55 protein-coding genes and 1 pseudogene are annotated in these 53,995 nt (G+C 73.9%); 29 read left to right on the top strand and 27 right to left on the bottom strand.

Translation table 11 applies throughout. The features are described 5' to 3' along the window. Positions 1 to 15 precede the first annotated feature (15 nt). On the top strand, positions 16 to 252 hold the full coding sequence (locus ACFVVU_RS09860) for a DUF6296 family protein (protein ID WP_380684116.1): 237 nt from the start codon (positions 16 to 18) through the stop codon (positions 250 to 252). Between the two features lie 63 nt (positions 253 to 315). On the opposite strand, the gene ACFVVU_RS09855 is transcribed toward ACFVVU_RS09860, so the two are convergent. Further along, positions 316 to 540, bottom strand: coding sequence for a hypothetical protein (locus tag ACFVVU_RS09855; RefSeq protein WP_380684115.1), 225 nt, complete (start codon positions 538 to 540; stop codon positions 316 to 318). 132 nt (positions 541 to 672) lie between these two features. Here ACFVVU_RS09855 and ACFVVU_RS09850 point away from each other — a divergent pair, with 132 nt between their 5' ends. The 4 genes from ACFVVU_RS09850 (at position 673) to ACFVVU_RS09835 (ending at position 2,841) form a co-directional block, all read left to right on the top strand. Next, complete coding sequence (locus ACFVVU_RS09850; protein ID WP_387789022.1) at positions 673 to 963, top strand: hypothetical protein; 291 nt, start codon at positions 673 to 675, stop codon at positions 961 to 963. 77 nt (positions 964 to 1,040) lie between these two features. After that, a complete protein-coding gene (locus ACFVVU_RS09845; protein WP_380684113.1) occupies positions 1,041 to 1,277 on the top strand; it encodes a hypothetical protein in 237 nt (78 codons plus the stop codon). Continuing rightward, complete coding sequence (locus ACFVVU_RS09840; protein WP_380684112.1) at positions 1,274 to 1,750, top strand: Clp protease N-terminal domain-containing protein; 477 nt, start codon at positions 1,274 to 1,276, stop codon at positions 1,748 to 1,750. The genes ACFVVU_RS09845 and ACFVVU_RS09840 overlap by 4 nt, the downstream gene beginning before the upstream one ends. Beyond that, positions 1,747 to 2,841, top strand: a complete 1,095-nt coding sequence (locus tag ACFVVU_RS09835; RefSeq protein ID WP_387789021.1) for a serine hydrolase domain-containing protein — start codon at positions 1,747 to 1,749, stop codon at positions 2,839 to 2,841. Before ACFVVU_RS09840 ends, ACFVVU_RS09835 begins: the two co-directional genes overlap by 4 nt. Before the next feature lie 31 nt (positions 2,842 to 2,872). Here the strand turns inward: ACFVVU_RS09835 and ACFVVU_RS09830 are convergent, their stop codons facing one another. The 3 genes from ACFVVU_RS09830 to ACFVVU_RS09820 all read right to left on the bottom strand — a co-directional run bounded on the left by ACFVVU_RS09830 (position 2,873) and on the right by ACFVVU_RS09820 (position 5,221). Further along, positions 2,873 to 4,006, bottom strand: coding sequence for a YbdK family carboxylate-amine ligase (locus ACFVVU_RS09830; RefSeq protein WP_380684110.1), 1,134 nt, complete (start codon positions 4,004 to 4,006; stop codon positions 2,873 to 2,875). After that, the gene (locus tag ACFVVU_RS09825) at positions 4,003 to 4,623 is read right to left on the bottom strand and encodes an SDR family NAD(P)-dependent oxidoreductase (RefSeq protein ID WP_387789020.1); all 621 of its coding nucleotides are present in this window, start codon (positions 4,621 to 4,623) and stop codon (positions 4,003 to 4,005) included. Before ACFVVU_RS09825 ends, ACFVVU_RS09830 begins: the two co-directional genes overlap by 4 nt. 67 nt (positions 4,624 to 4,690) lie before the next feature. Beyond that, positions 4,691 to 5,221, bottom strand: coding sequence for a DUF6328 family protein (locus ACFVVU_RS09820; protein ID WP_380684108.1), 531 nt, complete (start codon positions 5,219 to 5,221; stop codon positions 4,691 to 4,693). Positions 5,222 to 5,500: 279 nt separating this feature from the next. Here ACFVVU_RS09820 and ACFVVU_RS09815 point away from each other — a divergent pair, with 279 nt between their 5' ends. After that, positions 5,501 to 5,980 (top strand): ATP-binding protein, encoded by a 480-nt coding sequence (locus ACFVVU_RS09815; RefSeq protein ID WP_380684106.1) that lies wholly within the window; start codon positions 5,501 to 5,503, stop codon positions 5,978 to 5,980. 239 nt (positions 5,981 to 6,219) lie between these two features. Here the strand turns inward: ACFVVU_RS09815 and ACFVVU_RS09810 are convergent, their stop codons facing one another. Further along, on the bottom strand, positions 6,220 to 6,543 hold the full coding sequence (locus tag ACFVVU_RS09810; protein ID WP_380684105.1) for a plasmid stabilization protein: 324 nt from the start codon (positions 6,541 to 6,543) through the stop codon (positions 6,220 to 6,222). 204 nt (positions 6,544 to 6,747) lie between these two features. On the opposite strand from ACFVVU_RS09810, the gene ACFVVU_RS09805 reads away from it, so the two are divergent. The 4 genes from ACFVVU_RS09805 (at position 6,748) to ACFVVU_RS09790 (ending at position 14,278) form a co-directional block, all read left to right on the top strand. Next, positions 6,748 to 10,608 (top strand): HAMP domain-containing protein, encoded by a 3,861-nt coding sequence (locus ACFVVU_RS09805; RefSeq protein ID WP_387789018.1) that lies wholly within the window; start codon positions 6,748 to 6,750, stop codon positions 10,606 to 10,608. Further along, positions 10,605 to 13,055, top strand: coding sequence for a PP2C family protein-serine/threonine phosphatase (locus ACFVVU_RS09800; protein ID WP_387789016.1), 2,451 nt, complete (start codon positions 10,605 to 10,607; stop codon positions 13,053 to 13,055). Before ACFVVU_RS09805 ends, ACFVVU_RS09800 begins: the two co-directional genes overlap by 4 nt. Before the next feature lie 59 nt (positions 13,056 to 13,114). Next, on the top strand, positions 13,115 to 13,423 hold the full coding sequence (locus ACFVVU_RS09795; RefSeq protein ID WP_387789015.1) for a hypothetical protein: 309 nt from the start codon (positions 13,115 to 13,117) through the stop codon (positions 13,421 to 13,423). 372 nt (positions 13,424 to 13,795) lie between these two features. After that, the gene (locus ACFVVU_RS09790; RefSeq protein WP_380689144.1) at positions 13,796 to 14,278 is read left to right on the top strand and encodes a hypothetical protein; all 483 of its coding nucleotides are present in this window, start codon (positions 13,796 to 13,798) and stop codon (positions 14,276 to 14,278) included. 111 nt (positions 14,279 to 14,389) lie between these two features. Here the strand turns inward: ACFVVU_RS09790 and ACFVVU_RS09785 are convergent, their stop codons facing one another. Further along, the gene (locus ACFVVU_RS09785) at positions 14,390 to 14,785 is read right to left on the bottom strand and encodes a cyclic-phosphate processing receiver domain-containing protein (protein ID WP_387789013.1); all 396 of its coding nucleotides are present in this window, start codon (positions 14,783 to 14,785) and stop codon (positions 14,390 to 14,392) included. A gap of 483 nt (positions 14,786 to 15,268) precedes the next feature. On the opposite strand from ACFVVU_RS09785, the gene ACFVVU_RS09780 reads away from it, so the two are divergent. The 5 genes from ACFVVU_RS09780 to ACFVVU_RS09760 all read left to right on the top strand — a co-directional run bounded on the left by ACFVVU_RS09780 (position 15,269) and on the right by ACFVVU_RS09760 (position 19,493). Continuing rightward, positions 15,269 to 16,222 (top strand): glutathione S-transferase C-terminal domain-containing protein, encoded by a 954-nt coding sequence (locus ACFVVU_RS09780; RefSeq protein WP_387789011.1) that lies wholly within the window; start codon positions 15,269 to 15,271, stop codon positions 16,220 to 16,222. A 385-nt stretch (positions 16,223 to 16,607) separates the two neighbouring features. Further along, positions 16,608 to 17,381 carry an SDR family NAD(P)-dependent oxidoreductase gene (locus ACFVVU_RS09775; RefSeq protein ID WP_387789010.1) on the top strand — a complete coding sequence of 258 codons (774 nt, stop codon included), beginning with the start codon at positions 16,608 to 16,610 and terminating at the stop codon, positions 17,379 to 17,381. 195 nt (positions 17,382 to 17,576) lie between these two features. Continuing rightward, positions 17,577 to 18,587, top strand: a complete 1,011-nt coding sequence (locus ACFVVU_RS09770) for an aldo/keto reductase (protein WP_387789008.1) — start codon at positions 17,577 to 17,579, stop codon at positions 18,585 to 18,587. Positions 18,588 to 18,643: 56 nt separating this feature from the next. Beyond that, positions 18,644 to 19,063: an SRPBCC family protein gene (locus ACFVVU_RS09765; protein WP_387789007.1), complete on the top strand. Its 420-nt coding sequence runs from the start codon at positions 18,644 to 18,646 to the stop codon at positions 19,061 to 19,063. 298 nt (positions 19,064 to 19,361) lie between these two features. Further along, positions 19,362 to 19,493, top strand: a complete 132-nt coding sequence (locus ACFVVU_RS09760; RefSeq protein WP_387789213.1) for a hypothetical protein — start codon at positions 19,362 to 19,364, stop codon at positions 19,491 to 19,493. Between the two features lie 51 nt (positions 19,494 to 19,544). Here the strand turns inward: ACFVVU_RS09760 and ACFVVU_RS09755 are convergent, their stop codons facing one another. Beyond that, a complete protein-coding gene (locus ACFVVU_RS09755) occupies positions 19,545 to 21,089 on the bottom strand; it encodes an alpha/beta hydrolase (RefSeq protein WP_387789006.1) in 1,545 nt (514 codons plus the stop codon). Positions 21,090 to 21,599: 510 nt separating this feature from the next. On the opposite strand from ACFVVU_RS09755, the gene ACFVVU_RS09750 reads away from it, so the two are divergent. Continuing rightward, entirely contained in the window at positions 21,600 to 22,031 is a 432-nt protein-coding gene (locus tag ACFVVU_RS09750; RefSeq protein WP_380688811.1) for a hypothetical protein, read from the top strand. Between the two features lie 273 nt (positions 22,032 to 22,304). Here ACFVVU_RS09750 and ACFVVU_RS09745 read toward each other — a convergent pair whose 3' ends face one another. After that, positions 22,305 to 22,856, bottom strand: coding sequence for a YceI family protein (locus ACFVVU_RS09745; RefSeq protein ID WP_380688809.1), 552 nt, complete (start codon positions 22,854 to 22,856; stop codon positions 22,305 to 22,307). A gap of 11 nt (positions 22,857 to 22,867) precedes the next feature. Between ACFVVU_RS09745 and ACFVVU_RS09740 the strand changes: the two genes are divergently transcribed. The 5 genes and pseudogenes from ACFVVU_RS09740 (at position 22,868) to ACFVVU_RS09720 (ending at position 26,004) form a co-directional block, all read left to right on the top strand. Then, entirely contained in the window at positions 22,868 to 23,518 is a 651-nt protein-coding gene (locus ACFVVU_RS09740) for a hypothetical protein (RefSeq protein ID WP_387789004.1), read from the top strand. Positions 23,519 to 23,528: 10 nt separating this feature from the next. Beyond that, entirely contained in the window at positions 23,529 to 24,170 is a 642-nt protein-coding gene (locus ACFVVU_RS09735; RefSeq protein WP_387789002.1) for a S8 family serine peptidase, read from the top strand. Next, a pseudogene (locus ACFVVU_RS09730) lies at positions 24,086 to 24,607 on the top strand (S8 family serine peptidase); the annotation flags it as partial. The gene ACFVVU_RS09735 and the pseudogene ACFVVU_RS09730, both read left to right, overlap by 85 nt. A gap of 113 nt (positions 24,608 to 24,720) precedes the next feature. After that, a complete protein-coding gene (locus tag ACFVVU_RS09725) occupies positions 24,721 to 25,272 on the top strand; it encodes a hypothetical protein (protein WP_387789000.1) in 552 nt (183 codons plus the stop codon). An 87-nt stretch (positions 25,273 to 25,359) separates the two neighbouring features. Further along, positions 25,360 to 26,004, top strand: a complete 645-nt coding sequence (locus ACFVVU_RS09720; protein ID WP_380688803.1) for a GNAT family N-acetyltransferase — start codon at positions 25,360 to 25,362, stop codon at positions 26,002 to 26,004. A 247-nt stretch (positions 26,005 to 26,251) separates the two neighbouring features. Here ACFVVU_RS09720 and ACFVVU_RS09715 read toward each other — a convergent pair whose 3' ends face one another. Beyond that, positions 26,252 to 27,646, bottom strand: coding sequence for a carbohydrate-binding protein (locus ACFVVU_RS09715; RefSeq protein WP_387788998.1), 1,395 nt, complete (start codon positions 27,644 to 27,646; stop codon positions 26,252 to 26,254). A gap of 252 nt (positions 27,647 to 27,898) precedes the next feature. After that, positions 27,899 to 30,736, bottom strand: coding sequence for a BTAD domain-containing putative transcriptional regulator (locus ACFVVU_RS09710; RefSeq protein ID WP_387788997.1), 2,838 nt, complete (start codon positions 30,734 to 30,736; stop codon positions 27,899 to 27,901). Positions 30,737 to 30,914: 178 nt separating this feature from the next. On the opposite strand from ACFVVU_RS09710, the gene ACFVVU_RS09705 reads away from it, so the two are divergent. Next, positions 30,915 to 31,460, top strand: a complete 546-nt coding sequence (locus tag ACFVVU_RS09705) for a hypothetical protein (protein ID WP_380685999.1) — start codon at positions 30,915 to 30,917, stop codon at positions 31,458 to 31,460. Between the two features lie 65 nt (positions 31,461 to 31,525). Here the strand turns inward: ACFVVU_RS09705 and ACFVVU_RS09700 are convergent, their stop codons facing one another. Then, positions 31,526 to 32,017, bottom strand: coding sequence for a hypothetical protein (locus tag ACFVVU_RS09700; protein WP_387788996.1), 492 nt, complete (start codon positions 32,015 to 32,017; stop codon positions 31,526 to 31,528). Positions 32,018 to 32,185: 168 nt separating this feature from the next. Between ACFVVU_RS09700 and ACFVVU_RS09695 the strand changes: the two genes are divergently transcribed. Beyond that, on the top strand, positions 32,186 to 33,007 hold the full coding sequence (locus tag ACFVVU_RS09695; protein WP_380686003.1) for an alpha/beta fold hydrolase: 822 nt from the start codon (positions 32,186 to 32,188) through the stop codon (positions 33,005 to 33,007). 209 nt (positions 33,008 to 33,216) lie between these two features. After that, a complete protein-coding gene (locus tag ACFVVU_RS09690) occupies positions 33,217 to 34,434 on the top strand; it encodes an alpha/beta hydrolase (protein WP_387788994.1) in 1,218 nt (405 codons plus the stop codon). 73 nt (positions 34,435 to 34,507) lie between these two features. Here ACFVVU_RS09690 and ACFVVU_RS09685 read toward each other — a convergent pair whose 3' ends face one another. From ACFVVU_RS09685 to ACFVVU_RS09660, 6 genes are all read right to left on the bottom strand, one after another. Then, positions 34,508 to 35,158 (bottom strand): dihydrofolate reductase family protein, encoded by a 651-nt coding sequence (locus ACFVVU_RS09685; RefSeq protein WP_380689239.1) that lies wholly within the window; start codon positions 35,156 to 35,158, stop codon positions 34,508 to 34,510. Positions 35,159 to 35,276: 118 nt separating this feature from the next. Continuing rightward, positions 35,277 to 36,869: a cytochrome P450 gene (locus tag ACFVVU_RS09680; protein WP_387788992.1), complete on the bottom strand. Its 1,593-nt coding sequence runs from the start codon at positions 36,867 to 36,869 to the stop codon at positions 35,277 to 35,279. Positions 36,870 to 36,916: 47 nt separating this feature from the next. After that, positions 36,917 to 37,537 carry an ATP/GTP-binding protein gene (locus ACFVVU_RS09675; RefSeq protein WP_380689243.1) on the bottom strand — a complete coding sequence of 207 codons (621 nt, stop codon included), beginning with the start codon at positions 37,535 to 37,537 and terminating at the stop codon, positions 36,917 to 36,919. After that, the gene (locus ACFVVU_RS09670) at positions 37,518 to 37,877 is read right to left on the bottom strand and encodes a DUF742 domain-containing protein (protein WP_380689246.1); all 360 of its coding nucleotides are present in this window, start codon (positions 37,875 to 37,877) and stop codon (positions 37,518 to 37,520) included. The genes ACFVVU_RS09675 and ACFVVU_RS09670 overlap by 20 nt, the downstream gene beginning before the upstream one ends. Then, positions 37,874 to 38,281, bottom strand: coding sequence for a roadblock/LC7 domain-containing protein (locus ACFVVU_RS09665; RefSeq protein ID WP_380689249.1), 408 nt, complete (start codon positions 38,279 to 38,281; stop codon positions 37,874 to 37,876). Before ACFVVU_RS09665 ends, ACFVVU_RS09670 begins: the two co-directional genes overlap by 4 nt. Next, the gene (locus ACFVVU_RS09660) at positions 38,278 to 40,002 is read right to left on the bottom strand and encodes an ATP-binding protein (protein ID WP_387788990.1); all 1,725 of its coding nucleotides are present in this window, start codon (positions 40,000 to 40,002) and stop codon (positions 38,278 to 38,280) included. Before ACFVVU_RS09660 ends, ACFVVU_RS09665 begins: the two co-directional genes overlap by 4 nt. A gap of 650 nt (positions 40,003 to 40,652) precedes the next feature. Between ACFVVU_RS09660 and ACFVVU_RS09655 the strand changes: the two genes are divergently transcribed. Continuing rightward, positions 40,653 to 41,531 carry a hypothetical protein gene (locus ACFVVU_RS09655; protein ID WP_387788988.1) on the top strand — a complete coding sequence of 293 codons (879 nt, stop codon included), beginning with the start codon at positions 40,653 to 40,655 and terminating at the stop codon, positions 41,529 to 41,531. A gap of 18 nt (positions 41,532 to 41,549) precedes the next feature. Here ACFVVU_RS09655 and ACFVVU_RS09650 read toward each other — a convergent pair whose 3' ends face one another. The 4 genes from ACFVVU_RS09650 to ACFVVU_RS09635 form a co-directional block, all read right to left on the bottom strand. Then, positions 41,550 to 42,026, bottom strand: coding sequence for an NTP pyrophosphohydrolase (locus tag ACFVVU_RS09650; protein WP_387788987.1), 477 nt, complete (start codon positions 42,024 to 42,026; stop codon positions 41,550 to 41,552). Between the two features lie 14 nt (positions 42,027 to 42,040). Next, positions 42,041 to 42,661, bottom strand: a complete 621-nt coding sequence (locus ACFVVU_RS09645) for a DUF2867 domain-containing protein (protein ID WP_380684829.1) — start codon at positions 42,659 to 42,661, stop codon at positions 42,041 to 42,043. A gap of 148 nt (positions 42,662 to 42,809) precedes the next feature. Next, entirely contained in the window at positions 42,810 to 43,496 is a 687-nt protein-coding gene (locus tag ACFVVU_RS09640; RefSeq protein ID WP_387788986.1) for a hypothetical protein, read from the bottom strand. 182 nt (positions 43,497 to 43,678) lie between these two features. Continuing rightward, a complete protein-coding gene (locus ACFVVU_RS09635; protein ID WP_387788985.1) occupies positions 43,679 to 44,689 on the bottom strand; it encodes a S41 family peptidase in 1,011 nt (336 codons plus the stop codon). A gap of 89 nt (positions 44,690 to 44,778) precedes the next feature. On the opposite strand from ACFVVU_RS09635, the gene ACFVVU_RS09630 reads away from it, so the two are divergent. After that, entirely contained in the window at positions 44,779 to 45,291 is a 513-nt protein-coding gene (locus ACFVVU_RS09630; RefSeq protein ID WP_387788983.1) for a helix-turn-helix domain-containing protein, read from the top strand. A 63-nt stretch (positions 45,292 to 45,354) separates the two neighbouring features. Here ACFVVU_RS09630 and ACFVVU_RS09625 read toward each other — a convergent pair whose 3' ends face one another. The 5 genes from ACFVVU_RS09625 to ACFVVU_RS09605 form a co-directional block, all read right to left on the bottom strand. Then, entirely contained in the window at positions 45,355 to 47,169 is a 1,815-nt protein-coding gene (locus tag ACFVVU_RS09625; protein ID WP_387788981.1) for a hypothetical protein, read from the bottom strand. Between the two features lie 12 nt (positions 47,170 to 47,181). Then, positions 47,182 to 49,230, bottom strand: coding sequence for a hypothetical protein (locus ACFVVU_RS09620; protein ID WP_387788980.1), 2,049 nt, complete (start codon positions 49,228 to 49,230; stop codon positions 47,182 to 47,184). Between the two features lie 214 nt (positions 49,231 to 49,444). Then, the gene (locus ACFVVU_RS09615) at positions 49,445 to 49,897 is read right to left on the bottom strand and encodes a GyrI-like domain-containing protein (RefSeq protein WP_387788979.1); all 453 of its coding nucleotides are present in this window, start codon (positions 49,895 to 49,897) and stop codon (positions 49,445 to 49,447) included. A gap of 157 nt (positions 49,898 to 50,054) precedes the next feature. Beyond that, a complete protein-coding gene (locus ACFVVU_RS09610; RefSeq protein ID WP_387788978.1) occupies positions 50,055 to 50,270 on the bottom strand; it encodes a hypothetical protein in 216 nt (71 codons plus the stop codon). A 285-nt stretch (positions 50,271 to 50,555) separates the two neighbouring features. After that, positions 50,556 to 50,693, bottom strand: coding sequence for a hypothetical protein (locus ACFVVU_RS09605; RefSeq protein ID WP_387788976.1), 138 nt, complete (start codon positions 50,691 to 50,693; stop codon positions 50,556 to 50,558). A 488-nt stretch (positions 50,694 to 51,181) separates the two neighbouring features. Here ACFVVU_RS09605 and ACFVVU_RS09600 point away from each other — a divergent pair, with 488 nt between their 5' ends. The 3 genes from ACFVVU_RS09600 to ACFVVU_RS09590 all read left to right on the top strand — a co-directional run bounded on the left by ACFVVU_RS09600 (position 51,182) and on the right by ACFVVU_RS09590 (position 53,375). Next, positions 51,182 to 52,357: a serine hydrolase domain-containing protein gene (locus ACFVVU_RS09600; protein ID WP_387788974.1), complete on the top strand. Its 1,176-nt coding sequence runs from the start codon at positions 51,182 to 51,184 to the stop codon at positions 52,355 to 52,357. A gap of 104 nt (positions 52,358 to 52,461) precedes the next feature. After that, positions 52,462 to 52,956, top strand: coding sequence for a cupin domain-containing protein (locus ACFVVU_RS09595; RefSeq protein ID WP_387788972.1), 495 nt, complete (start codon positions 52,462 to 52,464; stop codon positions 52,954 to 52,956). Between the two features lie 59 nt (positions 52,957 to 53,015). Further along, positions 53,016 to 53,375: a DoxX family protein gene (locus tag ACFVVU_RS09590; RefSeq protein ID WP_387788971.1), complete on the top strand. Its 360-nt coding sequence runs from the start codon at positions 53,016 to 53,018 to the stop codon at positions 53,373 to 53,375. 207 nt (positions 53,376 to 53,582) lie between these two features. On the opposite strand, the gene ACFVVU_RS09585 is transcribed toward ACFVVU_RS09590, so the two are convergent. Beyond that, on the bottom strand, positions 53,583 to 53,995 hold a 413-nt coding region (locus ACFVVU_RS09585), incomplete at its 5' end, for an FG-GAP repeat domain-containing protein (RefSeq protein WP_387788969.1).

Below are 53,995 nucleotides of genomic sequence, written 5' to 3'. Positions count from 1 at the left end.
CCGAGGAGGCGGGCCATGACCGACCCGTACCGCCGCTACGCGGTGACCCTGCCGCTCAGAACCGGAGGACACGTGCCGCCGGCCGTGGTCGTCGTCCACCGCACGGACACCCGGGGGCCCGGCGGGGGCCCGGTGTGGGCGAGCGCCGACGGCGGCCTCCGGGTGGAGATCGCCGGCCAGGTGGCCACCGTCCTGACCGCGCCCGCCGGGAGCGCCAGGCATCCCTGCCTGGACGCCGTACCGCTTCCCTAGCCGGCTTCCGGCCCGCGGTGGGGCGGGGGCGTGTGACATTCGGTGCACGCCCCCGCCCCATCGTCAGCCGGCGGCCGCCGCCATGGTCTCGCGCACCGTGACCAGGCACGGATCGCAGTAGCGGTCCGGGACCCCGGCGGGCCCGTCCAGGCCGTTCGGGACCACCCGGCGCGACAGCTCCAGCAGCTGTCCGCAGAGCGCCGTCGACGCGTCGTCCTTCGACACCACGTGCCACACCAGGCCCGTCGGCTCCACCGCCGGATCGGACTCGGCCCACATCTCGTACACGACTGCCTCCCGGAGCAGGGGATCGGGGATTCCCATGCAATCCCGGGCGGCGCCGGTCGGCCACCGGGTGGCACCCACTGGGACGGTTCTCCGCTGCCCGGGAGCGTCCGCCCGGTGCGGCCGCCCCGATCCGTGCCCTCCCGTGCCGGCTCCACCCTTGACCGCCCGCCGGCCCGGGTGATCGAGCAGGTGCCCCGGCACGCGGGTGACGAGGAGGCCCGGCTCTTCCCCGCGCTGCGCACCGCCGCCACCCCGGAGGAGCTGCGCGCCCTCGGTGGGCGTGCCCGCCGGACCGAGGCCCACTCGACCGGCCGCTCGCGCCGCCGGCCCCCGGCCGCCCGTCCGGCCGATCGCCTGACCCCGCCCCGGCGCTCCTTCGCCCGGCGCATGCGCGCCTTCACTCACCCCGGCGCGCCGGGGTGACCGCGGGGGCCGGCCGCATCCCGGGCGTGTAAGCAACTCGGGTTGACTATCTCCATTAGTCAACTAGAGTTGCTTGCATGCCCGTCGCAGAGAACCCCCTCCCTCCGGAGCCCGCCGACAGCCTGGCGGCCGTCGTGGCGCTGCGGCGCCTCGCCGATCAGCTGGAGAACGCCGCCGTGGAGCAGGCGATGCGCGCGGGCTGGAGCTGGCCGCAGGTGTCCGAGGCGCTCGGGGTCACCCGCCAGGCCGTCCACAAGAAGCACGCCAAGCGGCTCATCGCCGCCGGGGTCGAACTGAGGAGGCGCGCGGATTGAGCGCGTTCGACAAGTACCTGCACGCCGTCATCCTGCGGGCGACGGACGAGGCCCGCGCGGACGGGTCGTCGACGGTGGACGCCCAGCACCTCCTGCTGTCGCTGGCGGCCGATCAGGGCTCCACCGCGCAGCGGCTGCTGGCCTCGGCCGGGCTCGACCGCGGCGCCGTCCGCACGGCGCTGGACCGGGAGTTCGAGCACAGTCTGAGCCTGGTCGGCGTGGATCCGGCCGTGCGCGACCTCCCGGCGGCGAGCCCCGCCATCCAGGACCCCGCACTGGGCGCGTCCGCCAAGCTGGCGCTGGAGCGGAGCTTCGCCACCGCCCGCAAGAAGGACCTGCGGTCGGCGCACCTGCTGCTCGGGATACTGGAGGCCCGCATCGGCACGGTGCCCCGCGCGCTCGCCCTGGCCGGCGTGGACCGGGCCGAGCTGGCGGACCGCGCCGCGCGGGCGAGCGACGGAGCGGACCGGTGAGCGCGGTGTCCGCGCCGGCCTCCGGGGCCGGGCGCCACGAAGCCGTCCAGCGCCTGCTCGACCGGGCCGTGACGCTGGGCGGCCTGCCGGGCATCCTCGCCGAGGTCCGCCACGGCGACTGGTCGTGGTTCGGCACGGCGGGAGCGGCCGACACCGGGACCGGTCGCGGGCGTTCGCCCCAGGACCGGTTCCGCATCGGCAGCATCAGCAAGACCTTCGTGGCCACGGTGGTGCTCCACCTCGTGGCCGAGGGGCGAGTGCGCCTGGACGACCCGGTACAGCGGTGGCTGCCCGGGGTGGTCGGCGGCCACGGGTACGACGGTTCCACGGTGAGCGTCAGGATGCTGCTCAACCACACCAGCGGGATCTTCAACTACACCGACGACCGGGAAGAGCTGAACCGCCGGCCCACCCACACCCCGCAGTCACTGGTGCGGACCGCCATGGCCCGTCCGCCCGTCTTCGTGCCGGGCTCGGGGTGGGCGTACTCCAACACCAACTACGTGCTCGCCGGCATGATCGTCGAACGGGTCACCGGCCGCGGACTCGCCGAGGAGATCGACGAGCGGATCGCGCGCCCGCTCGGCCTGACCGGCACCTACCTGCCGCAGGGCGACGACCCGGTGATCCGCGGGCCGCACTCCCGGCACTACACCAAGCTGTTCCGGACCGACCCCGGCGCGCCGGTCCACGACGCGACCGAGTTCGACTCCTCCGTCTTCTGGGCGGCCGGCGGCATGATCTCCACCGCCGGGGACCTCAACCGCTTCCTCGGCGCCCTGCTGGGCGGACGGCTGCTGCCACCCGACCGGCTGCGCGAGATGCTGACCACCGTGCCCACCCGCGACTGGATCCCCGGCGCCGCCTACGGCCTCGGTGTGTCCTCGGTGGCACTGCCCTGCGGGGAGACGGTCTGGGGCATGGGCGGCGCGCTGTTCGGATCGTGGTCCTACGCCTACGGGGCCCGCGACGGCGGACGGCGGCTCGCCGTCAATACCAACGGCGACTGGACCGACGGCGGCTGGGACGACCCGATCGGCGTCTTCACCGACCTGCTCCGGGCGGAGTTCTGCCGCCCGAGCGGCACCTGACGTACCGAGCCCGGGGCGCCCGCCCCGGGCGTCAGCCGGACGGGTGGGCGGAGGCGGTCAGCCGGGCCAGGTCGTCGACCACCGCCTGCGGGCGTCCGCGCAGCCGCAGGCACCGGCGCTGACGGTCGGCGCCGCTGCCCAGCCGGCGCAGCCGGTCCAGCCCGGCCTCGACGGCGGCCAGGTCGCCGGCGGCGGACAGCCCCGGCGCGGCCCGCTCCAGCAGCCGGTCCACCAGGTCCGGCATGGCCACCGGCCACCCGGTGAACGGGTCGATGCCCTCACCGACCGGGCCGGTCTGCGCGGCCCTGCGGTGGGCGGCGGCCAGCCGGCCGTGCGGCACGGCGGGCGGGGGCAGTCCGGCGCGGGCCTCGTCGAGCAGGACGGCGCCCAGCCCGCGCAGCAGCCCGGCCAGCAGCACCACCGTCCCCAGGTCGGCGTTGGCGTCGGCGACCCGTACCTCCAGCGTCGGCAGGTGCTCGGACGGCCGGGTGTACCAGTAGATCATCCGGCGGTCGAGCAGCGTCCCGCCCGCGACCAGGGCGTCCGCGCGCCGCTCGTAGCCCCGCTCGTCCACCAGCGGCGCCGCACCAACGGTGGGCCAGCGCGACCAGCGCACGTCCCGCCAGCTGGCGAACCCGCTGTCCCGGCCCCCGTCGAACGGCGAGTTTACCGCGAGCGCCTGCAGCACCGGCAGCCAGGGCCGCAGCCGGTTGCCGAGGGCCAGCGCCAGGGCGCGTTCGAGCGTGCCCAGGTGGATGTGGCAGCCGCACAGCGCCCCGCGGTAGCCGTCGGTCGCCGCCGGGTAGCGGCTCGCCATCGAGCGGTAGCGCGGGTTGTCGGTGAGCAACGCCGGCCCCGGCCCGACCAGCACCGGCGTCCCGCCGGCGACCAGCAGGCAGTCCGCGTCGGCGGCTGCCGCCACCAGGACGGCGCGCAGGCGCGCGAGGTCGTCGGCCAGCTCCTTGAGCCGCAGGGCGGGGCGGGAGGAGGTCTCCACCTGCACTTGGAAGATCTCCGGCTGTACCTGGTCGTCCACCACCGAGGCAGCCGCCGCGAGCACCTGGGGCCCACGCGCGAGCGGCAGCCGGGTGCCGCGGTCGACCAGCAGGAACTCCTCCTCCACGCCGACGGTGGGCACCCTCCAGGGGGTCGGGTGCGCGGTCATGGCCGGCACCCCCGCGACCCGCGGGCGGGCGCGAACGGGTCGCGGTGGCCGAGGCGCCGCCCGGCCCACGGTCGCAGGCCGCGCCCGCCGTCGGCCGGTCTCCACGGCCGGACGCGGTCCTCGGCGGACGGTGGCCCGTCCGCCGGCCGCGCCGATGGGCCGGTGCGGGGCAGGCAGCAGGCCGGCGGGCCGGGTGCGAGGGCGTCGGACGACACGATGGCCGCCGCGCGGCCGCCGGCGTGCTCGGCTTCGCCGTGGGCGCTCCGCGGGGGGATACCCCGGTGGGCGATGGCCGGGCCCACCTGGACGACAGTGCCCCGGGCACGGGGCAGCATCCGGTGCAGCGCGGCTCGGGTGCCGTTCACACACCCAAGGTAGGTGAGCTCCGCGACCCGGCGAAACTCGGCGGCGGCGGCGTCCGCGAACGGCGTGACGACCCCCGCGAAGGCGCCGTCCACCCGCCCGTGGACCGGGCCGAATCCCTCTTCGGCACGGGCTGCGACGGCCTCGCACGCCTCGGGGGCGGTGCCGTCCACCGGTCCGGCGTCCGGCCCGGGCCCGGCGACGGCGACGGTGACGACTGCGGTGCGTGACGGCGGATCGCTGCGGGTTGTCATGCTGGGCGTCTTGCCGAAGGTGCGGGAGTGAAACGTGCGGGCGCGGGTGTCACCGCGCCCCGGCCGCTCAGCCCGTCGGCGGGCGCCTGTCCCGGCCGTCCCGGCGGCGCAGGTGGAGCATCGGCAGGAGCAGCCAGCAGACCGCGAAGTAGGCCATCACCGCGCCCGCGATCCAGCCGGCCGCGGCGCCGCCGACCGCCTCCCGCAGCAGCAGGAGCAGCGCCGAGCCGATGGTGAGCGCCAGCAGCACCAGCCCGACCCCGACCAGCCGCGCGGCGGCGTCGACCAGCTGCGGCTTCAGCCGGCGCCCGGACAGGAGGCGGTGGTAGGCGGCCGGCGCGGTGAGCGAACCGGTGGCGAGCGCGCCCAGGACCACGGTGGCGACGTAGAGATTCCGGTCGAACTGCTCCAACTGGGTGAAGCGCGGCATGAAGACGACGCTCAGCAGGAACCCGAACAGGACCTGGGAGCCGGTCTGCGCGACCCGCACCTCCTGGAGCAGATCGGTCCAGCGGCGGTCCGCACGCTCCTCCGGCGTCTCCTGCCGCCCGGTCCGGTGCGGGCCGGTGTCGTCCGGCCCGGTCGCTCCCGCCGCCATCCGGCCCCTCTCCGTCCCGTCCGCCGCGCCCCTCCCGCGCGTTCCGTGCCCCCTTCAGGATCATCCTCCGACCCGGGCACGCCGCTTGTGTAGCCGGGCCGTGGCAGGGCAGACGCGGGCCATGGACGAGACGACCCGGAGACCCGGCGCCACGGGGGAGGGGCCGGACACCGCGCTGCGGGTCCACCCCGGCGTCGCCCTCGCGCTGCGGGCCGGCGGCGGGCCGGCCGGTCCAACCGGTCCAACCGGTCCAGCCGGTCCGGCGGGGACGTGAGAGCCGTGACCACCGGCCCTGAGCCCACCGCGGCGCCGGACACGGACGACACCCGACGGCTGCCGCTGGGCGGCACCGACGGCGCGGTGCAACGCTCACGGGACTTCAGCCGCCAGGCGCTGCTCGACTGGCACTGGCTGGCGGTCGACGGCGAGCACTGGCCCGACGACGAGCAGCTGGCCGTCTTCGAGGACGTGCTGCTGATGGTCTCCGAACTCGTCACCAACGCCTGCCTGCACGCCCCCGGCGGCCCCCGCGAACTGCGGCTGCGCTGGGACACCGTCCGGCTGCGGGTCGAGGTCAGCGACGCCAGCCCGGTACCGCCGCGGCTGCGCCCGCCCGCCGGCCCGGGGCAGCCGGGCGGGCACGGGCTGCGCGTGGTCGACCGACTCGCCCGCGCCTGGGGCTCGCGGCCCGAGGGCGCGGGCAAGTCGGTCTGGCTGGAGGTGCCGTCGCCGCTGGACCGCCGCGGGTCGGCGGGCTGAGCCGCACTTCGGGCCCCAGGTGGCCGCTCAGCCGGCCGGCCGCGGCGCGGTCGGCGGGCCCGGGTCGGGGTCCGGCGGCGGGAACGGCGGCACCGGGGGCGGCGCCGGATCGGGCTCGGGCCCCGGCACGGGATTCGGGTGCGGATGCGGGTGCGGGAACGGCTCGGTGTCCGGATTCCCGGGTGGCGGAACGGTCGGAAGCGTCATGTCACACCTCACGGTCCTCATCGGTACGGCCCTCACCGTCCGAGCGCGTGGGACAGCTCGCGCTTGTTCATCTTCGAGCGTCCCTTGATGCCGCGCTGCCTGGCCTCGTTGTACAGCTGGTCGTAGGTGGGCCCGCCGGCGCCCCGGTGCGAGCGCTGCCCGCCGCGCCGGCCGGAGGACATGTCGTGGATGGAACTGCGGCTCGCCGTCCTCGACTCGCCGTGCCGGGCGCGTTCCTTGTTGACCGTCCGGGCGGCGATCTCCTCGGCCCGCTCCTCGCTCTCGCCGCGATCCAGCGCGCTGTCCTTGATGTGCTCGTACTGGCGCTCCCGCTTGGGGCTCGATCCTCGGGGCATGGCCGTGCTCCTCTCCGCTTCCCCCGTTCCTGCCGCCCGCGTCTACCCGCGGAGCCGGGGGCGAACCAGTACCGGACCGCCCGCCCCACGTGTCCCCGCCGCGGGACGGTGGCACAGTGGGAGGCGGGGCGGCGCCGCCGCTCCCCGCGGTCGGTGCCGCTCCGTCGGCGATCCGGCCGTGCGGTCGATCCGGACGGTGGACGGATGGACGAGCACCAGGTGCCGGGCGGCACGCCGGCGGCCGGCGCGGGCCGGGCGGACCAGCCCGACCAGGTCCTGCGGCAACTGCTCGCCGGGCTGACGGCGGTCCGCGACGGCGACTTCCGCACCCGGCTCGGGCCCGACCTGCCGGGTGTGCCCGGCGAGATCGCCGCCGTGTTCAACGGCATGGTGGAACAGCTCGCCCGGGTGACCTCCGAGGTGACCCGGGTGGCGCGGGAGGTCGGCTCCGAGGGCCGGCTCGGCGGGCAGGCCCATGTCCCCGGCGCGGCCGGAACGTGGCTGGACCTCACCGACGCCGTCAACGCGATGGCGGGCGACCTCACCCGCCAGCTGCGCAACATCGCCCAGGTGACCACGGCGGTGGCCCGCGGCGACCTCACCCAGAAGATCGAGGTCGACGCGCGCGGCGAGCTGCTGGAGCTCAAGAACACCGTCAACACCATGGTCGGCCAGCTGTCCGCCTTCGCCGACGAGGTGACCCGGGTCGCCCGGGAGGTCGGCTCCGAGGGCCGGCTCGGCGGCCAGGCCGACGTCCGCGACGTCTCCGGCACCTGGAGGGACCTCACCGAGTCGGTCAACGTGATGGCGGACAACCTCACCGCCCAGGTCCGCGCCATCGCCGAGGTCACCACGGCGGTCGCCGGGGGCGACCTCACCCAGAAGATCCGGGTCGACGCGCGCGGCGAGATCCTGCTGCTCAAGGAGACCATCAACACGATGGTCGACCAGCTCTCGGCGTTCGCCGACGAGGTGACCCGGGTCGCCCGCGAGGTCGGCACCGAGGGCAACCTCGGCGGCCAGGCCCGCGTGCGCGGTGTCTCCGGCACCTGGAAGGGCCTCACCGACAACGTCAACGTGATGGCCTCCAACCTCACCGGCCAGGTCCGCTCGATGTCCGAGGTCGCCACCGCCGTCGCCCGGGGCGACCTCTCGCGGAAGATCACCGTGGAGGCCAAGGGCGAGATGGCGGCGCTCGCCGGGGCGATCAACACCATGGTGGACACCCTCTCGGTGTTCGCCGACGAGGTGACCCGGGTGGCCCGGGAGGTCGGCACCGAGGGCACCCTCGGCGGCCAGGCCCGGGTGCCCAACGTCGCCGGGACCTGGAAGGACCTCACCGACAACGTCAACTTCATGGCGCACAACCTCACCAGCCAGGTGCGCAACATCGCCCAGGTGACCACGGCGGTCGCCGAGGGCGACCTCACCCGCAAGATCGACGTGGACGCGCGCGGCGAGATCCTGGAGCTCAAGACCACCGTCAACACCATGGTCGACCAGCTCGGCTCGTTCGCCGACGAGGTGACCCGGGTCGCCCGGGAGGTCGGCACCGAAGGACGGCTCGGCGGCCAGGCCGAGGTCGAGGGCGTCTCCGGCACCTGGAAGCGGCTGACCGAGACCGTCAACGAACTCGCCGGCAACCTCACCCGGCAGGTCCGCGCCATCGCCGAGGTCACCAGCGCCGTCGCCGAGGGCGACCTCACCCGCTCGATCACTGTGGACGCCTCCGGCGAGGTCGCCGACCTCAAGGACAACGTCAACTTCATGGTGGAGTCCCTGCGCGAGACCACCCGCGCCAACCAGGAACAGGACTGGCTGAAGACCAACCTCGCCCGCTTCACCGCCGCCATGCAGGGCAAACGCGACATCCGCGCCGTCGCCGAGCTGATCACCGACGAACTGACCCCGCTGGTCGGCGCCCAGTACGGCGCCTTCTACCTCGCCGAGGAGGACGGCGAAGCCACCACGCTGACCCGGATCAGCGCTTATGGCCGACCGGCCGAGCGGGCCGCCGCCCCCGAACGGGTACGGCTCGGCGAGTCGCTGGTCGGCCAGGCCGCCCGTACCCGGCGCACCGTCACCCTGGACCGCCTGCCGCCCGACTACGCCACCATCGCCTCCGGCGCCGGCGCCACCCACGCCCGCTCGGTGGTGATCCTGCCGATCGCCCTGGAGGAATGGCTGCTCGGCGTCTTGGAGTTCGCCTCCGTCCACCCGTTCAGCGCCGTCCACCGCGACTTCCTGGAGCAGTTCACCGAGGCCTGCGGCGTCAACATCGGCACCCTGCTTGCCAACGCCCGCACCGACGAGCTGCTCGGCGAGTCCCAGCGCCTGACCGGCGAACTGCAGGCCCGCTCCGAGGAGTTGCAGGACGGCCAGGAGGAACTGCGGCGCTCCAACGCCGAACTCGCCGAAAAGGCCGGACAACTCGCCGACCGCAACCGCGACATCGAGGCCAAGAACCTGGAGATCGAACAGGCCCGGCAGGAGCTGGAGGAACGCGCCCGCCAGTTGAGTCTCACCTCGATGTACAAGTCGGAGTTCCTGGCCAACATGAGCCACGAACTGCGCACCCCGCTCAACAGCCTGCTGATCCTCGCCCAACTGCTCGCCCGCAACGCGGCCGGCAACCTCACGCCCAAACAGGTCGAGTACGCCGGTGTCATCCACTCGGCCGGCTCCGATCTGCTCCAGCTGATCAACGACATCCTGGACCTCTCCAAGGTCGAGGCGGGGAAGATGGAGATCACTCCTGAACCCTTCGCCGTCCGGGACCTGCTGGCCTACGTCGAGTCCGCCTTCAAACCACTCGCCGACCAGAAGGACCTCGCCTTCCGGATCACCGTCGCGGACACCGTCCCGTCCGAACTCGTCACCGACCAGGCGCGGTTGCGCCAGGTCCTGCGCAACCTGCTGTCCAACGCCATCAAGTTCACCGACAGCGGCCGGGTCGACCTGCGCATCGAACGCGTCGATTCAGCCGTCCTGCCCGCCGAGCTGGGCCGGACCGAGGCCGGGGTGGCCTTCCACGTCGACGACACCGGCATCGGCATCGACCCCGCCCACCTCGACAGCATCTTCGGCGCCTTCCAGCAGGCCGACGGCACCACCGGCCGCCGCTACGGCGGCACCGGACTCGGCCTGTCCATCAGCCGCGAACTCGCCCGCCTGCTCGGCGGCACCATCACCGTCCGCTCCACCACCGGGCGGGGCAGCCGCTTCAGCCTCTACCTCCCGCTCGCCCGCCGCGACCGGCCCGCCGCCGCCCCCGCCGCCGAGGCCCGCGTCCTGGTCGCCGAGGCCGACCCACCGGGCCTGCTCACCCTCCTCGCCCGCACCGCCGCCGAGGCCCACGGCGACGACCCGCCGGCGGGACTGCGTTGCGCCGGCGACGAACCCGCACTGCGCGCCGCCATCGCCGACGGCCCCTACCGGTGCGCCGTCGTCGACCTCGCCCACACCGCCGACCTCGCCCCCGTGCTGCTCACGGCCCTCCCCGAGAGCACGCCCGTCCTCGGTTACCACGGCGACGGCGACCCCGCCGCGCGCGGCGGAACCGCCGTCGACCGCCTCGAAGTCTTCTCCGGGCTCGACGGACTGCGCGAGCGCCTGATCACGCTGCTCGGCGGTCGCCACCCCGCCGCCACCGAGCCGACCGGGCCCGGCGACCCCGCCGACGAACCGCTCGCCGGGCGCACCGTGCTGATCGTCGACGACGACATCCGCAACGTCTTCGCCCTGGCCGCCGCCCTCGAACAGCACGGCCTGACCGTCCTGCACGCCGCCGACGGCCGCGCCGGCCTCGACCTGCTGCGCCGCCACGAGGAGACCGACCTGGTGCTGATGGACGTGATGATGCCCGGCCTCGACGGCTACGCCACCATCGCCGCCATCCGGGCCGACGAGCGCTTCGCCCGCCTGCCGGTGGTCACCGTCACCGCCAAGGCCATGGCGGGCGACCGGGCGAAGAGTCTCGCGGCCGGTGCCGACGACCACGTCACCAAGCCCGTGGACACCACGCTGCTGCTGGAGCGGATGCGGCACTGGCTGGGCGCGTCATGACCGCCGATCCGTCCGGCGGCACCCTGCGCGACCCCGATCGCCCCGAGGCCGGGGAGACCGGGGACACTGTCGCGCGGCAGCTCGCGGGCGCCGTCCGGCGGCTCCAGCAGGCCGCCGACCGGATGCGCGCCGAGGAGGGCACCCGCGCGCTCGTCGACCTCGCCACCGGGATGCTCGCCGAGCGGCTGACGGTGCCGCCCGCCGAGGCGGCCGCCCGGCTGGCCCGGCTCGCCGGGGAGGCCGGGGTACCGGTCGTCACCCTGGCCGCCGACGTCGTCGGCCGCTCCGCCGAGCCGGGCACGCCGGGCCCGGCCCCGCCGCCCGAGGGCGCCGAACCGTCCCAGCCGTCCGAGCCGTCCGAACCGTCCGAGCCGCCTGCGCCGTCGAAGCGGCCCGCGCCGACCGGATCGCCGCCGACCGCGCCGACCGGGCCGCCGCCCTCCGTCCGGGCCCTCGCCGCCGTGCCCGACCTGGCCGGCGCCGTCGAGGCCGTGCTGCGGCAGGGCGCCGCGCCGCTCGGCGCCCACGCCGTCCTGGTCTGGCAGCGGCTGCCCGCCGGCGCCCTCGCGCTCGCCGCCCACGCCGGGCTGCCGGCCGAGGAGGCCGAGGCCTGGAGCCGGGTGCCGCCCGGCGTCCCGACCCCCGCCCAGCAGGCGCTCGCCACCGGCGACGAGCACTGGCCCGACGACCCGTCACCGCCCGGCCCCCGCGTCGGTGGCCCCGGCACGCCCCGGGCCGTCCTCCCGCTGATCGGCAACGGCCGCCGGCGCGGCGCGCTCGAAGTGCTCTGGCCCGCGCCCGCGCCCGCCCCCGGCTCCGTCCCGGGCCCCGCTCTCGGCACCCCCCAGCGCCGGCAGCTCCGGGCCCTCGCCGACCTCTGCGCCACCGTCCTCGGCGACCCCGAACCCGCCGTCCCCCCGGACCGGCAGGCCGACCTCCTCGACAGCCTGCTCACCCCGGCCCTGCTGCTCGCCCCCGTCCTGCGCGACGGACGGGCCGTCGACTTCACCATCCTGCGCACCAATCGGGCGTTCCGAGACCCGCTCGGCCGCCCCCGCAGCGGCCTGGACGGCACCTCCCTGCTGGAGACCTACCCGCTGGCCTGCGCCACCGGGCTGCTCGCACCGCTGCTGCGGGCCCACGAAACCGGCGAGCCCGTCACCGACGACCGCCTGCACCTGGTCTTCCAGGGCGGCGGCATCGAGCAGCCCACCGCCCTGCGGATCGCCGTCGCCCCGCTCGACGGACGGCTCCTGCTCGGCTGGCAGCGCGACGCCGACCGGCCCGGCGAGCCCGACCAGACCGCACTGCTGCGCCAGGCCCAGCGCCTCGCCCGGGTCGCCGGGTTCGAGGAACGGCCGGCAACCGGCCGGACCCTCTGGAACACGGGCCTGTCCGAACTGTTCGGCCTGCCGCCCGACGCCCCGGCCGTCCCGCTGGCGCGCCTCGCCCGGCACGTCCACCCGGACGACGAGCCCGCCGTCCGACGCCTGCTGGACACCGTCCAGCACCGCCGACGCACCGCCTCCGCCGTCTTCCGGCTGGTCCGCCCGGACGGCACGCAGCGCTACACCCGGGTGGTGGCCGAACCGGTCCTGGACGCGGACGGCGCGCTGAGCGCCGTCCGCGGGGCCTACCACGACGTGTCGGCGCAGCACTGGACGGAGGTCGCGCTCGGTGCCACCCGGGAGCGGCTGGCCGACAGCGAGCAGGAGTCGGCCGAGCGCGAACAGCTGGCACTGCGGCTCCAGCAGGCGATCCTGCCCGCCGACCCGCCCCCGCTCGGCGCCACCGGCCTGCGCGCCGCCGTCCGCTACCGGCCCGCGGCCAAGCGCGAGCGGGTCGGCGGCGACTGGTACGACGTGCTGGTGCTGCCGGACCGACAGGTCCTGCTCGCGGTCGGGGACGTGGCCGGCCACGGGGTCGGCGCGGCCACCGGCATGGTCGCGCTCCGGCACGCGTTGCGCGGGCTGGCCGTCACCGGTGCGGGCCCGGCCCGGCTGCTGGAGTGGGTCAACACCGTGGCCATGCGCGAGCCGGGCCAGGTGACCGCCACCGCCGTGTGCGCGCTGCTCGGCCCCGACGACGGCACGCTGCACTGGGCCCGGGCCGGCCACCTCCCGCCGATCAGGCTGCGCCCGGACGGCGCCGAGGTGCTGCCCCTGCCGCACGGCGTGCTGCTCGGCGCCCTGGCGGACGCCGAGTACGAGGAGTACACGACCCGCCTGGAGCCGGGGGACGTCCTGCTGCTCTACACCGACGGCCTGGTCGAACGCCGGGACCGCCCGGTCGAGGAGTCCGTCGACCACCTGATCCGGGCCGCCGGGCGCCCCGGCCCCGACCTGGAGCGCTACCTGGACCTGCTGCTGGAACTGAGCCCGGCCGACACCGACGACGACACCTGCCTGGTCGCCGTCCGCGTCGAACAGCCCGGCCCGCCCGGGTAGGCACCACGCAGCGAAGGGGGCCTGACCCCGAGGGGGGACCGGACCGAAGGGACACCGCCATGCTGCTGTTCGGACTCCTCCTCGTCGCCGTGACCGGCGCCTTCACCGGCCTGCTGATCGCCGACAACCTGTCCGGTGGACCGGAGTACCAGGTGACCATCCTGGGCATCGACCTGGTGACGCTCAACAGCCTGGCCGTCTTCCTCGCCGGACTGGCGCTCGCGCTGCTGTTCTGCCTCGGCCTGTGGCTGATGGCCACGGCCCGCAGGGCCCGGACCCGGGCCGTCCGCCGCACCGGGCACTCGGGCGGCGATGGTCCGCCGCGCGACCTCGGCCGCGACGCCGTCCAGGACACCGGCGAGGCCTGAGGCGAACAGGCGTCGAGGTCCCGGGGGTCCACCCTGCTCCGCACCGCCCGCACCCGGACCGGCCCCGAGGCCGTCCGGTCCGGGGCCTGACGAGCACCTCCTGGAGCGACCTTCGACGCGTCGAAGGTCGCTCCCCGTCACGCGAAATTCACAGACCGGGGTCTACCCGCATAGACAACGGTGGGTCATCCTGGTGCCCGATCGATCGGTCGGCCCTCGCGCCGGAGCACTGCCGCGTCACAGCACTGCGTACGACCCCGTCGTCCGGGCCGGTTCCGCAGGCCCGGCGCCGGACTTCCTGCCCTTCGATCCCGCCGAGGGTGGCAGGGGAGGGCAGGGGTCGATTCGGAGGAACACCGTTCTCACCGGGAGATGCAGATGAAGCCACGCACCGCAGCCACCGTCGTCGCCCTGGCCGTGGCCGGCCTCGCCGTCGCGGCGCCCACGGCCGGCGCCAGCGGTACCAAGCTGTCGCAGGCGACGGCCGCCAGTCAGTTCAGCAGCGCCGGCATCACCTGGAGCTCCAGCGGGGGCTGCACCACCAGGTCCAACTCCACCTGCACCTCGTTCGACCAGATCAACTCGGGCACGGTGAGCGCCGTCATCACCCTCAAGCAGGCCAGCGGCTGCGCCATCAACATCACGGGCGGGACGGAGGTCGGCCACGCCTCCGGCACCTACAGCCACTACAACGGCTACAAGGTCGACATCTCCCGCAACTCCTGCATCGACGGCTACATCCAGAACAGCTTCACCTACATCGGCAACCGCAGCGACGGTTACCCGCAGTGGAAGGCCGCCTCGGGCAACCTGTACTGCAACGAGGGCAGCCACTGGGACATCCTCATCTACTGACTCATCTACTGACGCCGACCTCGGGCGCCGGCTCCCCTGGGGGCGCCGGCGCCCAGCGCGTGGCCCGATCCGGAATCAGTACGCCGTCAGCAGGCCGTCCGGGCATCAAGATCACGATCCGCCGACGGAGTGCTGGGCCGTCGCCCGCCGGACACGGTAGTGCCAGCGGGCGAGCGATCTGACGACGGTTTCGGCACCGATGGGGTTGGCGCTGTGCACGAAGACGGCTCCGATCCGAAAGGGCCGTCCGTCGAAGGCGGCCTCTTCCATGAGGGTCACCACCGGCATGACGGTGTCGTCGCCGCCGAGATCGTGGTCGAGCCACAGCTCGTCGATGAAGCTGTTGCGGTGCTCTTCCAGGAGCCGGATGCCTTCACGGCTGGTGCGGGCGATCCGCGTGGCCCGGGGCAGGGGGCGGAGGTCGTCGATGCCGAGGATGACGGGCGTCGGCGAGGCGGGGGCTTCTTCCACGGGGTGATTGTCGCGGTAGGCGGGCGGGACGGCCACGGAGTATTGAGGATCGGCACCAGCGGCCGGCCACGGGGGGCGACGTGCCGTTCTCGCACCGGGACGGGCAACTGCCCCTGGGCGGGGCCGATCGAGCGCTAGGGTGGTCCTTCACAGCTGCCGGATCTTCGACGGGCGAACGAACGGACGGGCGATGCACGTACGCCGACTGCGGGACGGACGGGTGGCCTCCGGGCGCCCGTCGCGGTCGCGCGCGGCCGCGTTCCGCCCGTCGGCCCCGAGGGACCGCAGCGTCGGTCGAGGCGCCCGTCTCGTGGGGCGGCGCTGGATCGACGGCGTCGGCTCGCCGACCGGCCTCTGTCGCCCGTAGCGCCCCGGCCTCCACGCGCACTCGCGCCCGCCCCGCGCCGGCTGTCCGCCCGGCCCGCCCTCACCGCGTCCACGCACGGGGGTGGACGAACACGGTGCCCGGCGCGCGTGCTCCCGCCGCACCACCATGCCTTCACCTCCAAGGAGCCAGCCATGAGTGAGACCCTCCAGCACACCGATCCCGGGGCCGGGAGCGACGTCCCGAAGGCGGTGTACGCCGGCCCCGTCGACACCGCCGCCCACGGCGAGTACCGGATCACCAGGGCCCCGGGCGACGAGCGCCCGCTCTACCGCTTCACCGGACGGATCACCGCCGACGGCAGCAGCGGCTTCAAGGCCGAGCCCGGCCGGTACCACGTCTACGCGGGCTGGTTCTGCCCCTGGGCGCAGCGCGTCACCATCCAGCTCGCGCTGAACGGGCTGGAGGACGTCGTCTCGGTCTCGTACGTGGACGGCGAGCGCGACGGCCGGGGCTGGGCGTTCCGCGAGACCCACGGCCCGGACCCGGTCAACGGCTTCACCCTGCTGCGCGAGGCCTACGACCGGACCGAGCCCGGCTTCGACGGGCACGTCTCGGTGCCGACGCTCTGGGACCGGCACACCGGCCGGGTGGTCAGCAACGACTTCACCCACATCGGCATCGACCTGGCGACCCAGTTCGGCGAGTGGAGCAACGGGGCCGACACCTACCCGGAGGACCTGCGCACGGAGATCGACGCGCTCGACGCCGAACTGCACCTGGCGGTCAACCACGGGGTCGGCGCGGCGGCGGGCACCGACGAGGCCGGGCTCGCGGCCCGCGCCGTGCTGCTGGACGCCTTCGCGAAGCTGGACGTCCGGCTGGCCGAGCACCGCTACCTGCTGGGCGACCGGCTCACCGAGGCGGACGTGCGGCTCTGGGTGACGCTGGTGCGCTACGACGCCAGGTCCAACCACGACCGCTCGATCAACCCGGGTCTGGCCGAGTACCCGCACCTGTGGGCGTACGCCCGCGACCTCTACCGACTGGAGGCGTTCAACCGCACCACCGACTTCGCCACCTTCACGCTGCCCGGCGCACAGCTGCCGGACTGGAACGCCCCTGCCGAGCGGCCGCGGGCACGCTGACCCCGACCACGGTCCCGGAGGGCCGGCGCCCCGGGGAGTCGCGGCCCCGGGGCGCCGGCCCTCCGCGCTCCAGGGGCCGTCGTCGGCAACGCGTCGAGATCACCCGGGCGGGCCAACGTTCCACGCAGTCGGCCGCCGTCGCGGCGATGCTTGTTCTGGCCGCCCGGGACGCCCGTCGGGCGTCCGCCGCCGGCCCGGAGCCGCCCAGCCTGCCGGCCCGGTCCTGCGCTTCGGGGCGCTTGGCCGCGCCCGGCCGTCGCGAGGGGCGCACGGACGCAGGGGCAGCGGCACCGACTTCGGCGGCCCGCGTCCGACGAGCTTTGGATGGCAGGCCCGGCAGCGGCCCCGCAGCGAGCCGCTCCCACCGAGAAGAGGTGTTCGCCCGATGCAGATCGATCTCAGTGGACGTACCGCGCTGGTCACCGGGTCGACGGCCGGAATCGGCGCGGCCACCGCGCAGTCGCTGGCCGCCGCCGGTGCCGACGTCGTGGTCAACGGCCGCAATGCCGAGCGCGTCGCCGAGACGGCGGAGCGGGTCGGCGGGCGCGGCATCGCGGCCGACGTCGGGACGGCGGAGGGGACGGCCGAGCTGATCCGGCAGCTGCCCGACGTCGACATCCTGGTCAACAACACCGGTGTCTTCGAGACCAAGCCGGTCTTCGAGATCCCGGACGAGGACTGGCTGCGTTTCTACGAGGTCAACGTGCTCTCCGGCGTGCGTCTGGCACGCCACTACGCGCCACGGATGGTCGGGCGCGGCTGGGGTCGCGTGATCTTCGTCAGCAGCGAGGCCGGCGTCCAGACGCCGCCCGACATGGTCCAGTACGGGGTGACCAAGACCGCGCAGCTGGCCGTGTCTCGGGGCATGGCGCAGGAGGTGGCCGGCAGCGGTGTCACGGTGAACTGCGTGCTGCCCGGGCCGACGATGAGCGACGGCGTGCTGGCGATGTTCGAGGAGCTCTATCCCGGCCACGACCCCGCCGAGCAGGAGCGGCGCTACCTGGCCGAGAACCGCGCGGCCGCGTCCCTGCTCAGACGGCTGATCCGGCCGCACGAGGTGGCCAGCATGATCACCTACGTGGCCTCCGAGCAGTCCTCGGCGACCACCGGCAGGGCGCTCGGAGTCGACGGCGGCCTCCTGCCCACCATCCTTCCCTGATCGGCGGAGCCTGTGGTGCGCGGCCGAGCACTTGCATTAGCCAGCGTGTGCAACTATTGTCTTCACATGTAAGGCGCTTCCGCATCTATCCGGAACGCCCCGCCCACCCCTTGAGGCATCCACTCCTTCCCGCCTCATTCCCTGTGCCCGGGACGCCGTCATGTCCCCGGCAATGCTGATCGAAAAGGTACTGTCATGTCCCTGAAGAAGATCCTTCCCGGCAAGCTCGGCTTCGGCACCGCCCCGCTGGGCAACATGTTCCGCGCGATCCCCGACGAGGAGGCCGCCGCCACCGTCGAGGCCGCCTGGGACCAGGGCGTCCGCTACTACGACACCGCCCCCTTCTACGGCGCCGGCCTGGCCGAGGAGCGCCTGGGCGAGGTCCTCGCCACCAAGCCGCGCGAGGAGTACGTGCTGTCCACCAAGGTCGGCCGCGTCATCCTCGACGAGGTGGAGGAGGGCGAGCGCGACCTCGGCGAGAAGGGCGGCCTCTTCGAACACGGCAACCCCAACAAGGTCCTCCACGTGTGGACCGCCGACGCCACCGAGCGCTCCATCGAGGACAGCCTCAAGCGCCTGCGCACCGACCGCCTGGACATCGTCTGGGTCCACGACATCGCCCAGGACTTCCACGGCGACGCCTGGCTGAGCAAGTTCGAGGAGGCCCGCACCGGCGCCTTCCGCGTCCTGTCCCGCCTGCGCGACGAGGGCGTCATCAAGGCCTGGGGCCTGGGCGTCAACAAGACCGAACCCATCGAGCTCACCCTCGCCCTCGACGAACCGCAGCCCGACGGCTTCCTGCTCGCCGGCCGCTACACCCTCCTCGACCACGACCACGCCCTCCAGCGCCTCCTGCCCCTCGCCCAGGAGCAGAACGTCGACATGGTCGTCGGCGGCCCCTACAGCTCCGGCGTCCTCGCCGGCGGCACCCACTTCGAGTACCAGCCCGCCCCGCAGCACATCCTCGACAAGGTCGCCAAGCTGAAGGACCTCACCGCCCGCCACGGCGTCTCCATCAAGGCCGCCGCCCTCCAGTTCTCCCTCGCCCACCCGGTCTCCGCCGCCGTCATCCCCGGCGCCACCAGGCCCAGCCGCATCGCCGAGGACACCGCCGCACTGAACGAGACCGTCCCCGCCGCGTTCTGGACCGACCTGCGCGCCGCCGGCCTCGTCAGCCCCGCCGCCCCGCTGCCCCACGGCGCCTGAGCCACACCCCCCACCCCCGCACACCGCCCCCACCGCAGTACACAGGAGAAATGATCATGGCCTCCACCTCCGTCAGCCGCACCGTCCCCGCCACCCCCGAGAAGGTCTGGAACCTCATCGGCGGCTTCGACGCCCTCCCCGACTGGCTCCCCTACATCCCCGAGAGCGTCGCCTCCCAGGGCGGCCGCGTGCGACAGCTGAAGAACCTGGAGGGCGAGGTGATCGTCGAACGCCTCGTCGACTTCAACGAGACCGAGCGCCAGTACAGCTACGCCATCCTCCAGGCCCCCTTCCCGGTCGACGGCTACGTCTCCACCATCCGCGTCCACACCGTCCCCGGCCGCGACGACCTCGCCGAGGTCCAGTGGTCCGGCCGCTTCAACCCCGTCAACGCCACCGACCAGGAGGTCGTCGACCTCTTCACCGGCATCTACGCCGACGGCCTCGACGCCCTCGACAAGACCCTCGCGGGCTGACACCGCCACCACGGCACCAGCCCCGGTAGCCCGGTAGCGCACAAACCCCGCGCACCGGGCTACCGGCGTTCACGGATGACCCTCCGGTCGGCACCTCGCCGGTGGCCCGCTGCCTTCCTCGCGGGCGGCGCGGCCACCGTTCGTATGCTTGTCCACCGAGTGGTGGCGCCGACCTGTGGACGCTCACCAACCTGGCTTCCACCTCGCCGGACTCGATCATCGCCGGGGTCGAACCGAAGACCGGCCTGTTCGCCTCGTTCGCCATGGGGGCCGGTGACGGTGACGGTGGCCAGGTGCTGTGGTCCACCGGGTCACCGGAGAGCTGTTCTTCGCCTCCAGCGACGACCTCGTCGGCCGGTTCGACTACGCGGGCGGCCCCGGCAAGGTCGTCATCGACCTCACCGGCGCCCATGTCTGCAACCCCCGCTGACCGTCCTCGTCGTTCCCGACGAACCGGTCGACGCCGGATCTCCGGATCGGGTCACCGGCCGCCGCAGGTCGCGTCCTTGGCGGGCAGCCTGCCGGTGGTCAGGTACCGGGCGACGGTGGCATCCGCGCAGGAGGGACCGTTGACCACCACGCCGTGGCCCTCACCGCCGGCCACCGTGATCATCCGCGAACCGTGCAGTGCCCGTCGCATGCCCTGGGCCGCGGCCAGTGGCGTCCGCGGGTCCCACCGGTTCTGCACGATCAGTGCGTCGACGTCGTTGTTCACCACGGTGGCCGGTTCGCGGGACGGCGACTTCCAGAACGCGCACGGCTGGATGTTGGCCCCCAGGTCACCGGCCAGGGGGTACTTGGCGCGGTCCCGGACCACGTCCTGGCGGTACTGCTCGGGGTCGCGCGGCCAGCTGCGGGTGTCGCCGCAGTAGACGGCCCACGCGACGGCTGAGGGGTTGTCCGCCGGAATGTCTGCGGTGAACGCCCCGGCGGCCTCTGTGCGGGCACCGGGCCCCGCAGTCGGCGCAGCCGTCGCAGCCGTCGCGGCGGTCGCCGTGGCCGGAGCGGGCGTTCCCCCGTCGGCCGCGGCCTTCAGCGCGACGATCCACGGCGTCACAGCCTCCAGGTGGACGAAATCGGTGTAGGCGGAACGGATCGCGCCGCCGTCGAGCGCCCCGCCCTCCGCCGGGACGGGCGTACGGTCGGCGCGCGCGATGAGCTCCCAGTACGTCCGGCGGACGTCCGCCGGAGTCGCGCCCAGCCCGTACACGGCGTCGTGCGCGGCGGCCCACTCGGTCCACCGGGTGAAGGCGAGTTCGGCCTCCGGGGCCCATCCCCGGAACGATCCCCGCCACACGAGCGCGGGGTCGACGGCGCTGTCGAGCACGAAGCGGTCCGAGCGCTGCGGGAACATCTGCGTGTAGACGGCGCCCAGATAGGTGCCGTACGAGTGCCCGAAGTAGGAGATCCTCCGCTCCCCGAGGACCGCCCGCACGACGTCCATGTCCCGTGCCGTGTTGCGGGTGGTGAGGTGCGGCAGCAGGTCACCGGCCTCGGCCCAGCACTTGTCGGCCACCGACCGGGCCCGGGCCACGTCCTTCGGGAAGGTCCGCGTGCTGTAGGGGTGGAGGCCGGTCTGCTCGTCGTCCGTCAGGTCACAGCCGACCGGCGTGCTCCGACCGGCCCCGCGGGGGTCGAAGCCGATCAGGTCGAACCGCTCGCGAACCTCCGCCGGGAGCAGCGGCTCCATCTCCACGGGCATGGTCAGTCCGGGACCGCCCGGACCCCCGGGGTTCATCAGCAGCACGCCGTGCCGCTCCTTCGGGTCGGCCGCCGCGACCCGCGACACCGCGAGGTCGATCGTGCGGCCCCGGGGGTCGGCGTAGTCCAGCGGCACCTTGACCTTCGCGCACTCGAACGCGGCCGGGCGGCCCTCCTCGCAGCGCTCCCAGCGGAGTTCCTGCTGCGCGTACCGCTGGAGCGGATCCCCCGCCGCGAACGCCGTCGCGGGGGTGAGCGCCGCCATCACGGTGGTCAGCGCGCCGACTGTCAGCGCGGAGATCATTCGTCCGTCTCGCAGAACCATGCCAGTCCTCTGTGCAGATCGGTGTCGGATTGCCTCCAGTCTCCGTAGCAGGACCTGCGACCCTCGTCCGACGCCGGGATGGGCTTCCGGTCCGACCTGAGAGGTAGGCGGACGCCCCGGCCTGGGGCCGGAGTCCTGCCCCCGGTCGATCACCGCTCAGGGTGGACGACCGGTCAGCCGACCGCCGCCGAGGGTGCCGTGTGCACCCGGGCCCGCCGCGCGGGTGCGGTGGACAGCGGGCTCGGCCGCCCCCGCCCGCCGGGCCCGTCGGCCCGGCGGGGGCCGTCCCGACCCCTAGGGGACGGGGACCGGCACCCGGTGGAGGCCGTGCGGGCGCGTCGCAGATCCGGCCGACGGCCTGCGGCCCTGCTCACGGCGGGTGCGGCCACCGTTCGTATGCTTGTCCACCAACGGTGGCGGCACGCCCGGGCCCGGATCAGGACCCGGGTTGCATGCCGCGTGCTGCGGAGGGGGAGTGCGGACATGAGGACGCGGAGAAGGGGCACGGCCTTGTCGATCACCTACTTCGTGATGGGTGGTGCGTGCCTGCTGATCGCCGTGGTGATCGCGACCGGCCTGGTGTCGAAGTGGTCCCGTACGGGTGTGGAACACCTGGAGCACCTGATCCCGGTCCTGATCCTCGGCGTGCCGGGTGCGGTGCTGACGTTCCGTGCGCCGCTGTCCAGCGTCTCCTACGGGCCGGCCGGGCTGAGGTACTCCGGGCTGCTCGGGGCACGCTCCTACACGTGGGCGGAGATCCGGGAGGTCCGGGTGGCCGTCCTGGAGACCAGGACCTACTCGACCGACGTCCCCGAACTGGTACTGGCCTCCGGCGGGACGGACCAGCTGCACATGATGTCGGGTCACAGCTCGGGCGGTACCAACCGGCGGGTCAAGCGGCTGGTGGCCGATCTGGAGGCGGCGCGCGCGGCCGCGTCCTGATGCCACGGTCCCGGCGGGCGCCGGAGGCCGCTCCCACCGCCCGATGTCGGTGGTGCCTGACGGGAAGCCACCCATGTACACCGACCCCGGCTCAGCCGGACTGTACGCCTTCGTCGTCCGCGCCAAGCCCGCCACCTGCGCGGGCGACGCCGTCCAGGCCCGGGTGGCGCGGCCTCGCCGCCCACGACGGCGAGACCGCGGCCGGCCACCGGGCTGCCCGCCGCATCGTGGGCAGCCTCGTCCTCGCCCGGGGAGCCCCGGCTCGGACCCGGCTCAGACCTGCTTGATCGCGGAGATGTCGAACTCCAGGACGACCTTGTCGCCGACCAGGACGCCCCCGCCCTCCAGGGCCGCGTTCCAGGTGATGCCGAACTGCTTGCGGCTGATCGTCACCGAGCCCTCCAGGCCCACGCGCAGGTTGCCGTACGGGTCGACGGCGTTGCCGGTGTACTCGAAGTCGATGGTGACCGGGCGGGTGGTCTCCTTGATGGTGAGGTCGCCGGTGACCCGGAAGTCGCTGTCGGAGCGCTGCTCGACCGAGGTGCTGCGGAAGGTGATCTCGGGGTAGGTGGGGGCGTCGAGGAAGTCGTTGGTGCGCAGGTGCTGGTCGCGCTGTTCGACGCCGGTCTCGATGCTCTCGGACTTGATGGTCACCTGGCCGGCCGAGCGGGCAGGGTCACCGCCGTCCAGGTGGGCGGTGCCCTCGAAGGCCGTGAACGAGCCCCGGACCTTGGTCACCATGGCGTGGCGGGCGACGAAGCCGATCCGGGTGTGGGCGGGGTCGAGCACGTAGTCGCCGGTGAGGTCGGGGAGCGGGACGGTCATGGTGTGCCTCCGTGCTGGTGCGGATCCGTCAGGACGGCGGCGCGGCCGGTCCGGCCGCGCACTCCAGCATCATCGCGTGTACGAAGGCCTGCGGCAGGTTGCCCCGCAGCTGCCGTTGGGCGATGTCGTACTCCTCCGCGAAAGGCCAGGTGGACCCGCAGCAGCCGCGCGCGGCCTCGAACCAGCGGGCGGCCTGGACCGCCTCGACCTGCGCCGGCGGCGGTGGCTACGCCGTTCAGATCGGCGGCCGGGTTCCGAACGGGGGACCTTCCGCCAGCAGTAGCGGTGGTGGGGGCAGTGGTGGTGGCGGTGGGGGCAAGTTGACGGCGACGGTGCGGGATGTGGGCGGCGAGGAGGCTGTTCACGATCAGTCGCACAGCAGCAGCGGTGGTGGTGGCGGGGGCAAGTTGACGGCCTCGGTGCGGGAGGTGAGTTCGGAGGAGGCGGATCACCACCAGTCGCACAGTAGTAGCGGCGTAGCAGGAGGCGGTTCGCTCGAAGCCCGGGTGGCGGACGCGCTGCGGCCGGTCATCGAGGCGGAACTGAAGGCGAGCGCGACGCGGCCCGCGACCGGTGCGGCCGGACCGGCCAAGCCGTCGGACAGCGCCGGCGGATCCGCGGGTGCCGCGGGCCCCGCCGGCCCGCCGCCGGCCAGCGCGTAGGGCGCGGACGATGAGCACCCCGACCACCCACGAAGCGCCGCAGGTGAGCCCTGCCACGTCCGCATCCCCGTTGGGCCTGGTCATCCTCAAGGTGGCCGGGCGGTGCAACCTGGACTGCACGTACTGCTACGAGTTCAACCTGGCCGACCAGACGCTGGCGGCGGGCCCGAAGACGATGTCGCAGGTGGTCTTCTCCGCGACGATCGAGCGGATCCGCCGTCACGCCGAGCGCAGCGGCCAGCGCTCGGTCACGCTCTCCTTCCACGGCGGGGAGCCCTGCCTGATCGGAGCCGCGCTCTTCGACCGCTGGTGCACCGAGGCCCGCCGGGAGCTGGCCGGCCTGCGGGTCAGGATCGCCATGCAGACCAACGGGATCGCCGTGCTCGACGACGGGACCGAGGCCGGCCACCCCGAGTTCGCCGGAAAGCTGGGCCCGCAGTACGACTTCGCGAGCCACACGGCGGACGCGTCGCCGAAGTCGGACTTCGAGAACCACGGCACCGCCTGCGCGGGCGTCGCCACGGCCCGGGGCCTGCGCGCCGCCGGCGCGGCCCCGAGTGCACCCTCATGCTGGCCCGGTTCCCCGACTTCCTGGGCTCGGCCGACGAGGCCCGGATGTTCCAGTGGGCGGCGGACAACGGTGCCGACGTGATCAGCTGCAGCTGGGGTCCGCCGGACGGCCGGAGCGGGTACGTGCCGCTGCCCGGCAGCACCGAGGCCGCGACGGCCTACTGCGCCCAGCAGGGGCGGGGTGGAAAGGGCATCCCGATCTGCTGGGCGGCCGGCAACGGCAACGAGGCCGTCGACACCGACGGGTACTCCTGCAACCCTGACGTCATGGCGATCGGCGCCACCACCGACCGGGCGCGCCGCGCCTGGTGCAGCGACCACGGCAACGCCATCTGGATCTGCGCCCCCTCCAGCGGGGCCGCGGCGCTCGGCGAGCACGCCGTCATCACGACCGACCGCACCGGCAGCGCCGGTTACAACGACGGCAGCGAAGGCGTCGACGCCGACTACACCGACTCCTTCGGCGGCACGTCGGCGGCGGCTCCCGTGGTGGCGGGCATCGCCGCCCTGGTCCTCTCGGTCAGCCCCCGGCTGACGGCGGACGACGTGCGCGGCCTGCTGCGCGACACCGCCCGGACGATCGGCTCGGGCTACGGCCCGGACGGCCACAGCCCGGACTACGGTTCGGCCAGGTGGACGCCTACGCGGCCGTCCGGGCGGCGCAGCGGCAGGCACCGACCCGGCCCGCCGGGACGCCGTCCATCACCGGCCCGGTCACCGCTGTCCGGTCCGGCCCGCCGCCGGTCTTCGCCCTGGACCTCACCTCCGGCGGCAACCAGCTGTACTACGCCGTCGAGGTGGCGACCGATCCGCGGCTCTTCCAGCGCCAGGCGCACCAGGGCGACCGGACGCCGGACAACGTCTACGCGAGCTGGCTGGACTCCCCGTTCCTGCGCTGCGCCGGCTACCGGCTCCCGGACCGGGCCTGGCAGCGGCTCGGGCAGGCCGACGCGCTGTACTTCCGGGCCTGGTTCAGCACCTCGCCGACGCAGTGGCAGGGGGCCTTCGCCTCCACCGAGGACGCGGACTTCCTCCAGGCGCCGACGATCGCCGTCACGTCCGGCGCCGACGCGGCCGGGGCGCCGACTACCCGTGATGCGCCGGCGACCCGTGATGCGCTTCCCGCCGTCCGCGCGGCGGTGCGCGGCCTCGACCCCGACGAGCAGGCCTGGCGCCGCTGGTGACCGCCCGCCGCGGCCGCCCTCCGGCGCGGCCGTCGCCCGGTCGAGTAATATGCCATATCGGTATGTGGCTATTACAGGGGGTGGCGGGTGGACGAGCCCACCGTCAACGAGCTGGTGCGGGAATGGGTCGGGGGCTGGATCGTGTCGCGGGGCGCGGCCGATCCGGTGGACGAGCCGTGGGGCTGGAGCATCGACGTCGGGCAGCCGCGTCAGGTGGCCCGGCACGTCCTTCCGGAGCCCACCGAGGCCGACGTCCGGAAGCTGGTCGCGGCCACCACCGCGCCGGGCACCTGGCTGAAGCTCTTCGCCGACGACGACACCGTCCGGCCCTGGCTCGGCCCCGGCTGGCACCACGACGTGCCCGGCTACCTGATGACCGTGCCGCTCGCCGCCGGGAGCCCGGCGGTGCCGGCCGGATACACCCTCACCAGCTGGTGGCGCGGCGGCGTGGTCCGGGTGCTGGTCCGCACCGGGGACGGCCGGTTCGCCGCCCGCGGCCAGCTCGCCGTCACCGGGGCGACCGCCGTCGCCGACCAGATCGAGACCGACCCCGGGCACCGCCGTCGGGGGCTCGGCTCGCTGGTGATGCGGACCCTCCAGGACGCCGGGTACCGGGGCGGGGCCGCCACCGGCATCCTGGTCGGCACCCCCGAAGGGCGGGCGTTGTACACGGCGCTCGGCTGGAGCGTTCGCGCGCCCATGGCGAGCCTCTCCTACGCGCCCGAAGCGTGAACGCCGCCGCGCCGGTCCGGACGCCCGGACCGGCGCGGCGACCGACGGCTCAGCGCCGGTTCAGCACTGCGGCCGCTTGCCGTGGTTGGCGCCTTTGCGGCGGGCCCTCTTCTTGCGGCGACGCTTCGAGGACATCGGGCCTCCTTGGTGGTTCGCCCCCGTCCAAGGTCTCACAGCCGCGGCCGGCCGTCGCGCCGTGTTGCTGCGGGCGGGGCAGCCGTACGGCCACCCCGCCGTCCGCCGGGGATCAGACGGCCTGCCAGAGCGCCGGCGCGTTCGGCGGCTCCCAGCCGACCTGCGCCTGGTGGCCCTGGAGGCAGCGGTAGGTGGTGCTGCCGTAGGTCACCGTGTCACCGGCCTGGTAGACAGTGCCGGCCGCCCAGGTGCCGCCGGGGTTGCCCGGGCCGCCGGGGCCGGGGCCCTGGGAGTCCGTCTTGAGCGTCAGGCCGTAGCCCTGCAGGATCGGGTTGACCGGCTGGAAGTACGTGGTGCCACCCTGCGAGCAGTTGCCGGTGCCGCCCGAGGTCACGCCCTGCGCCTGCGTGCCGGAGATGAACGAGCCGCCCGAGTCACCGGGCTCGGCGCACACATTGGTGCGGGTCACGCCGGAGACGGTGCCCTCCTGGTAGGTGACGCTGGTGCCGTGCTGCTGGATGGTCCCGCAGTGCCAGCCGGTGGTGGAGCCGGAGCGGCAGACCGAGGCGCCGACCTGCTGGAGCACCGAGCCGCTCACCGCTCCGGACGCGCTGTTCACGTACGGGGTCGCCGTCCAGCCGCTGTTGGTGGCGACCCAGGACATGTCGTTGCCCGGGAAGATCGAGGCCTGGAAGGTGCCCTGGGAGACCCGGTTGGACCCGGTCGTGCTGGAGCCCGCGCGGCCGCAGTGGCCCGCGCTGACGAAGCCCTGGGTGCTTCCCTGGGTGATCGGGAAGCCGATCGAGCAGCGGCTGCTGTTGTCGATGTAGTAGGCGTCGCCGCCGCGCAGGTCGTAGAGCGGGCGCGGGGCCTCGGCCACCGCCTCCACCCGGACGCCCGCCCGGTCCACCCCGGCGGCGGCGACCAGCCGCTCGGCCGCGGCCGGGTCGGTGGCCTGCACCACCACGGTGTTGCCGCGCACGTCGACGTAGCGCACCGCGGCGGCGAGCGCGTCGGTCCGGGCCGCGGCGCCGCGCTCGGCGGCCCGGTCGAGCGCGGCGAGCGCGCCCTCCAACGCGGCCAGCGGGCGGGCCACGAGCACCGGCCGGGCGCCGGCGGCGCGGATCGTCGCGGTGTCGGCGGCCCGGGTGGTGGCGACGGCCAGCGTGGCCGCGTCGGCGCCCTCCACCCAGGAGCCGGCCCAGCTGCCGCCCAGGCTCTGGGCGAGCGCCCCGGCCCGGGCTCCGGCCCGTGCCTCGTTGGCTATCCGGGACCGCGCCTGGCCGGCCGTCAGTCCGAGGTCGCGCTGCAGCGCGTCGAGCACCTCGGGCGTGGCGGCGGCCACACCGAGGGTCTCCGGTGCGGCCGCGGCGGCCGCGGCGGCGGCCCGGACGACCGGACCGGAGGCGGGGTTCGCGGCGGCACCGGCGGTGCCCTGAAGTGCGGTCAGCGCGAGGGCGGCGGTGGCCAGGACGGCGCACGCGGCCCTGGCGGGTCGTCGGAGCATGGGGGTCTCCCGCGTTCGGGGTGTGGGGGTTGCGGGAAACCGTAGGAGCCTCGTCCGCCGACGGGGGAGATGTCACCCGGGGGTACAGCCCCGGGCTATACCTCCACCGGGACGGCGCGGGCGCCGGCCGGCCGACTCCGTGGTACAGAACACCTTTTCATGGACCGTTTCGTCAAGACCGCCCCGGCCCCTTCAATGCCGCCCCCACCCCTTCAGTACCGCCCCCACCCCTTCAGTGCCGGCCCCGCTCCGTCAGCACCGTTCCCGCCCCGCCGCCCCGGGCGGCTCCGCGGGCTCGGCCCGCTCGCCCAGCGCGGCCAGCGCCGCCAGCACGTCGGCCCGCAGCCGAGGGTTGCCGGTCGTCCCGTCGATCACCGCGAGGGCCTGCCGCAGCCGCTCCGCCGCCTGCTCGGGATGGTCCAGCCGACGGTGGTGGTCCCCCAGGTGGTAGAGCGTGATGCCCTCCAGCACCGGGTCCCCGGTGGAGCGGTGGCGGTCCAGCGCCCGGTGCAGGTACTCGCCCGCCTCCCGGCCCCGGCCCGCCAGCATCGCGGTGACCCCGATGTTGGTCTCGCACACCCGGATCGCCCAGTCGTCCCGCCGGTCCTCCGGCTGCGCCCGGAGCAACGCCAGCGCCCCCTGGTAGTACAGCCGCGCCTGACCGTAGGCGCCGGTGCTGAGACAGTGGTCGCCCAGGTGGCCGATCACATCGGCCTCGCCGTCGCGGTCCCCGATCGAGGCGAACAGGGCACGGGAGAGCCGGAGTTCGGCGAGCGTCTCGTCGTGCCGGCCGAGCGCGCCGAGCGCCGTGGCGAGGTCGTTGCGGGCGTGGCCCTCGCCGTAGCGGTCGCCGGACCGCTCGGCCGCCGCCACCGCGAGGCGGGCCGCCTCCTCCCGGTCGTCCAGGTGCGGGCTGGTGAAGTAGTAGCTCCACAGGACCACCGGCAGCCGCCAGGCCAGGTCGTCGGGGCCGTGCCCGGCGGCGGCGCGCACCACGGCCAGGACGTGGGTGTGCTCGCTCTCGCACCACCGCTGGGCCTCGGCGGCGGTGCCGAACGCGGGCGGTTCGTACCACGGCCCGGGCGGGGCGAGCGGGATCCGCCGGCGGTGCGGGGTGAGCAGCCGGGCGGCGGCGTCGGCGTGGTGCAGGTACCAGGTGCCGAGCCGTTCGCGGGCGGCGGTGCGCACCGCCCGGCCGGTCTCGGCCTCGGCACGCTCGGCGGCGTACAGGCGCAGCAGGTCGTGCAGCCGGTAGCGGTCCTCGCCCTCGTGGGTGAGCAGGTGGGCGGTGGTGAGCTGTTCCAGGACGGGGCGCACGACGGCGGCGCGTTCGCCGCAGAGCGCGGCGGCGGCCGCCGTGGACAGGCCGGGGCCGGGGGCGAGCGACAGCAGCCGGAACAGGGTGCGGGCGGTGGCGGGCAGGGCGCGGTAGGAGAGGTCGAGTGCGGCGCGGACCGCCGAGGTGGCGTCGCCGTCGATCGCCAGGGCGGTGAGCCGGTCGCCGGTGTCGCGCAGTTCGGCGACGTGGTCGGCGACGGTGCGCCCGGGGCGTTCGGCGAGCCGGCTGGCCGCGATGGCCAGAGCGAGCGGCAACCGGCCGCAGACGGCGGCGAGTTCGGCGACGGCGGCCGGCTCGGACCGGGCCCGCCGGCCGCCGATGACGCGGTCCAGCAGGGCGACGGCGTCGCGCGCCGGCATCAGGTCCAGGGCCAGCGGACGGGCGCCGTCCCGGGCGGTCAGCCCGGCCAGCCCGGAGCGGCTGGTGACCACGGTCAGGCACTCCGGCGCGCCCGGGAGCAGCGGCCGGACCTGTTCCGCGCTGCGCGCGTTGTCCAGGACGACCAGGACCCGCTGGCCGGCCAGCAGGGAGCGGTAGAGCGCGGCGGCCTCCTCGGGGACGCTCGGCACCTGCTCGCCGGGCACTCCGAGGGCGCGCAGGAAGCGGGCCAGCACGGCGTGCGGCGGCAGCGGCGGTTCGGCGGAGAAGCCGTGCAGGTCGGCGTAGAGCTGGCCGCCGGGGAAGTGTTCGCGCCGCCGGTGCGCCCACTGGACGACCAGGGTGCTCTTGCCGATCCCGGCGCTGCCGGAGACGGCGCAGATCCGGGCGGCGGGCGCGGCGGGTGCGGCGGGCGTGGCGCCGGACGGGGCGGCCGGCGGCACGGCGGCGTCGGCGAAGGCGTCGAGGCCGGCGAGTTCGCCGTCCCGTCCGGTGAAGGTGGCGAGCGGGGGCGGCAGTTGGGCGGGCCGGGGCGGCGTGGCCCGGGGCGCCGGGGGAGGGACGTCCGACGCCGGGGCGCGGCGCGGCCCGTCCGCCCGGTGCGGATCCGGCGCGTCCTCGCGGACCGCCTCGGTGCTGAGCAACTCCAGGTGCAGCCGCCGCAGTTCCGGGCTCGGGTCGAGCCCCAGCTCCTCCGCCAGCCGGGTGGTGAAGCGCCGGTGCGCGGTCAGCGCGTCGGCGGTGCGCCCGCAGGCGTGCAGCGCCCGCATCAGCTGCCCGACGAACCGCTCCCGCAGCGGGTGGTCGGTGACCAGTGCGGTGAGTTCGGGGACGCTCGCCCGGTGCCGGCCGAGCCCGGCCTCCAGGTCGAGGCACTCCTCCCAGGCGGTGAGCCGCAGTTCGTCCAGCGGTACGGCGCCCGCGGCGATCGACTGCCCCGCCAGTCCGTCGAGCACGGGCCCGCGCCACAGTGCCAGGGCCTCGCGCAGTTCCTCCACCGCCGCGGCGGGCTGTCCGGCGGCGGCCGTCCGGCGGGAGCGGGCGACCGCGTCGGCGAAGGTCCGGGCGTCCAGCCGGTGTCCGTCGAGCCGGATGCGGTAGCCGCGTCCGTCGGTGAGCAGCGCGGGCGGCCCGGCCGGGTCGGCCTGCCGGAAGCCGCGGCGCAGCAGCCCGGCCAGGTTGCGCACCTGGCGGTCGGCGGTGGCGGGCGGGTGCTCGTCCCAGACCGCGTCCACCAGCCGGGCCACCGGTACGGCGCCGCCCGCGTTGAGGAGCAGGGCGGCGAGCAGCCGCTCCTGCCGTACGCCTCCCAGCCGGACCCGCTCGCCCCCGCCGGTCCGGACTTCCAGCGGTCCCAGAATCGCGAACTCCATGCGCTTCCCCTCCCCAGGGTCCTGCACACCGCTGTCGGACCGTCGCGTTTGGTGACGATCTGATGACTAGATCATGCCAGAATCGTGCGAGCGGTTGAGAGGGTCGGTGTGTGCCGGCCCCGCAGGGGAACGGCGCCGTGATCACCCCCGCCCCGGAGTTCCCTGGAGGAACAGACCGATGAACCGCATCAAGCGCTTCGCCGCCGTCGCGGCCGCGACCGCCGTGGCCGCCCTCGCCCCGCTGACCGCCGCTCCGGCCGCGCAGGCCACCACCACGGCCAACCACCCCGGCTTGACCTGGGAGCTCCTCAACTACGGTGCGGGCTACGCCATCCAGGTCGGCGGCCCCGGCGGCACCGCGAGCGACCCGTACAACGGTGACACCCCGGCCTACTACTCGCTGCCGGTGCTCTGCCTCAACCAGGACAACCGGCCGGCCCCGCCCGGGATCGTCATCGGCTTCTACAACGGCTGGTCCCTGGGCGAGGTGGAGATCAGCCGTCCGGTGAAGGGGACGGAGCTGACCAGCCCGGAGGCGGCCAACACCATCTGCCGCCAGCAGTTCGGCCGCAACTGGCGGCAGGCCGAGTTCCACGACGGGCACTACGGCCCCAACTACTCGCAGACCGGCGGCTGGACGTTCTGGGCCAACGGCAACCTGCCCAAGAACGTCCGCTTCTGGGTGAACATCAACGACCAGGCCGCCAACCCCTGGGACAACTGACCGCCGTCGTCCCACCGCTCCCGTGGCCGGCCCCGCCCACCCGGGCCGGGGCCGGTCCCGCGCCGCTACCAGGCCTCGCCGGCCGCCAGCCAGCGGGCCCGGGCCTCGTGCTCGGCGTCGAGGTGGTTGTCGAGCCGCCAGCGCGCCACGTCGTAGTCCGGCAGGTGGCTCCACGCCTCGGCGGCCGTCAGCAGGTAGCGCCACAGCGTGCTGAGCCGGATCATCAGCTCCTCCACCGCGCCGTCGCCGGACCGGGCCCGGTCGCCCGGCCCCGGCGCGGCCTCCGCCGCGGCCCCGGTCTCCTCCGCCGCCCCGGCCGCCGCCGCGGTGGCCGCGGCCAGGGCGGTGAGCGCGCAGAGCACCTCCCGCGCGCTGCGGGTCAGGGCCGCCACCGTCCGGGACAGCGCGTCCCCGACCCGCTCCTCCTCGCTCCCCGGCGCGCCGGCCGCCGCGCGCAGCAGCACGATCCGGCGGCCGATGAACCCGGCCAGGCCGTCGATGTCCTCCGCGGTGATGTCGGCGGTGTACCGCAGCGCGGACCGGTGGGTGTCTGTCATACGGGTGTCCCCTCCCTCGGTCGGCCCGGTCCGGCCGACCGCCGGATCGGGCTCGCAGCCTCGGATATGGCACCCCGGAGGGAACGGTAAACCTCACGGGCCGTCCCGTCCGGGGCGCACCCGGGCGGGCGGGGGCGCACCGGACGGCACCGTGATGATCATCAAGGGGTGGCGCGTGCGCCCGTCCGCTGCGACCATCTGCGGATGATCACCCTCGCCGACGACCTCGGCCACCTCTCCTACGTCGTCTCCGGTGACGGTCCGCCCGTGGTGCTCGTGCACGCCGGCATCGCCGACCACCGCATGTGGGACGCGGTCGTCCCCGTACTCGCGCGGCGGTACACCGTCATCCGGTACGACCTCCGTGGCTTCGGCGAGTCCGCGCCCCCGGCCGGACCGTTCCGCGAGAGCGACGACCTGCGCCGCCTCCTGGACCACCTCGGCCACCAGCGCGTCCGCCTGGTCGGCAACTCCTGGGGCGGCCGGGTGGCCGTGGACTTCACCCTCACCTACCCCGAACGGGTCCACTCGCTGGCCGTGCTCGCCGCACCGTGGCCGCGCTACCCGTGGTCGGCCGAGATGATCGCCTACGACGAGGCCGAGACGGCGGCCCTGGCCGCGGGTGACCTCGACGCCGCCGTCCGCATCAACCTGGACATGTGGGTGCGCGGCCCGGCCCGCTCCTGGGACGAGGTCGCGCCCGGCACCGCCGACCGCCTGCGCGACCCGCTGCGGACGTCCTTGGCCAACCAGGCCGTCGTCGGCGAGCACTCCCGGGGCGTGGCCACCGGCGACCTCGCCACCATCACCGTTCCCGCCCTGGTCGGTGCCGGCGCCCTCGACGTCCCCGACTTCCGGGACATCGCCCGCCGCTACGCCGCCGCCATCCCCGGCGCCACCCTGGTCGAGTTCCCCACGGCCGGCCACCTCGTCCCGGTCGACGCCCCCACCGAGCTGCTCGCCGTCCTGGAGCCCCACCTCGCCGAGTAGGACCGGCGGGCCCGGCGCTGCGTCCTCATACCTGAGAGCCGGCCGGAGGACGGCTCCGCAGGGTGAGGCGCACCGGCGGGTCCGCTCCGTAGCGTGGTGTCCAAATGAACGGCTGGAGAGAACGAACCGAAAGACGCACCGGGAGGGTCCGGAGCGCCGGCAGCGCCGGCCGCGGCCGACCGGGGGACGAACCGGGCAATACTGATCACATGGAAAGGGCTGAGCAGGGCAGGGCGCGCGAAGCGCCGAACACCCTGCGGAAGGACATGCTCACGCTGGCCCCGCAGCCCATGCCGCCGATGGGCGGGCCGCGACCGCTGAGGTGGCTGCCGCAGCTCGCGGTCGCCGCGCTGGCGGTGTTCGCGGCCGTCTCCGCCACCGAGGACATCCTCCTGAGGCCCGTCGGGGTGATCCACGCCGCCCTGCTCCTGCCGGCGCTGTTCCGACCGCTGCCGGCCTGGTGGCTGTCGCTGGTGCTGCTGCCGGTGCTCTCCCTGGACCCGGCCTTCCGGCCGTACACGGGGTGGGCGTGGGCCGTGCACACCGGGCTGCTGTTCCTGGTCGCGCTGCGCAATCCGCCCCGGGTGATGGCCGCGACGGTGCTGCTGAGCGCCGCGCTGCTGCTGGGGCTGCAGGCGGCCGGTGACGGGATCGGGCCCTGGTACTTCACGGTGATCGTGCTGCTGATGCTGGCGAAGACCCCGGGCAAGCGGACCCCGGCCGTCGTGCTCGCCCACGCCGGTGGCTTCCACACCTTCGACAAGAGCGACCTGCGCGGCACCGGCCGCTGGCTCGCCGACCACGGTGTCGCCGTCTTCGCCGTCGACTACCGCCTGGCTGCACCCGACCGCCCCACCTGGGACAAGGCACCCCAGGACCTCGTCTCCGCCCTGAGCTGGGTGCAGCGCAACGCCGACACGTACGGCATCGACGGCTCGCGGATCTCGCTCGGCGGCATGTCGGCGGGCGGCACCCTGGCGATGAACACCGCCTACCGCCTCCAGAACGGCACGATCAAGGCCGCCGAGGGCGCCACTCCCACGCCCCCGGCCTCGGTGATCGGCTTCTACCCCGGCACCGACGTCGCCGGGATGTGGGAGGAGGACGTGGCCGGAACCCGCGAGGCGGCGGAGATGTTCACCGGCGGCACCCCGCAGCAGTACCCGGACCGCTACCGCGAGGTGTCCCCGACCTCCGACATCCGCGCCGGCCTGCCCCGCACCCTGCTCGTGGTCGGTGACCGCGACCGCAGCGCCCGCCCCGGAACCGTCACGGCCTTCGGCGACGCGCTCAAGGAGCAGGGCGTCCGGACCGAGGTCAGGGAACTGCCCTTCGCCGAGCACGCCTTCGACGACGCCTACGGCAGCCTCACCTCCCAGACCAGCCGGCAGATCCTGCTCGACTTCCTCCTGGAGGACGCGCGCTGACCCGGGTGCCCCGCGCGAGGCCCCGGCCGGGTCGGCCCGAGCTGTGGCCGACCCGGCCCGGTGGCTGTCGTCGTCAGGCCGGGTGGCGGCTGAAGGTCAGGTGGGTGACGCCGCTCGGGGCGGTGAAGGACTCGACGCGGAAGCGCTCCTCCAGGCCTTCGAGGCCGTCCCAGAGGCGCTCGCCGCGGCCGAGCAGGATCGGGACCACGGCGATGTGCAGGTGGTCGACCAGGTCGGCGGCGAGGAAGGCGCGGACGGTGGTCGGGCCGCCGCCGATGCGGACGTCCAGGCCCGCGGCGGCCTCCCGGGCCTGGGCCAGCACCTCGTGCGGGGAGCCGTCGACGAAGTGGAAGGTGGTGCCGCCCGCCATCTCCACGCTGGGCCTGGGGTGGTGGGTCATGACGAACACCGGGGTGTGGAACGGCGGATTGGGCCCCCACCAGCCCTTCCACTCGTACTCCTGCCAGGGGCCGCGCTGCGGGCCGAACTTGTTGCGGCCCATGATCTCGGCGCCGATGCCGTCGCTCCAGGTGCGCGCGACGGCGTCCTCGACGCCGGTGTCGCCGCCCTCCTTGCCGAGAATGGTGTGGAAGGTCCGGGTGGGGAAGAACCAGCGGTGCAGCCGGTCGCCCGCGTGGCCGAACGGGGCTTCCAGGCTCTGGCCCTCGCCCGTGCCGTAGCCGTCGAGCGAGAGGGAGAGGTTGTGGACGCGAACCAGGGACACGGGGACACCCTTCGACGGTCGGCGCCGCGCGGTGGTCGGCGGGTCCGGGCCGACTCTAGCCGCGCCCGCCGTCCCCGCACCGGGGGCGCGCCCACCGGGGGTGTCCCCGGTACCGCGCTCAGCGCCGCAGCCATCCGGTGAGGGAGTCCCACCACCCGCGCTGCGGCCCGGGAACCGCCGGCACCGCGTCCGTCCCGTCCGTCCCGTCCGTCCCTCCCGCCTCGTCCCCGTCGTCGGCCCCCACCACCTCGACCGGCTCCACCGCACGCGGCTCGGCGGGCGGGGTGGCCGGCACCGGCGCCGCGGCGTCCCTGCCGTACGCCATCGCGCCCGGCTGCTGATCGGGGGGCGTGAACTCCACCGGCAGCTCGACCAGATGGCGCGACAGCCAGGCCGAGGTCCAGGCCAGCTCCGACTCGGGGACGGCGAGGCGCAGGTCCGGCAGCAGGGTGAGCAGGCAGTCGATCCCGGACTCCGCGATGGCCCGGCCGATGTCCTGACCGGGGCACTCGTGCGGGCCGCTGCCGAAGGACAGGTGGGAGCGGTTGCCGTGCAGCGGCTTCGTCACATCGGGCCGCACCACCGGGTCGACGTTCCCGGCGGCGAGGCCGAGCAGCAGCATGTCACCGGACCTGATCCGCCGGCCGCCGAGCACGGTGTCCCCGGTCGCCCACCGTCCGGCCACCAGCGACATCGGCGGGGCGTCCCACAGCACCTGGTCCAGCGCGTCCGGCACGGTCATGTGACCGCCCGACAGGTGCTCGCGGAACCGCTCGTCGGTGAGGATCATCTTCAGGGTATCCGCGATCAGGTTGACGGTGGTCTCGTTCGCCGCCAGCAGGACGACCCGCAGGTGCTCCAGCACCTCCTCGTCGGTGAGTCCGGCCGGGTGCTGCATCAGCCGGGTGCACAGGTCGGGCCCGGGGTCGTTGCGCTTGCGCTCGACGGTGCGGCGCAGCGCGGCGACCACGTGGTCGTTGCTGGCGATCGCCGTCTCGGTGCCCTTCATGAGGTCGCGGGCCGCCTCGACCAGCCGCGGCCCGTACTCCTCGGGCATGCCGACCAGCTGGGTCATCACCAGCATCGGCAGGTGCTCGGCGAACCGGCTCACCAGATCGGCCCGGCCGCGCGCGCCGAACCCGTCGACCAGTTCGGCGGTGTAGCGGGTGACGAAGCGGCGGACCCCGCGCCGGTCGGTGCCGTTCAGACCGTCGGTGACGGCTCCGCGCAGCCGGCGGTGCTCCGCGCCGTCGGCGAAGACGCAGAGCGGCTGCCAGGCGATGACGGGCATCAGCGGGGAGTTCGTCGGGACCCGGCCCTCCTCGAACGCCGACCAGCGGCGCGAGTCCCGGGAGAAGCGCGAGGGCGTGCGCATCACCGTGAGGTTCGCGGAGTGGCCGAGGACCAGCCAGGCCGGGAGGTCGCCGTGCAGCAGGACGGGCGCCACCTCGCCGTACTCGGCGCGCAGCTGCTCGTACAGGCCCGCCGGGTCCGTCTCGGCCGCGGGCCCGTAGAGCCGGCGGAGCCCCGCGACGGGCAGCTCGTCGAGGCCGGGCTCGTCGGGGCCGAGGTCGTCGAGCGAGCCGAGCGAGCCGGGCGGGACGGGCGCGTCGAAGCGGGCCCGGTCCCGGCCGCCGGGGTCGCCGGCCCGGTGGGCGGGGCAGCCGGCCGGCGGGGCGAGGGCGGCGTCGTCGCGGAACGGTGAGGTCACGGTGTCTCCGGGGGTGGTCGACGGACGGGGGAGGAAGGGGGGCACGCTCACTGCGCCGGCGATGGCTCCGCGAGGGCGTAGAGGTAGTGCATGAGCGCGAGCAGCACGTCCCGCCCGGACGCGCGGACCCGGGCGTCGCACGCCACGATCGGGACCTCCGCCGGCAGGTCGAGCGCGAGCCGCAGCTCCTCGTCCGGGCAGTCGGGGGCGTCGGGGAAGGCGTTGGCGGCGACGACGAACGGCACGCCGCGGTCCTCCAGCCGTCCGATGACGTCGAAGCTGATCTCCAGCCGGCGGGTGTCGACCAGCACGACCGCGCCCAGCGCCCCCTCGAACAGCCCGTCCCAGAGGAACCAGAACCGCTCCTGGCCCGGGGTGCCGAACAGGTAGAGCACCAGCTCGTCGGTGATGCTGATCCGGCCGAAGTCCATCGCGACGGTCGTCTCGGACTTCCGTTCGATCCCGGCCAGGTCGTCCACCTCCGCCCCGGCCTGGGTCATCGTCTCCTCGGTGGTCAGCGGGCGGATCTCGCTCACCGAGCCGACCAGGGTCGTCTTGCCGACGCCGAAGCCGCCGACGATCACCACCTTGACGGCCGTGGTGGCCGAGTCCGGCAGAAGGTCCTCGTCCGCCGGCCCGAGCACCGTGTCAGAGCCGCTGAAGTCCATGCATCACCGCCTCCAACAGGGCACGGTCGGGGAGTAGCGCGGCCGGGACCGAGGCGCGCGCCTCGACCCGTTCCTCGGCCACGAGGTCCGCCAGCAGCAGGGTGACCGCGCTGACGGGAAGCCGCAGGTACGCGGAGACCTCCGCCACGGAGAGGGGCGATCCGCACAGGCGCACGATCGCCGCGTGCTCCGGCGGCATCGAGGGGGCGGGCTCCGCACGGGAGACGATCAGCGTGACCAGGTCCAGCGCGGCCCGTCCGGCCGGCTGGGTGTGCCCGCGCGTGACCACGTAGAAGCGTTCCGGGGCCTCCTCGCCCCAGTCCTGGCCGGTGGTGCTCATACGACGGGCTCGCCCCTGCGCGGAGGCGTACTGAGGTGCTCGCCGATCCGGGCGACCAGGTCGCGCATCCGCTGGCCCATCAGCCCGGCGTCCACGCCCTCGTCGGCGAGCACCGCGAGATAGGCGCGGGCCCCGGCCGCCATCAGGTAGAAGAACCCGCCGCCCATCTCGATCACCACCAGCCGCATCCGGCCGTCCCCGTACGGGAACTCGTGGCCCACGGCGGCGGCGAGGCTCTGCAGGCCGGCGCAGGCGGCGGCGAGCCGGTCGGCGGCGTCGGGCGCGGTGCCGTGCTGGGCGATCCGCAGGCCGTCGGCGGAGAGCACGACGACGTTGCGGACGAGCGGGACCTCGTCCGCCAGCTGCTTGAGGAGCCAGTCCAGGTTGGTCCGTGGCCGAATCACCGCTCGTCCCTCCGTGTGCCGGTCGAGTCGTCGTTGCCGTCTTCGTCGCTGTCGCTGCCGTTGGTGTGGTCATGGCCGTGGCCGTGGCCGTGGTCGGTCGGCCCGGTGCCGTTGACGCCCTCGGTGAAGGCGGCCAGCCAGAGACCGGGCTGCACCTGCTCCGCCGGGGCCCCGGGCGGCGCTCCGGCCCCGGCGCCGGCGGCCGGCCTCCCGGCGGCGGGGACGCCGCCGGTCGGGGTGCCGCCGGCCGGAGTGCTCCCGGCCGGGGACCGGAACCTGACGGGCGGCCCGGTGTGCCGACGGCGCCGTGGCAGACCGGTGGCGGTCCACTCGGTCACCACGGGGACATCGTCCGCACCCGAGGACGAGCCCACCCGCGACGCGTTCGGCGACCCGTTGCGGGGCCGGTTCAGCGAGCCGGCCGGTGCGCCGACGCGCACGCCGCCGCCGAGCGGCCCGGGCGGCGGCCCGGTGAGCGGACGCCTCGGCGGCGGCGAGGTGTGCGGCCGGCGGTCGTCCACCGGCTCCGGCCCGGACGACCCGGTGACGCCGATGCCGTGGGCGCGCCCGGTCGCGTGGGCGCTGGTGAGCAGCTCCTGCGGGAAGACCAGCACCGCCCGCACCCCGCCGTAGGCCGACGGCCGCAGCGAGACCTGGAAGCCGTACGCCCGACAGAGCCGGCCGACGACCGCGAGGCCGAGCCGCGGCGTCTCGCCGAGGTCGTTGAGGTCCATGCCGGCCTGCGCCTCCGCGAGCATCCGCTCGGCCCGGGCCCGGCCCTCCTCGCTGAGGCTGAGGCCGCCGTCCTCGATCTCGATCGCGATGCCGGTCTGCACCTCGACCGCGGTCAGGTGCACCAGGGTGTGCGGCGGGGAGTAGCGGGTGGCGTTGTCCAGGAGTTCGGCCACCGCGTGGATGAGCGGTTCGACGGCCGGGCCGACCACGGCGACGTCCGAGACCGGGTGCAGCTCGATCCGCTCGAAGTCGAGGATCCGGGACATGCCGCCCCGTAGCACGCTGTACAGCGGCACCGCCTTGTTCCACTGACGACCCGGCCGGGCCCCGCCGAGCACCGCGATGCTGTCGGCGAGGCGGCCGATGAGGGCGTTGCCGTGGTCGAGCAGCAACAGGTCGTCGAAGACGGCGGGGGTGTTGCCGTGCGCGTACTCCATGCTGCGCAGTTCGGCGGCCTGCCGGTGGACGATCGCCTGCACGCGGCGGGCGATGTTGACGAAGGCCTGCTGGGCGGCCTCGCGCATCGCCTCCTCGTGCTCGACCGTCTGCAGCACGGAGCGCAGCAGGGTCGTCTGCGCCGCCCGGAACTCGGCGGTGAGCGTGACGTCCTTCAACGCGTACGCGTTGACGACCCGGTCCAGGCCCTCGCCCGCCGAGAACCTGGTCATCGCGGCCGGCAGGACGGACTTGGCCATCCGGAGGTACTCGGTCTCCTGCCGGGCCAGCCGGCGGATCAACTCGCCCTCGCGCCGGCTCGCCCGGGCACGCAGGTCCTCCACCGCCCGGCCCCGGCGCGCGGCCTCGGCGGCGACCAGGACCACCGCCAGGGTGCCCACCACCGCGCACAGGGCCACCCCGGTACGGGCGTCGGGCGAGGCCGCGGCCACCGTGACGGAGGCGACGGCGGCCGTCGCGAGGGTGGGCAGGAGCCAGACGAGCACGGGGGCGGAGCGCCGGCGTCCGGGTGACGAACCAGCACCTAGCATTCAGCATCCTCAGAACGGTCGAAGGTCGAAGGTCGACGGGCGGGGGAGGGGACGGTCGGTCGGCCCGGAAGGCCTGTGCGGTCCGGGCGGGGGCGGGTGGCGCCGGAACCCGCCGTGGCCGTGCGCTGCGCGCGCCGGCGGGAGCGGTCCGGCCGGACTCCCGGGCCCGCGACCGGGCCGGTGTCGGCCTCAGGTTTACCGTGCGCCGCCCGCCGCGCACGGGCGCCCACGCCCAGTTCGCCAATGCGAGCGGACTCCCGGTGAACTTGCCGCCAGCACGCGCCCTTTCGTGCTACGGGCTGCCTTCGGCCTCCCGCCCGCCGGCGACGCGCCCCAAGCCTCCGGCCGGGAGCTGCCCGCACACCGCGTTGCCTCCGGGCGCCCAGGGCCGGGGGAGCCGCCCGGCCCGCCCTCCGGACGGCCGACCGGAGTTCGAGGTCAGCCCTTGGGCCGAGGGCGCGCACCCTGGCGTCGCGCGCCCGGCGGGAATGGTCGGACGCGCGCCGAGGGGCGCCGTGGTGCGCCCCGGCGCGCGGCGCGTTCGGCGGTCCACCGGAGCTTCCGTCAGCCGGAATCGACGGGCGGTCGGACGGGTCGCGGACGGGTGGGCAGGGAACCGTGGTCGTACACGCCCGAGTCCGGGGGGACGGATGTCGAACGGATCCCGGCCGGCGGCCGGTCCGGCCGCCCTGCTGCTCGACCTGGCGGCCACCGCCGTGGGCCTCGCCGTGGCCGCCGCGGTGGTGGCGGGCTTCGCCCTGGGCGGCCCGCCCGCCGACCGGTGCGCCGCCGTGCTCGGCGCCGCGGTGCTCCTGGTGGCGGTGCACGCCGCCGGGGGCGCGCTGGTGCGCCGCCTGCCGGCGGGCCGCTCGTGCACGTCCTGCCTCGGGGCGCTGCTGCTGGTCCCGATGCTGCTGGCGGCGGAGCCGGCGGCGCTCTGGCTGGCGGTGCGGCTGGCCGACGGGCTCGGCCTGTCCGCCGCGTTGACCGGTCCGGGCGCGACGGTGGCCGCCGCCGTGGTGGTCATGCTGGTCGGCGTCACCGTGCGCCACCTCTGGTCCGTCCTGGCCGACCGTGACGGGGACGGGGCGGCGCTGCGGGGCGTCGCCCGGCACCTGCTCGCCGTCGTCGGCCTCGGCCTGGTGGTCGCCGCGCTCGACGGCGCCGTGCTGGCGAACGGCCCCGGCTGGCGGCAACTGCTCACCCTGGTCGCGCTGGGGGCCCTGCTCGGCCCCAAGTTCAGCCGGCTGTCGTTGCCGGGGCACGGTGTGCGGCTGCGGTCGGCGGCGGGTCTGGCCGTTGCCACGGCGGGCAACCTGCTGAAGCTGTGGCTGCTCACCTGGCTCAGTACCTGGATGCAACTGCCCTTGAGCATCGCCGGGTTCGGCGCCTTCGCCGTCGCGGCGCTGATCGTCGCGGTGGTGATGCTGCCCACCTCGGTGGCCGGCCGACGGGCGGCGGACCCCGGCGGGCCGTCCCTGCCGGGCGCGGTGGCCGAGCTCTACGGCCGGCTGCCGCCGGGCTGCTGACCCGCGCGGGGCGGTGTTTCAGCCGCGGCGGACGGCGCGGGGCCCCACCACCGCGGCGCCGAGGCCGGTGACCCGGGCGCGCAGCCCGCGGTCGGCCGTGACGACCAGGCAGGCCCGCGCGGGGTCGGCGGCCAGCGCGGCCGCGACCAGATCGACGATCAGATCGTCGCCACTGCCGCTCGCGCTCTCCACCCGGACCTCCGGCGTCGCCGTGATGCCCCGGGCAGCGCCCTCGACGACCAGGACCACCTCCAACGGCCCGGTCCGCGCCCACGGCGGAAGGTCGGGTCGGTCGGGCCGATCGCGGAGGTCCGGTCGGCCGTCGTCGCCCGCCGCCGCGCCCAGTCCGCGGCCGGCGACCGGCGCGAGCGCGTCGCGCAGCCGCTGCGCCGCGCCCCGCCGGTCGCGCCACCAGCCGTCCGGGACCGAGCCCACGACATTGGCCCCGTCCACCACCAGCAGCGGCACACCCGGTGCGGCATCGCTCTCGCCCATGGCGGGCCAGTCTGTCACGAACCCCCTGCTGCCCGGCCGTCCCGTTGCACCGCTGCCCGGTGGTCCCGCCAGGCCTGCTCCCACTGTCGGGTCAGCGCCGGATAGACGATGAGATAGCGGAACGGTGCGATGAGCATCAGGTAGCACCGCCCGAGCAGCCCGTTGGGCTTGACCAGGACGGCCATCCGCAGCTGGTGCTCGCCCGTGCCGGTCGGCACCCAGCCGAGGTGCATCAGGGTGTGGACGGTCCCGTTCGCCAGCTCGGCCACGTACTCGTCCTGGAGCTGGTAGACCGGGGTGAGCGGCAGACGGCTCGGCGCGGCGGCGTCGACGGTCTCCGACAGCTCGCGCGGCAGCCGTTCGCGCAGCGAGCGGACCCGGTTGCCGAGTCCCGCCTCGGGCCGGTCCCAGCCGAGCAGGGCGCCGAGCTTCCAGCGCACCGCGAACAGGAAGCGGTTGGCCGGGGACTGCCGGGCGAAGCCGCCACCCGCCCGCATGGCGGCGAGCATCACGGCCAGCTCGCCCGGTCCGGCCCCGGGGGTGCGGAAGGCCCAGACGTCCTCGGTCCGGAAGTCGGGCGCGAACTCGTGGATGCGCCACGGTCGACGGGTGTGGGCAGTGAGGGGAAGTCGCATGGCCGGTACCGCCTTTCCTGCACGGGGCACCGACCTGCGGGCCCCGTCTGTACGTCAGCGTATATGAGCAGACTAGAGGTCATATTCGGTGGCGTATACGCGGGGGTCGGGTGAGCCGGAGCACAGTTCCCGTCCACCCCCGCCCAGGTCAGGACTCCGGCAGGCACTGCTCGGCGAACTCGCCGCGGAACACGCGGAGCGCGTGCGTGCGCATCCGCCGGGCGTACACACCGTCCTCGGCCAGGCGGGAGTACCTGTCGAGCTCGACGGTGAGGACGCCGGAGGTGTCGGCCAGGTAGACGTCCAGGCCCGGATACATCAGCTCGACACAGGGGATGTCGTCGATGTCCAGCGCGAACACCGGGTACTCGCCGTGCTCGTCGCCCACCCCGGTCGCCAGCACCCGGCGCGAGTCCGAGCCGCCGGGCAGCAGGAAGCACTCGTCGAAGCGGTCCGACACGGTGTCGAAGCAGGAGCCCCAGCCGTCCCCGAACTCCGCTCGCGCCAGGTCGCCCAGCGACCGGGGCGTGAAGCGGCCGTCCCCGTCGAGCCAGCCGAACCGGCGCAGCAGACCGGCGTCGAAGGCCAGCCACCGGCGCAGGCTCGGCGGCAGCGGCCGCCCGCTCGGGAATACCGCCGAGGCGAGCGAGCCCGGCGCCATCGGCTCGGGCGCACCGGTCAGCCAGGGGCCGGCCCACGGGCCGTAGTCCAGGATCGGCCGGTGCGGATCGGCGGCGACGGCGGCGATGGCGCGCTCGGTGAGCGCCACGCCGTGTGCGTCGTCGTGCGCGCCGTCGTGCGCGTCGCTCGGGGGGATCGGGTTCGCGGGGTTCATCGGGATCGGTGTCCTGTCCGGGAATCGTTCGGCAGCTGCTCGGTCGCGCCGCAATCTACGGCCCGTCGCCGACATCCGCCCCGCCACCGGCCGCGGAGCCAACGCCCCTGCCCGAACGCCGCGTTGATACCCGCTTGCACGTACGGATCCGAACCTCGGCACCGGACGTCAGGGCCCGGACGTCAGAGCCGGGCGCCCGCCGCCGCGGAGCCGTCCTCCGCTCCACCGCCCAGGACCCGCCGGGCCTCCTTGACCGACGGGCTGTCACCGCCGCGCCGGACGACCTCGGCCAGCGCCGCGCGGTGGGCCACCTCGTGGGCCAGCGCCGGGTCCGCCTCGGTGTCCGGCAGCACCCCGGTGCCCTCCCAGTTGCCGCCCGACACCGGGTTGATCGAGCGGGCGGTCGGGATGGTGGCCTCCAGGTGGGGGTGGAGCGTGAAGCCCCGGCGCGGGTTGGCGCCGCCGCCGGACGCCTCGCCGATCACCACGGCCCGGCCGCGCTGCTGGAGGTCGTACGCGAGCGCCTCGCCGCCGGAGAAGGTGGCCTTGCTGATCAGTACGTAGATCGGCTTGCTGCCGCCGAAACGCGGGCCGGACACCAGCGCGGGGCTCCAGAACTGCTGCTCGGCGTCCTCCTCGCGGTCGTAGAGGGTACTGAGATGCGTCGGCTCGTCGAAGAAGTGACCGCAGATGTGGGCGGTCGTGTAGGGGTGGCCGCCGACGCACTCGCGCAGGTCCAGGATCAGGGCCTCGGCCGGGGCGACCAGGTTGAGCGCGGCGTTCAGCGACCCGCCCGTCATGTCGAGCGGGAAGAGGATCGGGGCGAGCTTCAGCAGGGCGACGCCGCCCTCCAGGCGCTCGATCCGGGGGACGCCGCCGAGTGAGAGGTCGGCGGCCCGCGTCAGCTCGGCGAGCAGGGCGCCGTCCTCCTGCTCCGCCGGGATCGCCCGGGGGTGGAACTTCAGCCGCAGATGGCCGTCGCCGTTGACCGACTGGAGGTCCTCGGTGACCAGCCGGCCGAGTGCCTCGGGCTCCTCGGCCCGGTGGTAGCGGCCCCGGGACAGCGCCTCGTCGAGGCGTCCGGCGATCTGTTCGGCGATCGCGGGGAAGACGTAGAGCCCGGTGGTCAGCCGGCCGACCTCGGTGACGATCTCGGTGATCTCGGCCGACTGAAGCCGCTGAAGCTGTGCCATGTGCCGTCCCCTGCTGGTGGTGATCGATCGGGTCTGGGGAGTAGAGCACGCGGCTTGCGAAAGCGTCAAGAAAATTGGACGCTTTACGCATGGAGCAACAGACCCCGGAGCAGGAGCTCACCATCGAGAGCCCGCGGCAGTTCAAGGCGCTCTCCCACCCGCTGCGCCAACGGCTGCTGCTGGCGCTCGGCGGGCAGCCCGCCACGGCCGCCGAGCTCGCGGCGGCACTGGACAGCCGCAAGAGCACGGTGGCGCACCACCTCAAGGTGCTGCAGGAGGCCGGCGTCGTGCGCATCGTGGAGACCCGCAAGGTGCGCGGCGGCAGCGAGCACCTCTACCGGCGCACCGCCCGCCGCATCACCGTGGCCGGCCGGGACGCCGGGCCGACCACCGCCCTGCTCGGCGCGGTGGCCGAGGAGTGCGCCAAGGCCCCGCGCGAGCCACTGTTGTCGCTGCGCCACCTCCGGCTGACCGCGGCCCAGGCCGCCCGCCTCGCCGCCACCCTCCAGGCCCTGGTGGACGAGGCCGTCGAGGCCCCGGACGGCGAGCCGGTGCACGGCGTGCTGGTGGCGCTCTACGAGCAGGGCGCCGGCCGCGACTGACCCCCCCGGCACCCCGCCACCCACGGGCGGCCCACCGGGGGGCCCGTCGGGTGTCCCGTGTTCCTAGGCTCGGGGGATGCGCACGTGCAGTGCTGCGCTGCCGCGGCGTTCGAGCCAGGCGCCGGTGCGCGTGCCGCCGCCGTCCTCGTGGACGGTCGTCCGGTAGCGGAACCTCCTGGAGAACGACTCCCCGTTCCCCGGGAACACGATCCACCGGCGTGGCCGGTCGTCGTCCCGGTCCGGCCACGCGAAGGTCGCCGCGTACGTCCCCTCGACCGTTTCGAACCGCACCTCGGCCCGCTCGCCGGCCCGCAGACCGGGCAGCAGCCGGATCGGGTGGACGTCCAGGTGGTTGAGCATGGCGGGGGAGACGTCGATGGCGATGTCGTCGAACGGTCGTCCTGCAATGGGGGGCTCGATGTGGAGGGAGGCGTGGTCGCTCCGGCTCAGCACGAAGAGCTCGGTGTTCACGTCCGACGGAAGCTGGACAACGACGTTCCGCTGGACGTAGGTAGTGTTGGGAGTCCAGTCCTTCATCTGTTCCGGGATCTCTTTGACGTCCTCGTACGGCACCCACCGCGTGCTGAAGTACCACGGCGGCGAATCATCCCGCGGCGAGGCGGCCGGAGGGAACGAACTCCAGGGGTGCGTGACGAACGTGCCGGTGTCGTCGGGGTAGCGGCAGCTCACGGCGACCCCCCTGACGGCGGGGTTGTCGAGGGCGTGGACGGGGCGGAACACCCGGGTCAGGTCGTGCCGTTCGTCGTCCGGGTAGACGTTGAAGAAGTACTTCGACGGCTCGCGCCGGATCTCGTCGAACTCCGTGGTGAAGCGGGTGTCGAGGGTGAGACCCCGGAGGTAGCGGTAGCCGCCTTCGCTCGTGTGCGCCAGCGTCGGCTCCGGCGGGCCGTCGGCGGCGACCTGCCAGCTCGGCCCCCAGGGGTTCGGGGGTCCGTCCGCCGATCCGACCAGCGCGGTGCCCGTCGCCCGGGGGCCTTCCAGTACGGCGGCCCGCGCGAGCTCCAGGAAGTACGCGTCCGCGCAGCCGGTGCGGTCCAGCAGGCGGCCGTCGTAGCGGCTGTTCACGGGGACGGTGGAGTCCACCGCGTAGTCCATGGTGAGTTCGCCGTCGGCGCGCAGCCGGCCGACCGCGCGGCTGAGGGCGTCGAGCGTGAGGTGCGTGCCGGTTCCGCTCGCCTCGGCCTCGGCCAGCAGACCGGAGCGGATGGTGTGCCAGTCGCCCCGCGCCGTGAGGCGCCGCACCGGGGCGGTGAACTCGATGCCGAGGGTGCGGTTGACGGCCAGCGGCGCGGTGCCGTCGATGATCGCCTCCTCCAGCCACTGGGTGGGGACGCGTCCCATCAGCGTGGTGTAGGTCCGTGCGTCGCCCGACGACATCGGGCCGCTGGTCGCTCCCTGGGTCTCGCAGTACCAGGGGGTGATCCCGGCGAGGCCGCGGGCGGTCCGGTCCGCGCGGGCCGTGATGTTGGAGAGCGTGGTGTGGGTGTACTGGAAGGTCAGCGGGACGAAGTTGTCGCGGCTGTAGGAGGACCAGCCCCAGTAGGGGTCGTCCTTCGGGCAGGAGAGCAGGAAAGCCCGCAGCGCGTCGTCGACGTCGGCCGCCGACAGGTCGGGTGCCAGGACGAACCGCAGGATGCCGCAGACCTCCTGGTCGTCCATGTCGCGCCGGGGGTAGCGGGTGAAGCGGAAGTCGTAGCCGGTGGTGGTGCGGCCGAGGTGGAGCCGGCCGGGCATCCAGTGGAAGACGGATGCCTGGCCGGCCGCCCGAGCCGGATTCCGCGCGTCAGGGTAGAGGACGTAGCTGTGTGCGCCGGCCTCGTGGGTGCGGGCGCCGGCGATCTCGGTCGGGCCATTCACGGTGACAGTCCGTTATGCCTGGGAGTTCCTGAACCGGAAGGTGACTCCGGGATCGTTCTTCCGCGGGATTCTGACGCTGAGCTTGTCGGTGTTGCTGACCAGGTAGGGGGACGTCCATTCCGAGTCCTCGGCCAGGTCCGTCACCGTGACCTTGTAGCGGTAGCCGAACCTCCCGCCGGGGGCGACCGGGTAGACGATCCAGTGGCGCTTGCGGTTGATGTCGGCCTGCTGGCCGATGAAGGTCGCGGACGGTCCTCCGGTCGGGTTGCCCTTGTCGTCCACCGGTTCGAGCACCAATTCGAGGTACCAGTCCTCGTTGAACAGCTTCTTGGTGGTCTTGAACGCGATCTCGGTCGAGGCCAGTCTGGCGGACTCGGCCCGGACCTCGACCAGCTCGTCGTTGACCGGGGTGCCGTTGGGTCCGGGGTCGATGTCCAGCGTCCCCAGGCCGGTTTCGAGGTGTGCGACGACGTAGTCGTCGTTCGGGTCGGGCTCGTCGAAGTGCACGGTCCGCTTGACGAAGGTGACGTCGGGATGCCAGCCGACCGGCGGGTTGTTGACGTCCGTCTCCCGCTTCTGCGCCTGCCGGTACGTGTAGACCTCCGGCTTGTCCCCGGCGGCCGGCCGGGTGAAGACGTGGCCCTCCCAGAGGAGCTGCCCGCTCTTCTCGGGGTACCCGAGCTGGACGGAGAGACTGTTGAAGATCCCGGTCTGCCATTTGACGATGGGGATGCAGTTCCGGACCAGCTTGTGGGGGTAGTCATCCAGGTAGATCAGCGGGAAGTACTTCTTCTCCGCCTCCGCCCCGCCGGCCGCCATCTCCTGGAGCATGCCGTCCAGTGAACTGGAGACCACGTGGGTCTGCAGGTGGCTGAACTGGGTCTCCTCGTGGTAGCTCAGGTCCAGATGGGTCTCGTCCCAGCTCGCCTTGAGGGCGACGGCGAAGCCCCACGGACTGGCCCCCGAGCTGGAGGACGACGCCTCCGCTGCCGTTTCCTTCGGGGCCACGGGCTCGAAGATGACGTGGTTGGCGAGCTCCATGAACTTGTCGACCAGCAGGTCGGACCGCTCGGTCAGCTGCTGGGCGACCTTGTCGGCGCCCGGGAAGTTCCCGGGCACCTTGATGACGACCTTGATGTCCCCGCTCTTGCGGAGTTCGTCGAAGCGCGCCTTGACGTCGGCGCTGAAGAACCAGCCGTGGGCGTTCGCGTGGGCGGAGAAGTGCTTGCGGATCGAATCCCAGGCGCCGGTGATCGTCAGCTCGACCTTGGGCGTCCACATCTGCATCTGCATCACGGAGGACGCGAAGACGGGGCTGGTCGTGGTGCCCTGGAAGCCCGCGTAGAGGATCTGCGACGGGTAGTTGCCGACCAGTGCGGTGAACGCGTGTTCGGCCCCCGGGTCGATCCCCGCCTCGCCGGCGCCCTGAAGCACCCAGTACCAGTTGCCGATGTCCCCGTCCTTCTCGGGCGACCCGTGCAGGAGCAGCTTCTCGTCCTGGTCGGCCAGATCACCCTGGACGACCAGTTCCGGCACCCCGCCATCCTTGTCCTGCACGAAGTAGCGGAAGCCTTCGTGAGTGAGCGTGATGTTGGACAGCGTGGTGTTGTTGGACATCAGAACCACGGGGGAGAACTCGGGCTTCAGGTTCTTGTGGTTCCACAGCCCGTTGGAGCTGTTGGCGTTGTTCTTGACGATCTGCTGCTGCGCCTCCTGCATCGCCGCCGCCGGGATCATGCCGGTGGTGGTGAGGCTGAGCAGACCGCCGACCGTCTCGCCCGTGGCCTTGGGCCCCGCCCCGCTCTCCCCGCCGTTGCCGGACCCTTCCCGCACGGGGTTCGCGATGCCGCCGATGAAGCGCAGCAGGCTGAATTTGAAGTCGCCCTTGTCACCGTCCCGGCGGGCGATGCGCAGCTGCGTCGGCAAGTAGTAGTAGTGGGGGCTCTTCCCCTCCTTGATCAGGTCGTAGTTGTTGGCGTCGGGGAAGAACGTGACGTAGTAGCCCTGGGAGGTGATGGCTTGGGTCCCACCGGCCATGGTGGGGCCTTGCGGCTCGGTCATGGATGACACCTTCAGTGATGTGGGCAAGCGGGGCGGCCGGCCCGGGGACCGGTCGGGACCTGGACGTGATGCTGATCCAGCTGCAGGTCTCCGTTCCCGTGGCGCTGCCGCCGGGAGACAGATACGCATGCAAACCACCTCAATGGAGCGGCCGCCGGCCACGAACGCCGGAACCTTCGCCACAGCCGCACCCGTAGCCCCGCCGGGTGTGGTGTCAGTGGACCGGGACGCAGATCTCGCAGAGGTGCTGGGCGAGGAGGTCGGGGCGGTAGCGCTCGAGGACGGGGCGCGTCGTGTCGAGGGCGTGGCCGTGGGCGGTGAGGTCGCGGAAGAGGGTGCTCCAGGCCTGCTGGAGGGCCTCGGCGGTGTGCGGGACGGTGAGGACGGCGTGGGGACCGCCGGTGAGGCGGGCCTCCCGGATCTCGGGGTCCTGGATGCCGGTGTCGTCGGGGACGAGGAGGCAGGTGTCGTAGCGGCAGGCGTGCGGCGGGGTGGTTGCAGGGTCGTCGCGGGCGATGCCCAGAACGGCGGTGTCGGGTCGCAGGAGCTTGTGCGTGGCGGCCCAGGATTTGAGCTTTTCCATGTGCGTGTTGTTCGCCGCGCCGTAGGCGCCGGTGCGCCTCAGATAGACGATGCGGGATTCTGCTGTTTCTTCCAGGGTGAACATTTCCTTGCTTTCCTTTCGGATGGCGTGGGGCCACGGTAGCAAGGTATAAAAATATATTTGACGGGCTTTTAAAAATTCGGGCTCGGTGGTTAGCGGCGTAGTCCGCACGACCGGACGGGCGGCGATCCGGCCCTCAACGGTCTTCGCGGCCGGGCGGTCATCGGCAGATCCAGTAGCTGTCCCGGGCCGGGTACCTGTGTTGCTCGCCGACCGGGTCCGTCACCACGAGGGTGCCGTCCCGGTACGAGACCAGGTCGCCCGCCGCGACGAAAGCGGGCCGCTCCAGCACGACGTGGAAGTCGGAGTGAAGGAGGAGTGCACTGAGCAGCAGCATCCGAGGCATCGGGGTGGTCCCGTCGAAGTTCAGGCGCATGAACCGATTGTCGCGGAGGTACGGCCGCAGCCGGGATGGGTTCTGGGCACGGAGTAGCAGTGGGACTTGGTGGAGAACTGATCCTGTCCATCGGAGGTGCGGTTCGCGTCTTGCGGCGCGGACTCCAGTAGTCACGGAGAACTGGAGATCGTCCGGAGACGATTGTGAGCGGGTGGCCCCGAGTAGTAACCAGCCAGTCAGGAGGACGTGTTGGTGCTGCATGGGGCATGGGAAGCAGAGCCCAGTCGGGCGGGGCCGGTCAGGTGGGAAAGGGGCCGGCGGGGCTCAGACGGCGAGCCGAGCGTATGCGGCGGCGGCAGGCTGCAGCGTGACGCTCAGGTGGGCCTTCAGCTGACCGGGCGTGATGTGCTCGCCCTGTGCGGCGTGATGCGTCTCGGCGATGCGCCGGGCTGCGATCAGCAAGGGCTTCAGGGACGGCCGGGAGCGCGGTGGATGCGGTCTTCTTGGCGGGCACGGGAGCAGGCTCAGGCTCAGCGGTGACGGCCACGGACTGGGCAGGCGCCGACGTGGAGGGCGGTGCGAGAAAGGTGCCGGCATCGGGTCGAGCGATGCGACCGGCTCTGACAGGTGTTCCACAGCCGGAACAGGGACGGGGATCTGCGCCGGGTTCGGGGTGCTCAGCTCGGTGAGCAGGGCGGCGTGGAGCCTTGGCCGCACTCCAGCCTCAGCCCGATCCCGTAGCCTGCGCCATGCCGTGAGGCCAGATCGGGCGCGGGGCGCCGCGATCGGGGTGTTCCCTGGGGGTGTTCGGGGGTTCGATACACCATCAGGACGAGGGTGGGGGAGTCGTGTTCGTCCTTCGTGGCGACGGCGGCCGGGACGATCGCGTGATGTCCTGAGTGGGCCGGGATCCCGGTCTGTCGGGTACGTCCAGCCTCAGGAGGCGTCTTGTGAACTCCCTTTCCCCGTACCGCCTCCGCTCCCCGTGCCACGGCGCGGCGGCCGTCGCCGTCGCGGTGGCGGCCGGAGCGCTTGCCCTCGGCTCGCTCGCCCCGCCGGCCGTCGCCGCGCCCGGGGGCGACTCCCCGGCCGCCGTCACGAGGACCGACCCCTTCCAGCAGCGGCTCGACACGCTCGTCGCCGGTGGCGGCGCGCCGGGAGCCCTGGCGGCCGTCCGCGACCGGAACGGCCGCAGCCGCAACTACACCGCCGGGGTGGCCGATCTGAGGACCGGCGCCAAGGTGCCCGTCGACGGCCAGGTGCGGATCGGCAGCAACACCAAGACCTTCGTCGCGGTCGTCGTCCTGCAACTGGTGGCGGAGGGCAGGGTGGACCTGGACGCCTCCCTGGACACCTACCTGCCCGGTCTGGTCCGGGGCCAGGACATCGACGGACGGCGGATCACCGTGCGCCAGGTCCTCCAGCACACCAGCGGGCTGCCGGACTACACGGACTTCGTGGAGATCTCCAGTGCCACCCAGTACGTCGAGCCGCGTGAGCTGCTCGACGCGGCGCTCGCGCACAAGGCCGACTTCGCCCCGGGAACGCAGTGGAAGTACAGCAACACGGGCTACGTGGTGGCCGGGTTGATCGTCCAGAGGGTCACCGGACGGCCGCTGGGGGAGGAGGTCACCAAGCGTGTCATCGACCGGATCGGGCTCAGGCACACGTACTTCCCGGCCCAGGGGGAGACCGGTATCCGTGAGCGCCACCCGCACGGGTACTTCGCGGACAAGCCCGGTGATCCGCTGCTGGACGTCACGGAGATGGACCCGTCCTGGGCCTGGGGAGCGGGAGCGATGGTGTCCACGAACACGGATCTGAACCGGTTCTTCTCGGCGCTGATCGGCGGCGAGCTGATGCCACCGGCGCAGCTCGCGCAGATGCGGACGACCGTGCCGGCCGATCCCGCGGTCCCGGGTTCGCGGTACGGGCTCGGCCTGGCGAGCCGCCCGCTGCCGTGCGGCGGGGTGTCCTGGGGACACGGCGGGGGTATCCCGGGGTACGTCACCCGGGGCGGGGTCACGGAGGACGGGCGCGCCGTGAGCATCGCGGTGACCGTGCTGGCCTCGCCCGACCTCAAGCAACGCGTGGTGGCGGCGGTGGACGAGGCCTTTTGTCGCTGAGCCGGTCGGGTCGGGAGCCGCACGCTGCGCCCATACCCGCGGGGTATCGGCGCAGCGGAACGGGTCTTGGACGCCGGCAGGATCCGGGCGGTGCACTGGTGAGCATGACCGAACAAGCGAAGACCACCGAGCCGCAGGACGACCCCGCCGTGTGGGTGGTGGGGCCCGGCGAGGGCGAGGAGATCGTGCTGGGTAGCACGCGCATGCGCGTCCTGGAGGACGGCAGCCACACCGGGCACCGCCTCGCGATCGCCGAGTCCGTCCTCGCCCCGCACACCCAGGGGCCGCCGCAGCACCGTCACGCCCGGCACGACGAGGGCTTCTACGTCCTCTCCGGCACCGTGCGGTTCACCGTCGGGGACGAGGACCACGACGCCACCGCGGGCACGCTCGTGATGGTTCCGCCCGGCACCCCGCACACCTTCGCCAACCCGACCGGCGAGCCCGCCGTCATGCTCAGCACCTTCACCCCCGACCTGTACGTGCAGTACTTCCGCGACCTCCAGGAGGCGCTCGCCGACGGCCGGCCGCTGACGCCGCAGGCCAACACCGACACGATGAGCCGCTACGCGACCGAGCCCGCCACCGACCCCGCCTGAGACCGACCCCGCCGGAGACCGACCCCTCCGTGAACCGGTGGCCCATGAACGGAAGACCGATGAACGCCGCCTACTGGATCGTCGCGGGACCGCTTGCACTCTTCTACCTCTACGCGGGCACGCTGAAGGCGATCCGCAGCCGTGACCAGCTCCGGCCGATGATGGCCTGGGTCGACCGCACACCCTTGCCCGTTCTCAGGGCGCTCGGGGTGGTCGAGATACTCGGCGCGAGCGGCCTGGTCCTGCCGCCGCTGACCGGCATCGCTCCCTCGCTGGCGCCGGCCGCGGCGATCGGCTTCGTGCTCCTGCAGACCGGCGCGATCGCCGTCCACCTGCGGGGCGAGGACCGTCGGATCGCACTGAACGCCGGACTCGTCGTCACCGCGGCCGTGACCCTCTGGTTGGCGACCCGGCGGTGATCGAGCACGGCTCACATCAGGTAGTCCGTGATCGGCTCGGCCGGGTTGGCGCCTCCTTCGTGGACATCACGATTCCCGTCGACATCGTCGATCTCGCGGTCGTCGAACTCCTCGTCCGACCGCCAGGGGGGCCGGCAGCCCGCCCTGCAGGGAAGCAGGGCGGGCTGCCGGGACGTCCGACGGCCCGGACCGGCCCGGCTCGGTGGGTCACCAGCCGTTGCCTATTTCGTGGGCGGGGTTGACCTGGCCGGTGCCGCCGGTTCCGGGGTAGACGTAGAGGTTGCCGTTGCCGTTGTTGCGGGTGACGACGTCGGGTTTGCCGTCGCCGGTGTAGTCCGCGACGCCGGCGAATGTGAAGTTCTGCCAGCCGTTGCCGATTTCTGCGGCGGGGTTGACCTGGCCGGTGCCGCCGGTTCCGGGGTAGACGTAGAGGTTGCCGTTGCCGTTGTTGCGGGTGACGACGTCGGGTTTCCCATCACCCGTGTAGTCCGCGACGCCGGCGAATGTGAAGTTCTGCCAGCCGGCGCCGATTTCTGCGGCGGGGTTGACCTGGCCGGTGCCGCCGGTTCCGGGGTAGACGTAGAGGTTGCCGTTGCCGTTGTTGCGGGTGACGACGTCGG

Origin of the sequence: Kitasatospora sp. NPDC057965, from assembly GCF_042887135.1 — a bacterium.
In the GTDB taxonomy this organism is placed as follows: domain Bacteria; phylum Actinomycetota; class Actinomycetes; order Streptomycetales; family Streptomycetaceae; genus Kitasatospora.
The sequence above is the reverse complement of the archived record's forward strand: the minus strand, read 5'-3'. Positions and strand labels throughout refer to the sequence as shown.

What these genes read in the sequence shown, in the direction of transcription:
- ACFVVU_RS09830 (WP_380684110.1), bottom strand. Translation starts at nt 4,006, where the DNA reads ATGACCGCGCACCCGACCCCCTGGAGGGTGCCCACCGTCGGCGTGGAG.
- ACFVVU_RS09715 (WP_387788998.1), bottom strand. Translation starts at nt 27,646, where the DNA reads ATGCTCCGACGACCCGCCAGGGCCGCGTGCGCCGTCCTGGCCACCGCC.
- ACFVVU_RS09655 (WP_387788988.1), top strand. Translation starts at nt 40,653, where the DNA reads ATGTCGAACGGATCCCGGCCGGCGGCCGGTCCGGCCGCCCTGCTGCTC.
- ACFVVU_RS09755 (WP_387789006.1), bottom strand. Translation starts at nt 21,089, where the DNA reads ATGGTTCTGCGAGACGGACGAATGATCTCCGCGCTGACAGTCGGCGCG.
- ACFVVU_RS09800 (WP_387789016.1), top strand. Translation starts at nt 10,605, where the DNA reads ATGACCGCCGATCCGTCCGGCGGCACCCTGCGCGACCCCGATCGCCCC.
- ACFVVU_RS09825 (WP_387789020.1), bottom strand. Translation starts at nt 4,623, where the DNA reads ATGACAACCCGCAGCGATCCGCCGTCACGCACCGCAGTCGTCACCGTC.
- ACFVVU_RS09860 (WP_380684116.1), top strand. Translation starts at nt 16, where the DNA reads ATGACCGACCCGTACCGCCGCTACGCGGTGACCCTGCCGCTCAGAACC.
- ACFVVU_RS09845 (WP_380684113.1), top strand. Translation starts at nt 1,041, where the DNA reads ATGCCCGTCGCAGAGAACCCCCTCCCTCCGGAGCCCGCCGACAGCCTG.
- ACFVVU_RS09595 (WP_387788972.1), top strand. Translation starts at nt 52,462, where the DNA reads ATGACCGAACAAGCGAAGACCACCGAGCCGCAGGACGACCCCGCCGTG.
- ACFVVU_RS09710 (WP_387788997.1), bottom strand. Translation starts at nt 30,736, where the DNA reads ATGGAGTTCGCGATTCTGGGACCGCTGGAAGTCCGGACCGGCGGGGGC.
- ACFVVU_RS09780 (WP_387789011.1), top strand. Translation starts at nt 15,269, where the DNA reads ATGAGTGAGACCCTCCAGCACACCGATCCCGGGGCCGGGAGCGACGTC.
- ACFVVU_RS09660 (WP_387788990.1), bottom strand. Translation starts at nt 40,002, where the DNA reads ATGCTAGGTGCTGGTTCGTCACCCGGACGCCGGCGCTCCGCCCCCGTG.
- ACFVVU_RS09675 (WP_380689243.1), bottom strand. Translation starts at nt 37,537, where the DNA reads ATGGACTTCAGCGGCTCTGACACGGTGCTCGGGCCGGCGGACGAGGAC.
- ACFVVU_RS09745 (WP_380688809.1), bottom strand. Translation starts at nt 22,856, where the DNA reads ATGACCGTCCCGCTCCCCGACCTCACCGGCGACTACGTGCTCGACCCC.
- ACFVVU_RS09610 (WP_387788978.1), bottom strand. Translation starts at nt 50,270, where the DNA reads ATGCGCCTGAACTTCGACGGGACCACCCCGATGCCTCGGATGCTGCTG.
- ACFVVU_RS09650 (WP_387788987.1), bottom strand. Translation starts at nt 42,026, where the DNA reads ATGGGCGAGAGCGATGCCGCACCGGGTGTGCCGCTGCTGGTGGTGGAC.
- ACFVVU_RS09620 (WP_387788980.1), bottom strand. Translation starts at nt 49,230, where the DNA reads ATGACCGAGCCGCAAGGCCCCACCATGGCCGGTGGGACCCAAGCCATC.
- ACFVVU_RS09820 (WP_380684108.1), bottom strand. Translation starts at nt 5,221, where the DNA reads ATGGCGGCGGGAGCGACCGGGCCGGACGACACCGGCCCGCACCGGACC.
- ACFVVU_RS09795 (WP_387789015.1), top strand. Translation starts at nt 13,115, where the DNA reads ATGCTGCTGTTCGGACTCCTCCTCGTCGCCGTGACCGGCGCCTTCACC.
- ACFVVU_RS09790 (WP_380689144.1), top strand. Translation starts at nt 13,796, where the DNA reads ATGCAGATGAAGCCACGCACCGCAGCCACCGTCGTCGCCCTGGCCGTG.
- ACFVVU_RS09705 (WP_380685999.1), top strand. Translation starts at nt 30,915, where the DNA reads ATGAACCGCATCAAGCGCTTCGCCGCCGTCGCGGCCGCGACCGCCGTG.
- ACFVVU_RS09810 (WP_380684105.1), bottom strand. Translation starts at nt 6,543, where the DNA reads ATGCCCCGAGGATCGAGCCCCAAGCGGGAGCGCCAGTACGAGCACATC.
- ACFVVU_RS09635 (WP_387788985.1), bottom strand. Translation starts at nt 44,689, where the DNA reads ATGGCACAGCTTCAGCGGCTTCAGTCGGCCGAGATCACCGAGATCGTC.
- ACFVVU_RS09805 (WP_387789018.1), top strand. Translation starts at nt 6,748, where the DNA reads ATGGACGAGCACCAGGTGCCGGGCGGCACGCCGGCGGCCGGCGCGGGC.
- ACFVVU_RS09690 (WP_387788994.1), top strand. Translation starts at nt 33,217, where the DNA reads ATGGAAAGGGCTGAGCAGGGCAGGGCGCGCGAAGCGCCGAACACCCTG.
- ACFVVU_RS09670 (WP_380689246.1), bottom strand. Translation starts at nt 37,877, where the DNA reads ATGAGCACCACCGGCCAGGACTGGGGCGAGGAGGCCCCGGAACGCTTC.
- ACFVVU_RS09765 (WP_387789007.1), top strand. Translation starts at nt 18,644, where the DNA reads ATGGCCTCCACCTCCGTCAGCCGCACCGTCCCCGCCACCCCCGAGAAG.
- ACFVVU_RS09615 (WP_387788979.1), bottom strand. Translation starts at nt 49,897, where the DNA reads ATGTTCACCCTGGAAGAAACAGCAGAATCCCGCATCGTCTATCTGAGG.
- ACFVVU_RS09770 (WP_387789008.1), top strand. Translation starts at nt 17,577, where the DNA reads ATGTCCCTGAAGAAGATCCTTCCCGGCAAGCTCGGCTTCGGCACCGCC.
- ACFVVU_RS09640 (WP_387788986.1), bottom strand. Translation starts at nt 43,496, where the DNA reads ATGAACCCCGCGAACCCGATCCCCCCGAGCGACGCGCACGACGGCGCG.
- ACFVVU_RS09735 (WP_387789002.1), top strand. Translation starts at nt 23,529, where the DNA reads ATGAGCACCCCGACCACCCACGAAGCGCCGCAGGTGAGCCCTGCCACG.
- ACFVVU_RS09700 (WP_387788996.1), bottom strand. Translation starts at nt 32,017, where the DNA reads ATGACAGACACCCACCGGTCCGCGCTGCGGTACACCGCCGACATCACC.
- ACFVVU_RS09590 (WP_387788971.1), top strand. Translation starts at nt 53,016, where the DNA reads ATGAACGCCGCCTACTGGATCGTCGCGGGACCGCTTGCACTCTTCTAC.
- ACFVVU_RS09645 (WP_380684829.1), bottom strand. Translation starts at nt 42,661, where the DNA reads ATGCGACTTCCCCTCACTGCCCACACCCGTCGACCGTGGCGCATCCAC.
- ACFVVU_RS09775 (WP_387789010.1), top strand. Translation starts at nt 16,608, where the DNA reads ATGCAGATCGATCTCAGTGGACGTACCGCGCTGGTCACCGGGTCGACG.
- ACFVVU_RS09630 (WP_387788983.1), top strand. Translation starts at nt 44,779, where the DNA reads ATGGAGCAACAGACCCCGGAGCAGGAGCTCACCATCGAGAGCCCGCGG.